The 57671-nt window shown below is 70.9% G+C and carries 53 protein-coding genes and 1 tRNA gene (1 of these 54 running past the window's edge); 30 read left to right on the top strand and 24 right to left on the bottom strand.

Features of this window, described 5'->3' with window-relative positions; genetic code table 11:
- Positions 1-100 precede the first annotated feature (100 nt).
- Complete coding sequence (locus tag HWD93_RS07730; protein WP_070418196.1) at positions 101-1150, bottom strand: substrate-binding domain-containing protein; 1050 nt, start codon at positions 1148-1150, stop codon at positions 101-103.
- Positions 1151-1329: 179 nt separating this feature from the next.
- Between HWD93_RS07730 and chvE the strand changes: the two genes are divergently transcribed.
- The 3 genes from chvE (at position 1330) to mmsB (ending at position 5288) form a co-directional block, all read left to right on the top strand.
- On the top strand, positions 1330-2460 hold the full coding sequence (gene chvE, locus HWD93_RS07735; RefSeq protein ID WP_261646494.1) for a multiple monosaccharide ABC transporter substrate-binding protein: 1131 nt from the start codon (positions 1330-1332) through the stop codon (positions 2458-2460).
- Between the two features lie 106 nt (positions 2461-2566).
- On the top strand, positions 2567-4120 hold the full coding sequence (mmsA, locus tag HWD93_RS07740; RefSeq protein WP_070418195.1) for a multiple monosaccharide ABC transporter ATP-binding protein: 1554 nt from the start codon (positions 2567-2569) through the stop codon (positions 4118-4120).
- Positions 4107-5288 (top strand): multiple monosaccharide ABC transporter permease, encoded by a 1182-nt coding sequence (gene mmsB, locus HWD93_RS07745; protein ID WP_071295576.1) that lies wholly within the window; start codon positions 4107-4109, stop codon positions 5286-5288. The genes mmsA and mmsB overlap by 14 nt, the downstream gene beginning before the upstream one ends.
- A gap of 71 nt (positions 5289-5359) precedes the next feature.
- Here the strand turns inward: mmsB and HWD93_RS07750 are convergent, their stop codons facing one another.
- Positions 5360-6700 carry an alpha-amylase family glycosyl hydrolase gene (locus tag HWD93_RS07750; RefSeq protein WP_261646495.1) on the bottom strand — a complete coding sequence of 447 codons (1341 nt, stop codon included), beginning with the start codon at positions 6698-6700 and terminating at the stop codon, positions 5360-5362.
- 66 nt (positions 6701-6766) lie between these two features.
- Here HWD93_RS07750 and HWD93_RS07755 point away from each other — a divergent pair, with 66 nt between their 5' ends.
- From HWD93_RS07755 to HWD93_RS07765, 3 genes are all read left to right on the top strand, one after another.
- Complete coding sequence (locus tag HWD93_RS07755; RefSeq protein WP_229086013.1) at positions 6767-7165, top strand: DUF3253 domain-containing protein; 399 nt, start codon at positions 6767-6769, stop codon at positions 7163-7165.
- Positions 7166-7202: 37 nt separating this feature from the next.
- A complete protein-coding gene (locus HWD93_RS07760; RefSeq protein WP_261646496.1) occupies positions 7203-8303 on the top strand; it encodes an SDR family oxidoreductase in 1101 nt (366 codons plus the stop codon).
- Positions 8304-8434: 131 nt separating this feature from the next.
- A complete protein-coding gene (locus HWD93_RS07765; protein ID WP_139199296.1) occupies positions 8435-8611 on the top strand; it encodes a CsbD family protein in 177 nt (58 codons plus the stop codon).
- Positions 8612-8662: 51 nt separating this feature from the next.
- On the opposite strand, the gene HWD93_RS07770 is transcribed toward HWD93_RS07765, so the two are convergent.
- Positions 8663-9736, bottom strand: a complete 1074-nt coding sequence (locus tag HWD93_RS07770) for a spore photoproduct lyase family protein (protein ID WP_261646497.1) — start codon at positions 9734-9736, stop codon at positions 8663-8665.
- A gap of 140 nt (positions 9737-9876) precedes the next feature.
- On the opposite strand from HWD93_RS07770, the gene HWD93_RS07775 reads away from it, so the two are divergent.
- Positions 9877-10212, top strand: coding sequence for a biopolymer transporter Tol (locus tag HWD93_RS07775; protein WP_261646498.1), 336 nt, complete (start codon positions 9877-9879; stop codon positions 10210-10212).
- Positions 10209-10661, top strand: a complete 453-nt coding sequence (locus HWD93_RS07780; protein WP_261646499.1) for a hypothetical protein — start codon at positions 10209-10211, stop codon at positions 10659-10661. Before HWD93_RS07775 ends, HWD93_RS07780 begins: the two co-directional genes overlap by 4 nt.
- A gap of 12 nt (positions 10662-10673) precedes the next feature.
- Here the strand turns inward: HWD93_RS07780 and HWD93_RS07785 are convergent, their stop codons facing one another.
- The 5 genes from HWD93_RS07785 to HWD93_RS07805 all read right to left on the bottom strand — a co-directional run bounded on the left by HWD93_RS07785 (position 10674) and on the right by HWD93_RS07805 (position 16153).
- A complete protein-coding gene (locus HWD93_RS07785; protein WP_175496038.1) occupies positions 10674-10826 on the bottom strand; it encodes a hypothetical protein in 153 nt (50 codons plus the stop codon).
- Positions 10827-10870: 44 nt separating this feature from the next.
- Positions 10871-12724, bottom strand: coding sequence for a beta-galactosidase family protein (locus HWD93_RS07790; RefSeq protein WP_261646500.1), 1854 nt, complete (start codon positions 12722-12724; stop codon positions 10871-10873).
- Between the two features lie 71 nt (positions 12725-12795).
- Positions 12796-14130 (bottom strand): sugar ABC transporter substrate-binding protein, encoded by a 1335-nt coding sequence (locus tag HWD93_RS07795; protein ID WP_261646501.1) that lies wholly within the window; start codon positions 14128-14130, stop codon positions 12796-12798.
- Positions 14131-14231: 101 nt separating this feature from the next.
- Positions 14232-15221, bottom strand: a complete 990-nt coding sequence (locus HWD93_RS07800) for a carbohydrate ABC transporter permease (RefSeq protein WP_261646502.1) — start codon at positions 15219-15221, stop codon at positions 14232-14234.
- On the bottom strand, positions 15218-16153 hold the full coding sequence (locus tag HWD93_RS07805; protein ID WP_070418185.1) for a carbohydrate ABC transporter permease: 936 nt from the start codon (positions 16151-16153) through the stop codon (positions 15218-15220). The genes HWD93_RS07800 and HWD93_RS07805 overlap by 4 nt, the downstream gene beginning before the upstream one ends.
- Before the next feature lie 134 nt (positions 16154-16287).
- Between HWD93_RS07805 and HWD93_RS07810 the strand changes: the two genes are divergently transcribed.
- Entirely contained in the window at positions 16288-17325 is a 1038-nt protein-coding gene (locus tag HWD93_RS07810; protein ID WP_261646503.1) for a LacI family DNA-binding transcriptional regulator, read from the top strand.
- Positions 17326-17488: 163 nt separating this feature from the next.
- A complete protein-coding gene (locus HWD93_RS07815; RefSeq protein ID WP_070418183.1) occupies positions 17489-17782 on the top strand; it encodes a hypothetical protein in 294 nt (97 codons plus the stop codon).
- Between the two features lie 488 nt (positions 17783-18270).
- Here HWD93_RS07815 and HWD93_RS07820 read toward each other — a convergent pair whose 3' ends face one another.
- Complete coding sequence (locus HWD93_RS07820; RefSeq protein ID WP_070418182.1) at positions 18271-19773, bottom strand: alpha-N-arabinofuranosidase; 1503 nt, start codon at positions 19771-19773, stop codon at positions 18271-18273.
- Between the two features lie 226 nt (positions 19774-19999).
- Between HWD93_RS07820 and HWD93_RS07825 the strand changes: the two genes are divergently transcribed.
- Genes HWD93_RS07825 through HWD93_RS07835 form a run of 3 tightly spaced genes read left to right on the top strand, consistent with a single transcriptional unit; the run spans position 20000 to position 23278 of the window.
- Positions 20000-21367 (top strand): extracellular solute-binding protein, encoded by a 1368-nt coding sequence (locus HWD93_RS07825; protein ID WP_070418181.1) that lies wholly within the window; start codon positions 20000-20002, stop codon positions 21365-21367.
- A gap of 23 nt (positions 21368-21390) precedes the next feature.
- Entirely contained in the window at positions 21391-22362 is a 972-nt protein-coding gene (locus HWD93_RS07830; RefSeq protein ID WP_261646504.1) for a carbohydrate ABC transporter permease, read from the top strand.
- A 1-nt stretch (position 22363) separates the two neighbouring features.
- Positions 22364-23278, top strand: coding sequence for a carbohydrate ABC transporter permease (locus HWD93_RS07835; RefSeq protein WP_083295235.1), 915 nt, complete (start codon positions 22364-22366; stop codon positions 23276-23278).
- Between the two features lie 106 nt (positions 23279-23384).
- On the opposite strand, the gene HWD93_RS07840 is transcribed toward HWD93_RS07835, so the two are convergent.
- Positions 23385-24224 (bottom strand): siderophore-interacting protein, encoded by an 840-nt coding sequence (locus HWD93_RS07840; RefSeq protein ID WP_261646505.1) that lies wholly within the window; start codon positions 24222-24224, stop codon positions 23385-23387.
- Positions 24225-24252: 28 nt separating this feature from the next.
- On the opposite strand from HWD93_RS07840, the gene HWD93_RS07845 reads away from it, so the two are divergent.
- From HWD93_RS07845 to HWD93_RS07860, 4 genes are read left to right on the top strand one after another with little or no spacing between them, the layout of a single operon-like run.
- Complete coding sequence (locus HWD93_RS07845; RefSeq protein WP_261646506.1) at positions 24253-25332, top strand: iron ABC transporter permease; 1080 nt, start codon at positions 24253-24255, stop codon at positions 25330-25332.
- Positions 25329-26459, top strand: a complete 1131-nt coding sequence (locus tag HWD93_RS07850; RefSeq protein WP_261646507.1) for an iron ABC transporter permease — start codon at positions 25329-25331, stop codon at positions 26457-26459. Before HWD93_RS07845 ends, HWD93_RS07850 begins: the two co-directional genes overlap by 4 nt.
- Positions 26456-27322 (top strand): ABC transporter ATP-binding protein, encoded by an 867-nt coding sequence (locus tag HWD93_RS07855; protein ID WP_070418178.1) that lies wholly within the window; start codon positions 26456-26458, stop codon positions 27320-27322. The genes HWD93_RS07850 and HWD93_RS07855 overlap by 4 nt, the downstream gene beginning before the upstream one ends.
- An 11-nt stretch (positions 27323-27333) precedes the next feature.
- Entirely contained in the window at positions 27334-28356 is a 1023-nt protein-coding gene (locus HWD93_RS07860; protein ID WP_261646508.1) for an ABC transporter substrate-binding protein, read from the top strand.
- A 72-nt stretch (positions 28357-28428) separates the two neighbouring features.
- On the opposite strand, the gene HWD93_RS07865 is transcribed toward HWD93_RS07860, so the two are convergent.
- From HWD93_RS07865 to HWD93_RS07885, 5 genes are all read right to left on the bottom strand, one after another.
- On the bottom strand, positions 28429-30480 hold the full coding sequence (locus HWD93_RS07865; protein WP_261646509.1) for a transglycosylase domain-containing protein: 2052 nt from the start codon (positions 30478-30480) through the stop codon (positions 28429-28431).
- A 136-nt stretch (positions 30481-30616) separates the two neighbouring features.
- Positions 30617-31264 (bottom strand): response regulator transcription factor, encoded by a 648-nt coding sequence (locus tag HWD93_RS07870; RefSeq protein WP_070418175.1) that lies wholly within the window; start codon positions 31262-31264, stop codon positions 30617-30619.
- The gene (locus HWD93_RS07875) at positions 31265-32524 is read right to left on the bottom strand and encodes a sensor histidine kinase (protein ID WP_071302773.1); all 1260 of its coding nucleotides are present in this window, start codon (positions 32522-32524) and stop codon (positions 31265-31267) included.
- A gap of 2 nt (positions 32525-32526) precedes the next feature.
- Complete coding sequence (locus HWD93_RS07880) at positions 32527-33390, bottom strand: ABC transporter permease subunit (protein ID WP_083413946.1); 864 nt, start codon at positions 33388-33390, stop codon at positions 32527-32529.
- On the bottom strand, positions 33387-34298 hold the full coding sequence (locus HWD93_RS07885; protein WP_070418174.1) for an ABC transporter ATP-binding protein: 912 nt from the start codon (positions 34296-34298) through the stop codon (positions 33387-33389). The genes HWD93_RS07880 and HWD93_RS07885 overlap by 4 nt, the downstream gene beginning before the upstream one ends.
- 113 nt (positions 34299-34411) lie before the next feature.
- Here HWD93_RS07885 and HWD93_RS07890 point away from each other — a divergent pair, with 113 nt between their 5' ends.
- On the top strand, positions 34412-35404 hold the full coding sequence (locus HWD93_RS07890; protein WP_071302775.1) for an alpha/beta hydrolase: 993 nt from the start codon (positions 34412-34414) through the stop codon (positions 35402-35404).
- Positions 35405-35429: 25 nt separating this feature from the next.
- Entirely contained in the window at positions 35430-35981 is a 552-nt protein-coding gene (locus tag HWD93_RS07895; RefSeq protein WP_071302776.1) for a GNAT family N-acetyltransferase, read from the top strand.
- A 42-nt stretch (positions 35982-36023) separates the two neighbouring features.
- Here HWD93_RS07895 and HWD93_RS07900 read toward each other — a convergent pair whose 3' ends face one another.
- The 3 genes from HWD93_RS07900 to HWD93_RS07910 form a co-directional block, all read right to left on the bottom strand.
- Entirely contained in the window at positions 36024-36395 is a 372-nt protein-coding gene (locus HWD93_RS07900; RefSeq protein WP_071302777.1) for a VOC family protein, read from the bottom strand.
- Between the two features lie 95 nt (positions 36396-36490).
- Positions 36491-37186 carry a YafY family protein gene (locus tag HWD93_RS07905; protein ID WP_071302778.1) on the bottom strand — a complete coding sequence of 232 codons (696 nt, stop codon included), beginning with the start codon at positions 37184-37186 and terminating at the stop codon, positions 36491-36493.
- A 94-nt stretch (positions 37187-37280) separates the two neighbouring features.
- The gene (locus tag HWD93_RS07910; protein WP_261646510.1) at positions 37281-38762 is read right to left on the bottom strand and encodes a mannitol dehydrogenase family protein; all 1482 of its coding nucleotides are present in this window, start codon (positions 38760-38762) and stop codon (positions 37281-37283) included.
- A gap of 145 nt (positions 38763-38907) precedes the next feature.
- Between HWD93_RS07910 and HWD93_RS07915 the strand changes: the two genes are divergently transcribed.
- The 7 genes from HWD93_RS07915 to HWD93_RS07945 all read left to right on the top strand — a co-directional run bounded on the left by HWD93_RS07915 (position 38908) and on the right by HWD93_RS07945 (position 45924).
- The gene (locus HWD93_RS07915) at positions 38908-39546 is read left to right on the top strand and encodes a TetR/AcrR family transcriptional regulator (RefSeq protein ID WP_139219791.1); all 639 of its coding nucleotides are present in this window, start codon (positions 38908-38910) and stop codon (positions 39544-39546) included.
- A gap of 73 nt (positions 39547-39619) precedes the next feature.
- A complete protein-coding gene (locus HWD93_RS07920; protein ID WP_261646511.1) occupies positions 39620-42256 on the top strand; it encodes an MMPL family transporter in 2637 nt (878 codons plus the stop codon).
- A gap of 276 nt (positions 42257-42532) precedes the next feature.
- Positions 42533-42976: a MarR family winged helix-turn-helix transcriptional regulator gene (locus HWD93_RS07925; RefSeq protein ID WP_070418166.1), complete on the top strand. Its 444-nt coding sequence runs from the start codon at positions 42533-42535 to the stop codon at positions 42974-42976.
- 63 nt (positions 42977-43039) lie between these two features.
- Complete coding sequence (locus HWD93_RS07930; protein ID WP_175473687.1) at positions 43040-43252, top strand: hypothetical protein; 213 nt, start codon at positions 43040-43042, stop codon at positions 43250-43252.
- Between the two features lie 52 nt (positions 43253-43304).
- Positions 43305-44399: an alkene reductase gene (locus tag HWD93_RS07935; protein ID WP_261646512.1), complete on the top strand. Its 1095-nt coding sequence runs from the start codon at positions 43305-43307 to the stop codon at positions 44397-44399.
- A 106-nt stretch (positions 44400-44505) separates the two neighbouring features.
- On the top strand, positions 44506-45600 hold the full coding sequence (locus tag HWD93_RS07940) for a DUF3137 domain-containing protein (protein WP_261646513.1): 1095 nt from the start codon (positions 44506-44508) through the stop codon (positions 45598-45600).
- A gap of 63 nt (positions 45601-45663) precedes the next feature.
- Complete coding sequence (locus tag HWD93_RS07945; protein WP_092386063.1) at positions 45664-45924, top strand: hypothetical protein; 261 nt, start codon at positions 45664-45666, stop codon at positions 45922-45924.
- An 83-nt stretch (positions 45925-46007) separates the two neighbouring features.
- Here HWD93_RS07945 and HWD93_RS07950 read toward each other — a convergent pair.
- The 3 genes from HWD93_RS07950 to HWD93_RS07960 form a co-directional block, all read right to left on the bottom strand.
- A tRNA-Arg gene (locus tag HWD93_RS07950) sits at positions 46008-46080 on the bottom strand.
- Between the two features lie 90 nt (positions 46081-46170).
- Positions 46171-46956 carry a dienelactone hydrolase family protein gene (locus tag HWD93_RS07955; RefSeq protein ID WP_261646514.1) on the bottom strand — a complete coding sequence of 262 codons (786 nt, stop codon included), beginning with the start codon at positions 46954-46956 and terminating at the stop codon, positions 46171-46173.
- Positions 46957-46983: 27 nt separating this feature from the next.
- Positions 46984-48408 (bottom strand): glucose-6-phosphate dehydrogenase, encoded by a 1425-nt coding sequence (locus HWD93_RS07960; RefSeq protein ID WP_261646515.1) that lies wholly within the window; start codon positions 48406-48408, stop codon positions 46984-46986.
- 82 nt (positions 48409-48490) lie between these two features.
- Between HWD93_RS07960 and HWD93_RS07965 the strand changes: the two genes are divergently transcribed.
- The 3 genes from HWD93_RS07965 to HWD93_RS07975 all read left to right on the top strand — a co-directional run bounded on the left by HWD93_RS07965 (position 48491) and on the right by HWD93_RS07975 (position 53020).
- Complete coding sequence (locus HWD93_RS07965) at positions 48491-49660, top strand: Gfo/Idh/MocA family protein (protein ID WP_071302785.1); 1170 nt, start codon at positions 48491-48493, stop codon at positions 49658-49660.
- Positions 49657-50580, top strand: coding sequence for a sugar phosphate isomerase/epimerase (locus HWD93_RS07970; protein WP_229086055.1), 924 nt, complete (start codon positions 49657-49659; stop codon positions 50578-50580). The genes HWD93_RS07965 and HWD93_RS07970 overlap by 4 nt, the downstream gene beginning before the upstream one ends.
- A 94-nt stretch (positions 50581-50674) precedes the next feature.
- The gene (locus HWD93_RS07975; protein WP_261646516.1) at positions 50675-53020 is read left to right on the top strand and encodes a bifunctional UDP-sugar hydrolase/5'-nucleotidase; all 2346 of its coding nucleotides are present in this window, start codon (positions 50675-50677) and stop codon (positions 53018-53020) included.
- 306 nt (positions 53021-53326) lie between these two features.
- Here the strand turns inward: HWD93_RS07975 and efeB are convergent, their stop codons facing one another.
- From efeB to efeU, 3 genes are read right to left on the bottom strand one after another with little or no spacing between them, the layout of a single operon-like run.
- Positions 53327-54652 (bottom strand): iron uptake transporter deferrochelatase/peroxidase subunit, encoded by a 1326-nt coding sequence (gene efeB / locus HWD93_RS07980; protein WP_261646517.1) that lies wholly within the window; start codon positions 54650-54652, stop codon positions 53327-53329.
- Positions 54649-55872 (bottom strand): iron uptake system protein EfeO, encoded by a 1224-nt coding sequence (efeO, locus tag HWD93_RS07985; RefSeq protein ID WP_261646518.1) that lies wholly within the window; start codon positions 55870-55872, stop codon positions 54649-54651. The genes efeB and efeO overlap by 4 nt, the downstream gene beginning before the upstream one ends.
- Positions 55859-57445 (bottom strand): iron uptake transporter permease EfeU, encoded by a 1587-nt coding sequence (gene efeU / locus HWD93_RS07990; RefSeq protein ID WP_261646519.1) that lies wholly within the window; start codon positions 57443-57445, stop codon positions 55859-55861. Before efeU ends, efeO begins: the two co-directional genes overlap by 14 nt.
- A gap of 69 nt (positions 57446-57514) precedes the next feature.
- Here efeU and HWD93_RS07995 point away from each other — a divergent pair, with 69 nt between their 5' ends.
- Positions 57515-57671 carry the start of a trimeric intracellular cation channel family protein gene (locus HWD93_RS07995; RefSeq protein WP_070418153.1) on the top strand. 629 nt of this gene lie beyond the right edge of the window, so only the first 157 of its 786 coding nucleotides appear in the window; the start codon lies at positions 57515-57517; the stop codon falls past the right edge of the window.

A 57671-nucleotide genomic window follows, 5' to 3' on the forward strand; every position in this document is an offset into this window, starting at 1 on the left:
ACGCGGAGCTCATCGAGCTCGCGTGACCCGCACCGCCGACGGGCGCGACCCGTCGACGGAGTGGAGGGGCCGGGGCCGCCCGCGCCGCGCGCCGCGCGCCCTACGCGCTCCGGCGCACCACGAGCTCGGGCACGAGCAACGTCTCGTCCCGCGGCTCCCCCTCGACGAGGGCCCGCACGGTGTCGAGCACCCGCTCCCCCATCGCCCGGAAGTCCTGCCGCACGGTGGTGAGCGGCGGCGTGAAGTGCGCCGCCTCTGGAACGTCGTCGAAGCCCACCACGGCGATGTCGTCCGGCACCCGCAGTCCCTCGTCGGCGAAGGCGTGCAGGACCCCGAGCGCCATCTGGTCGTTCCCGGCGAAGACCGCGTCGACCGTGTGCACGTCGATCGTCCGGGCCGCCGCGAACCCGCTCGCCGGGGTCCAGTCGCCGTCGAGCACCACGGGCTCGAGTCCGGCGTCGCGCATGATCCGCTCGTAGGTCACCCGGCGGACCTCGGACTCCTGCGAGACCGCGGGGCCGGCGATGTGCACGATCCGGCGGTGCCCGCGGGCGAACAGGTGCTCCATCACGAGCGAGGTCCCCGCCGCCTGGTCGATCGCGACCGCCGCGACGCTCGGTGCCACCGGGGCCCTGGCCGCGTCCCGCTGCACGGCGTTCGCGACGACGACGGGCACCGAGACCGGGACGGTCAGCGAGGCGAGGGCGTCGAGCACCCGGTTGTCGGCGGCGACGAGCACGATGGCGGCGACGTCCTGGGCGAGCAGCGTCACGAGGGCGTTCGACAGGTCGACGGGGCGCGGGTCGTCGGGCAGCGTGGAGAGCAGGACGTGGTAGCCGGCGGACCGGGCTGCCCGCTCGAACCCGATGGCGGTGCTCGACGGTCCGTACAGCGCGTCCCCGGCGGTGATGATGCCGAGCGCCCGACTGCGCCCCCCGGCGAGCGCCCGGGCCGCGGCGCGGGGCCGGTACCCGAGTTCGGTGACCGCGTCGGACACCTGGGCGCGGAACTGCTCGCGGACCGTCGGGTCGCCGTTGATCACCCGCGAGACGGTCTGGTGGGAGACGCCCGCGCGCTCGGCGACGTCGAAGATCGTGGGTGCCTTGCGACGTTTGCCGCCGGCGTCCCCGAGCGCGGTCGTGGTCGTCACGTCGCCAACCGTACCGCGCAGTCCGGCCGACGCGACAAGATCGCGAAACGGTCACGGTGAGTTGACACCCCGTCACGGAACCCCCAGTATGTGAGCGCTCACACGAGCAAATCCCTCGGGGCACAGCAGCCCCGGCACCGAGCGCGTCGACGTGGACGCGCAGGAACAGAGGTACTTCGATGATGAAGCGCAAGATCGTCGCGGGCGTCGCCGCCCTCGGCATCGCCATCGCACTCGCCGGCTGCTCCGCCGGCGGACGCGCGTCCACCGACGGTGGGAGCGGCAGCGGGGACAACAAGGGCGCCCTGGTGGGCGTCGCGATGCCGACCAAGGTCTCGGAACGCTGGATCAAGGACGGCAACGCCGTCAAGAGCGACCTCGAGAAGGCCGGCTACAAGGTCGACCTCGAGTACGGCGACAACAAGGTCCAGCAGCAGGCGCAGCAGGTCAGCAACATGATCACGAAGGGCGCGAAGGTCCTCATCATCGCGTCGATCGACGGCGGCGCGCTCTCCGACCAGCTCGACGCCGCCGCCAAGGCCGGCATCAAGGTGATCTCCTACGACCGCCTGCTCACGGGCAACAAGAACGTCGACTACTACGTGTCGTTCGACAACGAGAAGGTCGGCGTCGACCAGGCGACGAGCCTGCTCACCGGCCTCGGCGTGCTCGACGCGGACGGCAAGAAGACCGGCGAGAAGGGCCCCTTCAACATCGAGGTCTTCGCCGGCTCGCTCGACGACAACAACGCGGGCTTCTTCTTCGACGGTGCGATGAAGACCCTCAAGCCGTACCTCGAGGACGGCACCCTGAAGATCCAGTCCGGCCAGGACCAGCTCTCGCAGGCCGCGACGCAGCAGTGGGACCCGGCGACCGCCAAGGCCCGCATGCAGAACCTCATCGCGAAGTCGTACTCCGGCGGCACCACGCTGAACGGCGTGCTCTCGCCCTACGACGGCATGTCGATCGGCATCATCTCGGCGCTCCAGGGCGCCGGGTACGGCTCGAGCGACCGCCCGCTGCCGACCATCACGGGGCAGGACGCCGAGCAGGCCAGCGTGAAGTCGATCATCGCCGGGCAGCAGTACTCGACCATCTACAAGGACACGCGCAAGCTCGCCAAGCAGTCGGTCACCATGGCCGAGGACCTGCTCACCGGCAAGAAGCCCGAGGTCAACGACACGAAGAGCTACGACAACAAGGTCAAGGTCGTCCCGACCTACCTGTTCCAGCCGACCGTCGTGACGAAGGACAACTACAAGGAAGTCCTCGTCGACTCGGGCTACTACACCGAGGCCGACCTCAAGTAGGACGCAACCCATCTGTCGGACTGGAGGCGCGGGTCGACCCCGCCCCGCGCCTCCAGTCCGTCACCACCCGCGCGCCCACGCGCGGACGACGAAAAGGCGGTCCCACATGGCGGACACCATCCTCGAGATGCGTGACATCACCAAGACGTTCCCCGGGGTCAAGGCGCTGCAGGGGGTCTCGATCGAGGTCGAGCGCGGCCAGGTCCACGCGATCTGCGGCGAGAACGGCGCCGGCAAGTCCACCCTGATGAAGGTGCTGTCCGGGGTCTACCCGCACGGCTCCTTCGACGGCGAGATCCTCATCGACGGATCTCCCGTCGAGTTCGGCGACATCAACGGCTCGGAAGCGGCCGGGGTCGTGATCATCCACCAGGAGCTCGCGCTCAGCCCGTTCCTGTCGATCGCCGAGAACATCTTCCTCGGCAACGAACAGTCGAAGGCCGGGTTCATCGACTGGAACAAGACGAACCTCGCGGCCGCCGAGCTCCTGCAGCGCGTCGGCCTCAAGGACAACCCGGTCACGAAGATCGTCGACATCGGCGTCGGCAAGCAGCAGCTCGTCGAGATCGCGAAGGCCCTGTCGAAGCGGGTGAAGCTCCTCATCCTCGACGAGCCGACGGCGGCGCTGAACGACGACGACTCGGCGCACCTGCTCGACCTCATCCGGTCGCTGCAGGCCGAGGGGATGACGGCGATCATCATCAGCCACAAGCTCAACGAGATCAAGGCGATCGCGGACAAGGTCACGATCATCCGCGACGGCAAGACCATCGAGACGCTCGACATGCACGCCGACGACGTCTCCGAGGACCGGATCATCCGCGGCATGGTCGGTCGCGACCTGTCGAACCGGTATCCCGAGCGCGAGGACCCGCAGATCGGCGAGGAACTCCTCCGCATCGAGGACTGGACCGTCCACCACCAGCTCGACGCCTCGCGCGAGATCATCCACCAGGCGAACCTCTCCGTCCGCGCGGGCGAGGTCGTCGGCATCGCCGGGCTCATGGGTGCCGGACGGACCGAGCTCGCGATGAGCGTGTTCGGCCAGTCCTACGGCACCGGGATCAGCGGCACCGTGTACAAGCGCGGCGTCCCGATCAAGACCCACACGGTGTCGCAGGCGATCGACAACGGCATCGCCTACGTCACCGAGGACCGGAAGCGCTACGGGCTCAACCTCATCGACGACATCAAGCGGAACATCTCCGGGTCGGCGCTCGGGAAGCTCGCGAACTGGGGCTTCGTCAACGCGTCCGAGGAGACCACCGTCGCCGGACAGTTCCTCCGGAGCCTCAACATCAAGGCGCCGAACGTCGACGTCGTCACCGGGAAGCTCTCCGGCGGCAACCAGCAGAAGGTCGTCCTGTCGAAGTGGATGTACGCCGACCCCGACGTGCTCATCCTCGACGAGCCCACGCGCGGCATCGACGTCGGCGCGAAGTACGAGATCTACACGATCATCAACCAGCTCGCGGACCAGGGGAAGGGGATCATCGTGATCTCCTCCGAGCTCCCCGAGCTCCTCGGCATCTGCGACCGCATCTACACGCTCTCCGAGGGCACGATCACCGCCGACGTGCCCCGCTCCGAGGCCACGCCCGAGGCCCTCATGCAGTACATGACCCAGGAACGGGAGACCCCTGTCAATGAACGCGCTTAAGTCCGCCGCCGGCTACCTCACCGGGCAGCTCCGACAGATCGGCCTGTTCATCGCGCTGATCGTCATCGTCATCTTCTTCCAGGTGACGACGAACGGCATCACCCTCGCCCCGATCAACGTCTCGAACCTGATCGTCCAGAACAGCTACATCCTCATCCTCGCCATCGGCATGGTGATGGTCATCATCGCCGGGCACATCGACCTCTCGGTCGGCTCGGTCGTGGCCTTCACCGGCGCCATGGCCGGTGTCATGATCACGCAGTGGGGCCTGCCCTGGCCGATCGCGGTCGTGCTCTGCCTGGTGGTCGGCGCCCTCGTCGGTGCCTGGCAGGGGTTCTGGATCGCCTACTTCGGGATCCCCGCGTTCATCGTCACGCTCGCGGGCATGCTCGCGTTCCGTGGCGCCGCGCAGATCGTCCTGCACAACCAGCAGATCTCGCCGTTCCCGGAGGGCTTCCGCTCCCTCGGCTCCGGCTTCCTGCCGTCGTTCGGCACCACCGGGTACGAGCCCCTCACGATGATCCTCGGCTTCGCGGCCGCGATCGTCCTCGTGGTCACGGCGTTCCGCGGTCGTGCCACACGGCGCAAGTACCAGCTCGAGAGCGAGCCGTTCGCCTGGTTCATCACGAAGCTCGCCTTCACGGTCGCGCTCGTCATCTACGTGGCGCTCCTGCTCGCGAGCTACAACGGCACCCCGATCGTGCTCGTCGTGCTCGGTGCCCTCGTGGTGATCTACTCGGTCGTCATGCGGAGCGCGGTGTTCGGCCGCCACATCTACGCGATCGGCGGGAACGCCCTCGCCGCCCAGCTCTCCGGTGTGAAGACGAAGCGGGTCACGTTCCTGCTCTTCGTCAACATGGGCGTCATCTCGGCGCTGGCCGGCGTGGTCTTCACCGGGCAGCTCAACCTCGCGGCTCCGGGTGCCGGCAACGGCTTCGAGCTCGACGCCATCGCCGCGGTGTTCATCGGCGGCGCGGCCGTCACCGGTGGCATCGGGACGGTGCCGGGAGCGATCGTCGGTGGTCTCATCATCGGCATCCTGAACAACGGCATGTCGATCCTCGGCATCGGGACCGAGTACCAGTCGCTCATCAAGGGCCTGGTGCTGCTCGCCGCCGTCGCGTTCGACGTGTTCAACAAGCGCCGGGCGGCGTCCGCGCGCAAGTAGCGCGGGCGCGCGGGTGTTCGTTTCGTGAGCAGAAATGGTCGGGTCCTGTCCGGGGACCCGACCATTTCTGCTCACGATCCGGAGAGCACGGCCCAGGCGGCGGCCTGGAGGCGCAGGGTCCCGTCCCCGACGTCGGCTCCGCCCGCCTCGACGCGCGTCGCACCCGCTGTGGGCAGGTCGACGGGATCGGGCGACAGGTTCAGGGCGGTCACCACCGCCCGCTCCGCGGTCGCGGTCCGCAGCACGATCGCGGTGTTCGTCAGGTGGACGACGTCGGTGTGGGCGCGGTGCAGCCAGGGCTCGCGGCGACGGAGGGCGATGAGCGCCTCGTACGCGTGCGTGAGTTCCACGGACTCGGGCGGAGCGGCCGGGAACTCCGGGCGGACGGCATCGTCCCCGCCGACGCGCTCCTCCTTCACCCCCGTCCAGCCGTACTCGTCACCGGCCCAGACGCTCGGGGTCCCGGCGACCGTGAAGAGGACGGCGGCGGCGTGCCCGGCGAACCGCTCCCCCACGGCGCTCGCGATGCGCGTCACGTCGTGGTTGCCGACGAACGTGCTCGGTGCCTGTGCGGCCAGCAGTTCGTCGTGCCGTTCGACGGCGTGGGCGAGCTCGAAGCAGTTCCGGTCGGCGATGCCGTGCCAGATGCCCTGCCAGAGCTCGTACTGCGTGGTGGAGTCGACCGTCGAGGCGCGGACGAACGCAGCCGTGTCGCCGTGGATGACCTCGCCCGTGAACCAGGCGTCCGGGAAGCGCTCCCGGACGCGCGGCAGCACCCGTGCCCAGAACGCCGTCGGTACCGCGTAGGCCGCGTCGAGTCGCCAGCCGTCGACGCCCCGTGCGAGCCAGTGCGTCATCACCTCGACGACGAGGTCCTCGGTGGCGCGGCTGCCGTGGTCGAGCGCGACGAGGATGTCGTGCCCCTCGAACAGTCCCACCGGCACGTCGTCGCCGGGCGACCAGCCTGCCCAGTCGATCGCGAACAGATCCGCCGTCGGCGCGTCCGGGCCCCGCTCCTCGACGGCGCGGAAGGCCGGGTGCTCCCGTCCGACGTGGTTGAACACCCCGTCGAGCAGGACCCGGATCCCCCGGTCGTGCGCGGCCGTGACGAGCCGGTCGAAGTCGTCGTCGTCACCGAGCCGCGGGTCGATCCGGAAGTGGTCGACCGTGTCGTAGCCGTGCGTCGAGCTCGTGAAGACCGGACCGAGCAGCAGCCCGTTCAGCCCGAGGTCCACGACGTGGTCGAGCCAGGGCTCGATGCGGCCGAGCCGGTGGTCGACGAGGCGTCCGTCCACGGGGGTGTCCGGCCGGACGTCGGCACCGACGAACCCGAGCGGGTAGACGTGCCACCACATGACGTGCTCGACCCAGGCGGGCTCGGCGGGACGCTCGGGTGCGGTGTCGGTGTTCACCGACCCGATGCTGCCAGCCGTGCCTGGGCTGGGCGCGAGACCGGACAGCGGGGACAGGATGGTCGCATGGGACGAGCGATCAGGACCGAGGCGGACGCCGCCGCGAACGAGGCGGAGCACGCCGATCGGACGTGTGCCTCGTGCGGCCGCCGGATGCCCGGTTCCGCCGCCCCGGATGCGAAGTACTGCTCGGCCGCGTGCCGGAAGCACGGCGTGGACGCGACGGACCGAGCACTCGAGCAACGGATCGACGAATTGCTCGCGGCACGCGCTCGAACGTCGAGCATCTGCCCGTCGGACGCCGCGCGGGCCCTCGACCCCGACGGCTGGCGTGACCTCATGGAGCCGGCACGGCGGGCCGCACGGCGCATGGTGGCGCGCGGTGAGGTCGAGATCACGCAGCACGGCAGCGTCGTCGACCCGTCCACCGCCAAGGGCCCGATCCGTATCCGCCGACCGCGCTGAGGGAACACCTGTCGCACAGCTGCGTTGCACGGAGGTGATGACCTCGATCGACACCGCCGCACAGTCCCCCGACCGTCTCCGAGCCCTCGTGGTGGGTGCCAGCGGCATCACCGGATCGGCCCTCGTGTCGCACCTGCTCGACCTCGGGTGGGAGGTGACCGCGCTCTCCCGCCGACCCCTCGCCCGCGACGGTGTCCGCACCGTGGCCGCGGACCTGCGCGACCCGGAGTCGCTGGGCACCGCCCTCGCCGACGAGCGCCCGACCCACGTCTTCTTCACCGCCTGGCAGCGGCAGGACACCGAGGCCGAGAACATCCGCGTGAACGGCGGCATGGTGCGCGACCTCCTCGCTGCCCTCGCCCACGCGCCGCTCGAGCACGTCGCCCTCGTCACCGGGCTGAAGCACTACCTCGGCCCGTTCGAGGCGTACGCCGCCGGCGAGATGCCCGACACCCCCTTCCACGAGGAAGAACCGCGCCTCGACACCCCGAACTTCTACTACGCCCAGGAGGACGAGCTCTTCGCCGCCGCCGACCGCCAGGGCTTCACCTGGTCGGTGCACCGCTCGCACACGGTGATCGGCCACGCGGTCGGCAACGCGATGAACATGGGGCTGACGATCGCGGTGCAGGCGACCCTGGCGAAGGAGCTCGGTCTGGACTTCGTGTTCCCGGGCAGCGAGGCGCAGTCGAACGGCCTCACCGACATGACGGACGCCGGCATCCTGGCCGAGCACATGGTCTGGGCGTCGACCACGCCCGAGGGTGCCGACGAGGCGTTCAACATCGTGAACGGCGACGTGTTCCGCTGGCGCTGGATGTGGCCCCGGCTCGCCGCCCACCTCGGTGTCGACCCAGCGCGGGTCGTGGGGTACGAGGATGCGCCGCGTCCGCTCGAGGAGCAGATGGCGCCGCACGAGGCTGCATGGGCCGACATCGCGGAGCGCCACGGCCTCGTCGAACCCGACATCACCCGACTCGCCTCGTGGTGGCACACCGACGCCGACCTCGGTCGCGCGATGGAGGTCGTCACCGACATGGGCAAGAGCCGCGACGCCGGGTTCACCGCCTTCCGTCGCACCGAGCGCGCCTTCGCCGAGCTCTTCGACCGCTACCGCGCCGACCGACTGATCCCCTGATCCGTACCCCGGTGGAAGCAATCGGGGGACACGAACCTGCGGCCCGGCCGCGAGCCGCGCTGCTGCCCCTGGTTGTCTTCGTGGCACAGGCCCCGAGGACCCTCGGCGGTCCCCGGAGGAAGGAAGACAGCATGTCGCTCGGAGACAAGGCGAAGGACGTCACCCAGAAGGTCGTCGGCAAGGTCGAGGAAGCAGTCGGCAAGCACACCGACGACGACGAGCTCAAGCACCAGGGCCAGAAGGACCAGGTCATGGGCGAGGGCCGTCTCGAGACCGAGAAGGCGAAGGACCACCTCGACGGTCACTGAGCCCGTCGCACCACGCAACGCCCGCGCCCGACGGCGCGGGCGTTCGTCGTCTCAGAAGGCGTAGCGGATGCGGCAGCTCGGCAGCTGCTCCGCGACGAGTTCCCGGAACCGCTCGACCAACTGCCCCTTCATCCCGGAGCGGTAGCGGACGTTGACCGCGCCGTTCTGCGACACCTTCTGCTCCTGCAGGTCCGGGCGCCACAGCAGGTCCTCGGCCCTCGGATGCCAGCCGAGGTTGACCTCGTGCAGGGGCTCGTTGTGGGTGAGGAAGATGACCTCGGCCGCGAGCTGCGCCTTCGCGGCCGGGGACAGGACGTCGTCCACCTGACGCAGGAGGTCGGCCCAGTCGGACTCCCACGTCGGGGTCAGGATGACGGGCGAGAAGTTGAGGTGGACCTCGTACCCGGCGTCGACGAAGTCGTTCACCGCGGCGATCCGCTCGGCGATCGGGCTGGTGCGGATGTCGGTGACCTTCGCGGTCTCGTGCGGCATGAGCGAGAACCGGATGCGCGTGCGCCCCATCGGGCCCCAGTCGAGCAGGTCGCGGTTGACGTACTTCGTCGCGAAGGAGGCCTTGGCGGTCGGTGACATCCGGAACAGGTCGCAGAGGTCCCGCACGTTGTCGCTGAGCATCGCGTCCACCGAGCAGTCGCTGTTCTCGCCGATGTCGTAGACCCACGCGTGCGGGTCGCACTGGTTCGGTTCGGTCTTGGACCCCTGCTTCGCGATGTTGCGGGCGACGTGCTTCGTGATCTGGTCGATGTTCGCGAAGACCGTCACCGGGTTGCTGTAGCCCTTTCGCCGCGGGACGTAGCAGTAGGCGCACGCCATGGCGCAGCCGTTCGCCGTCGACGGGGCGATGAAGTCCGCGGAGCGCCCGTTCGGCCGGGTCACGAGCGACTTCTTCACGCCGAGGACGAGCGCCTCGGTCTTGATGCGCACCCACCGCTGGACGTTCCGTTCGTCGCCGTGCACCTCGGGGATGTTCCAGTGCGACTCGACGGGGACGATCTCGGCGTCCGGCCACGGCCCGACGACCTCCTGCCCGCGCTGGAGCTCGAGGGCTGCCGGCTCGGCGTAGATCCGGCGGACGTCGAGCAGGGCGCGGGTGCGGGGTTCGGGCATCACCGCCGTTCTACCGCCCACCCCTGACACCGTGCACCGGATCCGCGCGGTGACCGTTCTGGTTCGCGATCCCCGGACTCCACGAACCAGAACGGTCATCCCTCCGGACGAACCCGGTGTCCGCTGCAAGACTCGGGTGCATGACCGCGACGCCCGACGACCACTTCTTCGTGGTCGACGGCCGGCGGTGGCGACGGACCGACCCGGCGCTCCCCGAGGACGTCGCCGCAGCACTCCGGTCGCACCTCGGTCGGGGCCGCAACGCCGTCAAGCAAGCCAGGCGCTCCGGCGACGAGGAGGCCCTCGCCGCAGCACGGCACCGCAACGGCCTGGCGAAGCACGGGCTCGGCGAACGCGGGCCCGAATGGTGGCCCCGCCCCGAAGCCGACCGGATCGCCGACGCCCGGCGAGCGCTCCACGACCTCGACGCCCTCGACACCGATTCGCCCGACGCCTCGAGCCGGCCGCTGCCGTGAAGACCATCCGGCCGCCACGACTCGACCGCATGCTCAACATCATCGTCTTCGGTCCCGTCGGCATCGGGACGGGTGTCGCGGTTGCTTCGGTCGCCTTCTCACCGGGCGCGTCAGCCCGGGTTTTCGTCTTCGTCTTGGGTGTCGTGTTCGCTGCGACCGCTACCTGGGTGTTGGTCCGGCTCCCGCGGCTCGGCGTCCAACTGTTCGGAGACACGCTGCGGTACCACGGCTTCCTCGTCAGCTGGTCGGCGCCGCGCGACGGCATCACCACGGTGCTCGACGATGCGTTCGTCGAGTGGCGTGATGACAGCGGCACGGAACACCGGCGGCAGATCTGGATGCTCACGCAGGCGTGGGAGGACGACGGCACGAAGTTCGCCCCACTGTGGCGGTGGCGACGTGCGGCGCTGCTCGAGGTGCGGGCGTGGGCCGGAGCTCGAGCAGTCTGACTCCCGGAACGGTCAGGGGCGGTAGTCGTCGGGCTTGTTCGGGGTCGGGGTCGGCGGCGCTCCCGCACCGACGATCCCGCCGGAACCGAACGAGGTGAGCACCCCCGCCAGGACGTGGAGCACGGAGACGACCACGCGCCACACCCATTGCAACACCCGCACCATCGCATCCCCCTCGGCTGCTCGGAGTCCAGCGAAGCTTAACCCCGTCAGCCCTCCGTGTGCCCGAGGTCCGGCTCGACCCGCAGGCACACCGACCGGGACGCCGCAGCGTGCAGTTCGAGGACGACGACGTCGTTCCTCCCGGCGCGGAGCACCGGTCCGGGGACGGCCAGGGTGCGCTGCGGCCCGCGGGACCAGTACCGGCCGAGGCAGAACCCGTTCACCCAGGCGACGCCCTTCCGGAACCCGTCGAGGGCGAGGTAGCGGTCCCCCGCCTCGGCGAGGTCGAACGACCCCGTGGCGAACACCGGTCCGGCCAGCACGTCGCCGTCGGTGGGCAGTGCGTCGGCGAGGATCGTCAGCGCGGCCTCAGGCATCGGGTCGAGGGCCAGGGGCGACGCCGTCCACTGGGCGAGCGGGACCCCGTCGACGGCGATCCCGCCGATCAGGCCCTTCGGCTCGCCGATTCGCGGGCCGTAGTCGACGCGGCCCTGGTCCTCGACGAGGAGCTCGAGCGTGCCGGTGACCGGGGGCAGGGCGATGGCGCGGTCGTGGTGCTCCCGTTCGACCACGCCGACGACGATCCCGTCCACGGAGACGACCGCGCGGTCGCGGACCTCCTCACCGACGGTGAGCACGCCGCCGGACGGCAGGTCCACCTCGGTCCGGTACAGCACGAACCCGCTCGCAGCACCGAGGGCGTCGAACGTCGGCGGGGTGTCGTGCGCGGACCACGACGTGAGGGATGGCAGCAGGGCACGCAGGGGTGTGACGCGGTCGAGGCGGACGGCGACGTCCGAGGCGGGGGCGAGCCGCGCCTCCTGGCCCGGAGCCGACCCGACGGGACCGACGGGTCCGACGGGACCGACGGACCCGAGCCGGCCCGACCCACCGGGCTGCATCGCAGCGGGCAGCGGCGGCACGGGCGCGTAGCGCTCGATGACCGAGCGGAACGCGTGGAACTTCTCCGTCGGACGCCCGGCCTCGTCGAGCGGTGCGTCGTAGTCGTACGACGTCGCGATCGGGCGGTACACGCCCTTGTCGTTCGCGCCGTTCGTGAAGCCGAAGTTCGTGCCGCCGTGGAACATGTAGATGTTCACCGAGCCGCCGGAGGCGAGCAGGTCGTCGAGGTCCGATGCCGACGCAGCGGCCGGCGTGGTGTGGTGGTGCTCGCCCCAGCTGTCGAACCAGCCGTCCCAGAACTCCGAGCACATGAGGGGGCCGGTCGGCTGGGCCTGTCGGAGTCGCGCGAGCCGTTCGACGGAACGCGAGCCGAACGAACCGGTCTTGTGCAGCGAGGGCAGCGAACCGTCCTCGAGCATCGTGCCCATCGGCTGGTCGACGCTCGTGAACGGCACTGTGAGACCGATCTCCCGGTGCATCTGCTCGAGCTTCGACAGGTAGACGGGGTCGGAGCCGTACGCGCCGTACTCGTTCTCGACCTGCACGAGCACGATCGGCCCGCCGTGGTCGATCTGCCTCGGGACCAGCACCGGCGCGAGATGCTCCAAGTACCCCTGCACGGCGGCGAGGAACCCCGGCTCGTCGCGGCGGACCCCGACGGTGCCGTCGGCGAAGAGCCAGTACGGCAGGCCGCCGTTCGTCCACTCCGCGCAGATGTAGGGGCCGGGACGGACGATGGCGTGCATGCCCTCGGCGGCGACGAGGTCCAGGAAGCGGCCGAGGTCGAGACCGTCCTCGAAACTGAACGAAGCAGGCGACGGCGCGTGCGCGTTCCAGGCGACGTACGTCTCGATGGTGTTGAGCCCCATCAGCTTCGCCTTGCGGATCCGGTCCGCCCACAGGTCGGGGTGGACACGGAAGTAGTGGATCGCGCCGGACAGGACCCGGTGCGGCTCGCCGTCGAGCAGGAAGTCGGTGTCGCCGATGGCGAAGCGCATGGGGGAACTCTTTCAGGAGACGGGGCCGTGCGGAAGGTTCCGCACGGCCCCGGGTCGAACTGGTGTGGTGACTACTTGGACGAGACCGTGAAGCCCTGGTCCTTGCCGTACTTCGCGAGGGCCTTCTGCCAGGCGGCGAGACCGCTCTCGAGCGAGGTGCCGTTCTCGTACGACTGGCCGACGGTGTCCGCGTACACGCTGTTCGCGTACACCTGGTAGGGCAGGTAGGTGAAGTCGTTGTCGGACGACTTCGACGCGTCGACGAGCACCTTGTTGATCTGCTGGCCGCCGAAGTACTCCGGCTTCTCGTCGAGGAACGCCGAGGACTCGAGGTCGGCGGTGGTCGACGGGAACCCACCGGACTTCATGAAGATCCCGGTCGACTCCTTCGAGGAGTTCAGCCACTTGAGGAAGCCCGCCGCGAGCGCCGGGTTCTTCGACTGCTTCATGACCGCCTCGGCGCTGCCGCCGTTGTTCGCGGTCTGCGCGGTGCCGCCGTCGTAGGTCGGCATCGGCGCGACGCGCCAGTCACCGCTGGCGTCGGCGACGCTCGCCTCGAGGTTGCCGGGCATCCAGGCGCCGGTGATGAGCGTGGCGATCTGGCCGTTGCCGAGCTGCTTGTACCAGTCGTCGCTCCAGCCGACGGTCTTCGACAGCAGACCCTGCTCGACGAGCTGGTCCCAGGTCTTGGTCCACTTCTTCGTGCCGGCGTCCTCGAGGTTGATCGTGACCTTGTCGCCGTTCGTGGTGAAGGGCGTGCCGCCGGCCTGGGCGATCATGCTCGTGGTGAACCCCGCGTCGCCGGAGTCCGCTGCGATGTAGGCGTCCGGGTCGGCCTCGTGCAGCTTCTTGGCCGCTGCGACGTACTCGTCCCACGTCGTCGGCACGGCGATGCCGTACTTGTCGAAGACCTTCTTGTTGTAGAACAGCGCCATGGGGCCGGAGTCCTGGGGCAGACCGTAGATCTTGCCGTCCATGTCGACCGAGTTCCACGTGCTCGTCGCGAACTTGTCCTTGAGGTCGCCGAACCCGTACGAGGACAGGTCGAGCAGCGAGTCGGAGAGCGCGAACTGCGGGAGCGCATAGTACTCGACCTGGGCGACGTCGGGGGCGCCCGAGCCGGCCTTGATCGTGTTCTGGAGCTTCGTGTACTGGTCGGCGCCGGTGCCGGCGTTGACGAGCTTGACCTTCACCTTGGGGTAGGCCTTCTCGAACGCGGCGACCTGGTCCTTCGCGGACGGGGTCCACGACCAGTAGGTCAGCGTGCCGCCGTCCTTGAGGGCCTTCGAGATGTTGTCGGACGAACCGCCGGACGAGGAGCCGCCGGAGGCGCAGGCGGCGAGGGCGACGGCTGCGGTGACGCCGATGGCGACGGCGCTGAGGCCGCGCCGGAGACGCTTGTTCATGGAGGTGCCTTTCACTTCTTCGTGGAGAGGGGGGGGTGGAGCTGCTGTGTGTCGGGCAGGAGGCGCGTGGCGGGGCCGCTGCGTGCCTCCCGTCCGACGAATCAGGCCTTGACGGACCCGGCCGCGAGGCCGGACTGCCAGAAGCGCTGGAGGAAGAGGAACGCGACCACGATCGGGATGATCGTGAGGAGCGATCCCGTGACGACGAGGTTGTAGATCGGCTCGGCACCGGACCCGGTGGCCTGCGCGTTCCACTGGTTGAGGCCGACCGTCAGCGGGTACCACTTCGGGTCGCTCAGCATGATGAGCGGCAGGAAGTAGTTGTTCCAGGTGGCCACGACCGCGAAGAGCAGGACCGTGACGACACCGGGTGCGAGCAGGCGGAGCGCGATGGTGAAGAAGATCCGGAACTCGCCGGCGCCGTCCATGCGGGCGGCCTCGAGGAGTTCGGCGGGAATCGCGTCCACCGCGTAGGTCCAGATCAGGTACATGCCGAAGGGGCTGATGAGCGACGGCAGGATGATCGCCCACGGGGTGTTCGTCAGGCCGAACTGCGAGAAGAGCAGGAAGGTCGGGACGGCGAGGGCGGTGCCGGGGACGGCGATCGCTCCGAGGACGACGGCGAAGACCGCGCGACGGCCGGGGAACTGGAACTTCGCCATGCCGTAGCCGGCGATCGTGGCGAGGAGGGTCGCGCCACCGGCGCCGACGACCACGTAGAGCAGCGTGTTGCCGAGCCACTGCACGAAGATGCCGTCGTTGTACGTCAGCGTGTCGACGATGTTCTGCCAGAGGTTGAACTTCCCGCCGAACCACAGGCCGAAGGTCGACAGGAGCGAGGCCTGCGTCTTCGTGCTGTTCACGAGCAGGTAGAACAGCGGCGCGAACGAGTAGACGACGAAGACGATCATCACGGCCGTGAGGAGGCCGGAACGCTTCGGCTTGCGTCCGTCGACGTGCTGCTCGGCCTTCCGCTCGGCACGCCTGGAGGCGCGGGTCGACCGGGCCTGCGGGTCGCGCAGCGTCGTGGTCGCCTCGGTGACGGTGGCCGGGCCGGACGCGCCGGTCGCCGGGTGCTGCAGGGTGCTCATCGGTTCTCCTCGCGGGTGCCGCGGACCTGGACGACGTAGGCGATCACCGCGGTGATCACGCCCATCACGATCGCGACGGTGGCGGAGTAGTTGAACTGCTGGCCGCTGAAGGACAGCGAGTAGGCGTACATGTTCGGCGTGAAGGCACTGCCGATGACGTTCGGGGCGAGCGTCTTGAGCAGGTTCGGCTCGTTGAAGAGCTGGAAGCTGCCGATGATCGAGAAGATCGTGGCGATGACCATCGGGCCGCGCAGGGCCGGGAGCTTGATCGAGAAGACCGTGCGCATCGGGCCGGCGCCGTCGAGCTCGGCCGCCTCGTACAGCTCGCCGGGCACGGTGCGGAGCGCGGCGTAGAAGATCAGCATGTTGTAGCCGAGGAACTCCCACGTGACCACGTTGCCGATCGACGTGAGGACCCAGTCCGGGCTGAACGGCTGCAGCAGGTCGATGCCGAGCGCGTGGTTCGCGGTACCGGTGAGGCCGAACTGGTTGCCGTAGATGAAGCCCCAGATCAGCGCGGCGACGACACCGGGGACCGCGTAGGGCAGGAACACCGCGATGCGGAAGAAGCTCGTTCCCCAGAGCCGGGCACTGTCGAGCGCGAGGGCGGCGACGAGCGCGAGGCCGAGCATGATCGGGACCTGCACGACGAGGAACACCGCGACCCGGCCGAGGCCCGACCAGAACTTCGCGTCCTGGAAGAGCTGCACGTAGTTGGCGAACCAGACGAACTGGTTGCCGCCGATGAGCTGGTCGCGGAAGAGGCTGAGCCAGAGCGCGTAGCCGATCGGGACGATGAGCATCGCGACGAGGACGACGACGAACGGGCCGACGAAGAGCCATCCCGTGTACCGGCCGCGCGGTCTGGCGCGGCGCCGCGGTGGCACGGCCGGGGCGGTGGCTCCGGCTGCGCGCGCTTCCAGCGTGCTCATGTGACTCCCTTGTCGTGCTGTGTTCGGGTCCGTCGATGTTGACGTCAACATCGAACGGCGCGACGATAGCATGGCAACGTCAACATGCGCTAGCGTCCGGTGCAGGCCGTCGCGCTCGACGTCCACTCGCACCGATGGGAGACCCCGTGACGACCGACATGTCCGCCACGCGCCGGTCCCCCTCGATGGCCGCCGTGGCCGAGGCCGCCGGGGTCTCGATGCAGACCGTGTCCCGCGTCGCCCGCGGCTTCGACAACGTCTCGCCGGACACCCGCGACCGGGTCCAGCGCGTCATGGACGACCTCGGCTACCGCCCGAACCGCGCTGCCCGGGCCCTCCGCTCCGGGCGCTTCCGGACGATCGGCGTGATCATGTTCACCCTCGCGTCGTACGGCAACATGCGCACGCTCGAGGCGATCGCCGACGCGGCCGGCGTCGCCGACTTCACGATCACGCTGCTGCCGATGGCCTCCCGAACCGAGGAAGGCGTCCGCTCGGCCTTCTCCCGCCTGCACGAACAGGCCGTCGACGGGGTCGTCATCATCATCGAGTCGCACATCATCGACACGGCCGAGGTCGTCCTGCCCGACGGCGTCCCGATGGTCGTCGTCGACTCGACCGGCACCACGCAGCACCCGGCGATCGACACCGACCAGGCCGACGGCGCCCGCCGGGCCACCCAGCACCTGCTCGACCTCGGGCACGACACCGTCTGGCACGTCGCCGGCCCCGAGTCGTCGTACTCGGCCGCCCGGCGTCTCGCCGCCTGGCAGGCCACGCTCGAGGCCGCCGGACGCACCGTCCCGCCGGTGTTCCGCGGCGGCTGGGGCGCCGAGTCCGGGTACCGCGCCGGGCTGGAGATCGCTCGTCGCCCCGAGATCACCGCCGTGTTCGCCGCGAACGACCAGACGGCCCTCGGGGTGCTCCGCGCCGCCCACGAACTCGGGCGTCCCGTGCCGGAGACCCTCAGCGTGGTGGGCTTCGACGACTCCCCCGAGTCCGACTCGTTCTGGCCGCCGCTGACCACCGTGCACCAGTCCTTCGACGAGGTCGGGCGCCGGGCGGTCCGGAACCTCCTCGCCCAGATCGACGGCCCGCCGGCCCGCGCCGAGGCCGACCTCGTGCCGGTCCGCCTGGTGGTCCGGGCGAGCACGGCGCCGCCGCCGGCCTGACCGACCCTGCGTCCACGGCGTCCGTCACACGGTCAGCGCGCGGGGCGTACCGTGCACACGGAGCCGGTCTGCTGTCCCGGCCCCGGGTGTGCGCCACTTTCGTGTGTCCGGAGGACGAGCCACCGCTGCGGTCCTCATCTCCCCACCTCGGCGCGTTCGGATCATGAAGAACATCGTGTACGGCCTGACCGCCGTCCTGACCTCCGACGAGGCCGCGGACGCCGTGCTGGACTACGCCGCAGCACTCGCGCACGCCGGACTCGCGGACACCGTCGCCGTCCCCACCGTCGACGCGTTCGGGAGCACCACGACGACGTCGTTCCTGCTCGCCCCGGCGCTCGGGCTCCTCGTCGAGGACGCCGCCGACGATCCGCTCGGCCCCGACACGGCTGCCTTCGTCGAGGAGATCTCGTGGCGGGCGCGCGCCGTGCGCTGCACGCCGCCCCCGCACGCCTGACGAGCGCACGCGCGCGGCGACACCTCACGCGCGCGGCACTCCGTGAACTGTCGCTGCGCGCGTGAGACGCGACCGCCCGCCGGACGGGAGGCGCGGTACCGGCCCGCACCGCGCCTCCCGTCCGCCGTCGCGAAAGCGACACGTCACAGCGAACCTCCGGCGCACATCTGTCGCCCTGGCGACACGGACGCGCGCCCTAGGCGGCACGCTGTCGCTTCCGCAGCACGGACCGCGCCGCACCGCCGCCGGACGGGAGGCGCGGTGCCAGTCCGCACCGCGCCTCCCGTCCGTCGTCGCGCACCTCACGCGCCCACCGACACCTCACGCGCCAGCCGCCCCGTGAAGTGTCGCCCAGCCCGTGAAGTCGCGACCGGCCCGCCCCGCCCCGCCCCGCGGCCGCGCCGCACGGCAGAAGGCGCCGGCACCGCGAAGCGGTCCGACGCCCTCTGTGCTCACTCGACGCCCGCCGCAGCGTGCGCCGAGGCGTCTCAGCCGATCGACACGGCGGTCCAGGAGACCGGCGGGAGCTCGATCGTGATGGTGTCACCCTCGCGGCGGACGGACTCGTTGGTGCGGAGCCCGACGCGCTCGGTGTTCGCCAGGTCGTTCACGGCGTGCAGGTCGTCGTCCCAGACGCCCTCGGCACGGACGTCACCGTCGACGGACAGGCCGGCGAGGTCGATCGTGACCGTGGTCGACTCGGACGGGTGCCGGTTCACGAGGAACACCGCGGCGCCGTCGTCCGAGACCGTGGCGGCCGAGTCGACGACCGGGACCTCGCCGTACTTGCCGCCGTCGACCGTGTCACCCGAGGCCTTGACCTGCAGCGACGTGCCGTTGGCGAGCTTCGACGTCAGCGAGAACGGGAAGAACGTCGTCTGGCGCCAGGCCGGGCCACCGGGCTCGGTCATGATCGGGCCGATGACGTTGACGAGCTGCGCGAGCGAGGCCGAGGCGACGCGGTCGGCGTGCCGCAGCAGCGAGATGAGCAGGCCACCGACGACGACGGCGTCGGCGACCGTGTAGACGTCCTCGAGCAGGCGCGGGGCGACCGGCCAGTCCTGCAGCTCGAAGGTCTTCTGCTGTTCGTTCCACTTCGAGATGGACCAGACGTTCCACTCGTCGAAGGAGATGTCGATCCGCTTGTCGGACTTCTTCTGCGCCTGCACGTGGTCGGCGGCGGTCGTGACCGTCTTGATGAAGTGGTCCATGTTCACGCCGGAGGCGAGGAAGGAGGCGAGGTCGTCGCCCTCCTCGTAGTAGGCGTGGGCGGAGATGTAGTCGACGTCGTCGTAGGTGTGCTCGAGGACGGTGCGCTCCCACTCACCGAACGTCGGCATCGACGCCCCGGAGGAACCGCAGGCCACGAGCTCGAGGTCGGGCTGGATCTGCCGCATTGCCTTGGCGGTCATGGCGGCGAGCTTGCCGTAGTCCTCGGCGTTCTTGTGACCGAGCTGCCACGGGCCGTCCATCTCGTTGCCGAGGCACCACATCTTGATGGCGAAGGGCTCCTGGCGACCGTTCGACTTGCGGTACTCGGACAGTGCGGTGCCGGCGTCGATGTTCGCGTACTCGAGGAGCTCGATGGCCTCCTGCGTGCCGCGCGTGCCGAGGTTGACGGCGAGCATGAGCTCCGAACCGACCTGGTCGAGCCAGTGCTGGAACTCGTGCAGGCCGACCTCGTTCGTCTCGGTCGAGTGCCAGGCGAGGTCGAGTCGGCGGGGGCGCTGCTCGACCGGGCCGACGCCGTCCTCCCACTTGTAGCCGGAGACGAAGTTGCCGCCGGGGTAGCGGATCGCGGACACGTTGAGTTCCTTGACGAGCTCGACGACGTCCTTGCGGAAGCCGTGCTCGTCGGCGGTCTCGTGCGACGGCTCGTGGATGCCGTCGTAGACGTGGCGTCCGAGGTGTTCGACGAACCCGCCGAACAGGCGACGTCGCACCGGCCCCACGGTGAACGCGGCGTCGAGGACGAGGTGTGTGCGGGGCATGGATCTCCTTCGATCGTGGGGCTGCCTGCGCTCGGCGAAAGTGAGCGCTCACGTTCCCGAAACGCTAGCGGCTTTCCGCGCGACACGAAAGGGGGCGGCCACGAACATCACGGATCGGTCGTCACCCGCGCCGAAAGGGTGGCGGCACGCCGGGACGCGCGCTAATGTGAGCGCTCACGGAGCACCGACCCTGCTCCGACTCGGCCCGTCCCGATGGAGTGATGCCATGCCGAACCGAATCCCCGTACCCACCCCGCACCCACGAGGCGGCGCCTTCACACGGCGGAGCCTCCTCGCCGCGGGTGCAGCCGCCGCGACGGTCCTGCCGCTCGCCGCCTGCTCCAGCCCCCTCGCCGCCGGCATCGCCGGTGCACCGCTCAACCCGGAGACGCTCGTCTTCTGGAACCTGTTCGGTGGCGGTGACGGTCTCCGCATGCAGGAGATGGAGGCCGGCTACGCCAAGCAGCACGGCGGCTCGTCCTCGCTGCAGGCGACCACGTTCGCGTGGGGCAACCCGTACTACTCCAAGGTCACACTGGCCACCGTCGGGAACAAGCCGCCGGACGTCGCGATCGCCCACCTCACCCGCGCCAAGCCGCTCTGGGACGGCGACCTGCTCGACCCGATCACGAACGACGACCTGGCGAGCGTCGGCCTGAGTGCCAGCGACTTCAACCAGAAGGCGTGGACGGCGCAGAAGACCGACGGCAAGAACATCTGCATCCCGCTCGACACCCACCCGTTCGTGCTCTTCTACAACGTTGATGTGTGCCAGAAGGCCGGCCTCATCGACAGCGACGGCAACCTCAAGGACCTGACCGGGATCGACGCCTTCGAGAGCGCGCTCGCCGCGGTCGCGAAGGTCACCGGCGGCACGGCCCTCAACGTCGCGAACGTCAGCGAGATCGCGACCCCGTGGCGGTTCTTCTGGACGATGTACAACCAGATCGACGGTGCGACGCCGTTCATCAGCGACGGTGGCGCGAAGCTCACCGTCAACGAGGACGCGTACACGAAGGTCACCGACATGACCCAGAAGTGGGTGAAGAACGGCTGGCTCAACAAGGGCCTCGACTACGCCACCGCGCAGACGCTGATGTTCACCGGCAAGGCGGGCTTCTTCATGCAGGGCGAGTGGGAGATCAGCACGGCGCAGTCCATCAAGGGCCTGAAGTTCGGCATGGCGCCGATCCCGCAGCTCTTCGACAAGCCGGCGACGCAGGCCGACTCGCACACGTTCATCCTCCCGAGGAAGGACCGCACGCCCGAGCAGCGCAAGGCGCACATGCTCTTCATCAAGCAGATGCTCGAGCAGAGCCTCACGTGGGCGCAGGGCGGTCACGTCCCGGCCTACATGCCGACGTACGACAGCACCGCGTACAAGAAGCTCACGCCGCAGTCGAACTACGCCTCGGCCGCCGAGAGCGCCGTGTTCGACGACCCGGCCTGGTACGGCGGATCGGGGTCGACCTTCGAGAACACGGTCGGTGCCCAGCTCGCCCTCGTCCAGCAGGGCAGCAGCTCCCCCGCGCAGGCCATGTCCGCGATCAAGTCCCAGCTGTCCACCTACCTCAACACCCCGAGCCCGCTGTAAGCCCGCGCGAAAGGCACGACGACGTGACCACAGCACCTGTCCTCGACCGGCCCACCGACGCCACCACGGCGCCGCGTGCACGCCGGGCCGGCTCCTTCCGGACCAGCCTCACGCGCGGCCAGGGCCGCACGGGGTGGCTCTTCCTCGCCCCCTTCGGCCTGTTCTACCTGGCCTTCCTGCTCGGCCCCACGGTGTGGATGATCGTGTCGAGCTTCTTCAACACCTCTACGGTCCGCACCGGCCTCGGCAGCTTCGCCGGGTTCGCGAACTACGCCGAGATGCTCGGCCGTGACGACTTCTGGTCGTCGCTCTGGCACACCCTGCAGTTCACGCTCTACACGACACCGCCGCTCGTCATCCTGGCGTTCCTCTTCGCCGTGCTGACGAACCGGATGAACCGCGGGCAGTGGTTCTTCCGACTGGCGTTCTTCCTGCCGTTCATCCTGCCGTCGGCGACGATCTCGCTGATCTGGGTGTTCATCTTCACCCCCGCGACCGGTCTGTTCGCGTCGATCCAGTCGACGCTCGGGCTGACCCCCGGCGCAGGTGTCCTGGCGAGCCCGAACACCGCGATGATCGGTGTCGCGATCGCCACGGTCTGGTGGACCCTCGGCTTCAACTTCGTGCTCTACCTGGCCGGCCTGCAGGAGATCCCGCGCGAACTGTACGAGGCGGCGGCCGTCGACGGCGCGTCGAACTGGCAGCAGATCAAGTCGATCACGCTCCCGCTGCTCGGCCGCACCACGACGCTGGTCATCCTGCTGCAGATCATCGCCAGCCTGAAGATCTTCGACCAGGTGTACCTGATGACGAACGGCGGACCGGGCATCTCGACCCAGGTCTCGCTGCAGCTCATCACCGGCGTCGGCTTCACCGACAACCGACTCGGCGCAGCATCGGCCGCGTCGGTGCTCCTGTTCATCGTGATCGTCGCGATCGCGATCATCCGGCAGATCGTCGAGCGCGCTGCCGCCAAGCGAGAGATGGGTGCCTGACGTGACCACCACCGAGAGCATCACGACCGACCGCCCGAAGCTCCGCACCGGGGTCTCCGCCGCGGCACCGGCGAACGCCGCCAAGATCGGCGTCTCCGGCAAGGGCTTCAACCTCGTCGCCGGCATCGTCCTCGGCGTCTTCGCGGTGATCTGGCTCATCCCGAGCCTGTTCGCCCTGAAGACGTCCCTGTCCGACAACGGCGTCGCGGCCCTCGGCGCCAACTCGATCCTGTCGAACTGGAACCCGACGCTGCACTCCTACGCGGCACTGTTCCAGGCCGGCGACATCTGGAACTGGTACCTGGCGAGCGGCATCACGAGCCTCGTGACGACCGCGCTGACGGTGCTGTTCGCGTCGATGGCGGCGTTCGCGCTGTCCCGGCTCGCCTTCCGCGGGCGGAACGTCGCGTTCCTGCTGATCATCCTGGGCATCATGATCCCGACGCAGGTCCTGATCATCCCGATCTTCCAGGAGCTCAACTCGGTCGGCCTGCTGAACACCTACTGGTCGGTCATCTTCCCGCAGGTGCCCGCCGTGATCGCGGTGTTCATCTTCAAGCAGTTCTTCGACGGCATCCCCCGGGAGCTCGAGGAGGCGGCGCGCATCGACGGCGCCGGCATGTGGAAGATCTACTGGTCGGTGATCCTGCCGCTCTCACGTCCGGTCATCGCGGCGGTGGCGATCCTGACGTTCGTCGGGGTCTGGAACAACCTGCTGCTGCCGTTGTTCGTGCTGTCGAACCCGGACCTCATGACGATCCCGGTCGGGCTCGCCACGGTCCAGGGCAGCTTCGGTCAGCGCTACGCGGACATCCAGGCCGGGGCGATCCTGGCGGCGCTGCCGCTGATCATCCTGTACCTGATCTTCCAGCGGCAGATCGTCGAGGGCGTGACGGGTTCCGGCCTCAAGGGCTGACGCGACCACAGGACGGACGGGAGGGACGGTGCCAGCTGGCACCGTCCCTCCCGTCTCGCATGTGGGGACGCGCAAGCCGGATCGGGCATGCCGAACAGGAGCCGGGTCAGGCGGAGACGGACTCGCGGGCCTGGTGCTTCCAGAAGCCGGAGAACGTGATCCGGGACTTCGGCAGCCCGGCACGGTGCAGGTGTCGACGCCCCTCCGTCGCGAGCGTCGACTCGCCCACCACGAAGGCGTACCCGCGGTCGTCGACCGGGACGTGCCGCTGGAGCTCGGCGAGCGCCGCCCGACCCGGGACCGCGTGCGGGGCGACCTCGTCGCGGACGATCCACGTGACGGTGACACCCGTGGGTGCGTCGAGAGGACGGACGTCGCCTCTGGTCGGGACCTCCTGGATGATGCGGCCGACGGCGTCGCGCGGGAGCGAGGCGGCGATGCCGACGACCCCGGGAAGCCCGGTCTCCTCGGCGGCGACCAGCACCTCGCTCGTGTCGGGCGGGCAGTCGAAGATGCAGCCCTGGTCGAGCATCGCGAGCTCGTCACCGGGGCGGGCGTCGCAGGCCCAGATGGCTGCGCGGCCCTCTGGGGTGCCGTCCGCGTCGGTGTGCACGACGAAGTCGACGTCGAGTTCGGGTGTGCCGTCGGCGAGCCGGCGGAAGGCCGCGACGGTGTAGTTCGCGCAGTGCGGGCGGACGTCCTCGGGGATGGCGAGGTAGGTCGGCCACCACTTGGTGCCGTCGAGGTCGGGCATCCGGAAGGCGTCCTGGTCCGGGCGCTGCACGAACAGGCGGAACCAGTGGTCGAACCCGAGGTACCGGAACTCGTGCAGGTCGTCACCGGTGACCGTGACGCGGTGCATCGACGGGGTGACCCGTTCGGTGCGGACGACCCGCGCGCGGAAGAGCCGGGGGTTCTCGGGCAGGAGCCGCGGGATCTTCGCCATGAGGCAAGGCTAACCTAAGATGATCTCCGTGCCAGCCCCCATCCCCACCCTGGCTCCCGTCCGGGAGGCCCCCGCCACGCGTCCGACCGACGCGCTCGGCGTGCACCGAACCGCCGTCCGACGCCGGGCCCTGGTGATCGTCGCCCTCGTCGTGGTGCTCGCCCTGGTGGCGGTCGCGAGCCTGCTCCTCGGCAGCAACCGGATCGGCGCCGACCGTGTCCTCGACGGGCTCATGCGCACCGGCAGCACCACGGACGAGGCGATCGTCTGGGGCTCCCGCATCCCCCGGACCCTCATCGGTGCCGCGGTCGGAGCGGCGCTCGGGATCGCGGGCCTGCTCATGCAGGGGCACACCCGGAACCCCCTCGCCGACCCCGGCCTGTTCGGGGTCTCGTCCGGTGCCGGCCTCGCGGTCGTGATCGGCGTCTACGTGTTCGGCATCACGAGCACGGGCGCCACGGTGTGGTTCGCGCTCGTCGGGGCCCTCGTGGCGAGCGTGGTCGTGTTCTCGGTGACGATCGCGGGCAGCGGGACCGCAAGCCCGGTGCCCCTCGCCCTCGCCGGCGCCGCCGTCTCGGCGCTGCTCGGTGCCCTGACGTCGTTCGTGGTGCTCACCGACCAGGACTCGCTCGACGCGTACCGGCTGTGGGTCGTCGGGTCGCTCGCGGCACGGCAGCTCGACGTCCTCGGAGCGGTCTGGCCGTTCCTCGTCGTCGGACTCGTGCTCGCCGTGCTGAACGTGCGGGCGCTCGACGCACTCGGGCTCGGGACGGACCTGGCGAAGGGCCTCGGCGAGAACGTGCTCGTCGCGCGGCTCGTCGGACTCGGCGGCATCACGCTGCTCGCCGCCGGGGCGACCGCCGCCGCGGGCCCGATCGGGTTCGTCGGCCTCACGGTGCCCCACGTCGCCCGGGCACTCGTCGGCACGGGGCACCGCTGGACCCTGCCGGTGTCCGCGCTCGTGGGTGCGGCGCTCGTCGTGCTCGCGGACGTGGTCGGTCGCCTGATCGGCGGCTTCGCCGAGGTGGAGGTCGGCATCGTCCTGGCCGTCATCGGCGGCCCCGTGTTCGTCGCCGTCGCACGTCGCCGATCGCTGGTGTCGCTGTGAGCGCGGCGGAGCAGGCACGCACGGGCACGGAGGCGCAGGCGCGCACGGGAGCACACCCCCGCGCGCACGCCGCTGCCGGCCGTCGCGGCGTCGTGGTCGGTCCCGTCGGGCTCGCCTGGCGCCCCCGCGTCTTCTGGTACACGGTCGCAGCACTCGGTACCGTCGGCGTCCTGATCGTCCTCGGTGTCGCGATCGGCTCGACCTGGATCGCCCCGGCCACGGTCCTCCGCTCGCTGTTCGGGCTCGAGACGGGGCCGGACGCCTTCATCGTCTCCACCCTGCGCCTCCCCCGTGTCCTCACCGGCGCACTCGTCGGCCTGACCCTCGGCGTCGCCGGCGCCCTCACCCAGACCTTCACGCGGAACCCCCTCGGGACCCCCGACATCATCGGGGTGACGTCCGGCGCGAGCGTCGGAGCGGTGGCCGCGATCGTGCTCGGCGGCGGGTCGTACTCGGTCTCGGCGATCGTCCTCGGCGGGGGCATCCCGGTGGCCGCGACGATCGGTGCGCTCCTCGCGGCCGCGGCGGTGTACGGGTTCGGGTGGCGCGGCGGCATGCAGAGCTACCGGCTGATCCTCGTCGGCATCGGGGTGAGCGCCACGCTCGACGCCGTCACGAGCTACCTGCTCGTCCGCGCGAAGATCACGGCGGCAGCGGCGGCCTCGCAGTGGCTCGTCGGCAGCCTGTCGAGCACCTCGTGGTCGAGCGTCTGGCCGCTGCTCGTGGTCGCCGCGATCGCCGTCCCCCTGGCCCTGGCCACGAGCGCCGCCCTCGGCATCGGGCAGCTCGGCGACGAGGTCGCGACCGGGGTCGGCCTGGCCGTGCAGCGACACCGACTCGTCGTGATCGCGCTCGCGGTCGTCCTGACCGCCGCCGCCGTCGCCGCGGCCGGCCCGGTCGGCTTCGTCGCGTTCGTCGTCCCGCAGGTCGGGCTCCGGCTCGCCGGCACGAACCGCCCACCCCTGCTGCTCGCCGGAGCGCTCGGTGCCGCCCTCGTCCTCGCCGCGGACCTGCTCGCCCGGTCGGCGTTCCCGTGGCAGGTCCCGGTCGGCATCATCACGACCGTGATCGGCGCCCCCTACCTGATCTGGCTCCTCATCCGTCACCGCAAGGAGATGTCCCGATGACCCCCACCCCGGACACCACGACCGACGCCACCGTCCCCGTGCTCGAGGCCCGCGGGCTCGCGGTCGGCTACGACCGGCACCCCGTCCTCTCCGACCTCGACCTGCGGATCGAGCGGGGCACCGTCACGACGTTCCTCGGCGCGAACGGCTGCGGGAAGTCCACGCTCCTCAAGGCCTTCGGCCGGGTGCTCAAGCCCCAGGCCGGCGAGGTCCACCTCGACGGGACCCCGATCCGCCGGGAGTCGAACCGAGCGGTCGCGAAGAAGCTCGCGATCCTCCCGCAGTCCCCCGTGGCCCCGGCCGGCACGAGCGTCCTCGACCTGGTGATGCGCGGCCGGAACCCGCACCAGTCGTGGGCGAAGCCGTGGACCGCCGACGACGCCGACGTCGCCGAGCAGGCCATCGCGGCGACCGGTCTGACCGAGGTCGCCCACCGGGACGTCGCGAGCCTGTCGGGCGGGCAGCGGCAGCGCGCCTGGATCGCGCTCGTGGTCGCGCAGCAGGCCGAGACGCTCCTGCTGGACGAACCGACGACCTACCTCGACCTGGCGCACCAGCTCGAGGTCCTCCGGCTCGTCCGGCGCCTCAACCGCGAACAGGGATCGACCGTGGTCATGGTCCTGCACGACCTGACGCTGGCGGCCCGGTACTCGGACCGGCTCGTGGTCCTGCACGAGGGCGGTGTCGCAGCGGACGGCACCCCGGCGGACGTCCTCACGCCGGAGCTGCTGGAACGCGCGTTCGGGTTGCACGCCCGCGTCGTCGCAGACCCGGTGACCGGGGCCCCGATGATCGTCCCCGAGGCCGACGAGCACGATGTGGTCCGCCACGACGAACTGGCGGGCGCGCTCAACTTAGGTTAGCCTCTCCTAACGTGAAGACCTTCCGCCGCGGCTCCTTCCGCGCCGCCCTCGTGACCTCCGTGGCCGTCTCGGCCCTCCTCCTCGCCGGCTGCACCAGCACGAACAGCTCCGACGACAGCGCCGGCAGCGGCAGCAGCGCCGCAGCCGACGGCGCCTGGTCGTACAAGGACGCCACCGGCACGACCGTCAAGGTCGACCACACCCCGAAGCGCATCGTCGTGCTCAACGACATCGCGATCTCGTTCATCGAGTACGGGCTCAAGCCTGTCGGCACCTTCGGGCAGCTCACCATGGCGAAGGACGCCCGCTTCGACGACCTCGACACCGACGGCATCACGCAGCTCGGCGAGGCCTACGGCGACATCGACCTCGAGCAGCTCGCCGCGCTGAAGCCCGACCTCGTCGTCACCTCGGTCTACCCGACGGACGAGAAGGGCACGCTCGACACCACCCAGCCGGGCTACGGCTTCAAGGACAAGGAACAGCAGAAGCAGGTCCAGGCGATCGCTCCGGTCGCCCAGGTCAAGTGGGGCGGCAAGGGCGAGGACGTCATCAAGACGATCGCCGACCTCGCCGAGTCGCTCGGTGCGAAGGAGTCCACGGTCGACGCGGCCGAGGACCGCTTCGAGACCGCAGCGGACGACCTCGAGAAGGCCGCGAAGGAGTCCGACCTCTCGGTCGTCTCGATGTACGCCGACGGCGACGGCGCCTACGTCACCCGCCCGAGCGACGAGCCGACCCTGCAGATGTACACGTCCTTCGGCGTCGACTTCGTGAACCCGAAGCCCAAGGGCTTCTACTGGGGCATCTACTCGTGGGAGAACGCCGGGCAGATCTCCGGTGACGTGATCCTGCTGTCGCAGCAGGGCTACCAGGTCGCCGACCTCGAGAAGCAGCCGACGTTCGCCGACAACGCGGCGCTCGAGGCCGGCCAGGTGCACAGCTGGACCTTCCCGGCGCTCGACTACGCGTCGCAGGCCGGCTACATGCAGCAGCTCGCGGGCTGGCTCGAGGACAGCAAGAAGCTGTCGTAGTCGCCACCGGACGACGGACAGGAGGCGCGGTGCCGGCTGGCACCGCGCCTCCCGTCGTTCGTCCGCTGCAGCTCACCCCACGGGCACCGCCGCGTTGACCGCCGTCTGCGCCTGCCGCCACACGGCGGCACGGGTGCTCGCGTACGTCCCCTCGACGTTGTCGAAGTGCCGCAGGTTCGCCTTTCCACCGTCGGTGTTCCCCTGCCAGTAGGCCGTCACCGCGCGGGTCGTCCCGCCGATGAGCCAGATCTGGTCGGCGTCGTCGGTCGTGCCGGTCTTGCCGAACACCGTCGCACCGTCCGGGGTCTGCCCGCCGTTCGCGGTACCGCCGCGGAACGCGCCCTGCATGACCTCGAACGCGGTGGTCGCGACGGCGGTGGGGACGGCCTGCCGGCACGAGCGCTGCTGGCCCCCGAGCTGCTCGCCGTCCCGCGAGGTCACCTGGTCGATGACGACCGGCGCGCAGTACACGCCGCCGTTCGCGACGCCGGCGTACGCGGCCGCCATGGTGAGCGGCGCGATGCTCGTCGTGCCGAGCACGGCTGCGGGGTTCGCCGGCAGGGCTCCCCCGGTCGCCGGGTGCACGCCGAGCGCCGCCGCGGTGTCGCGGATGTCGCACAGGTCGAGCTGCTCGGCCATCGACGCGTAGGCGGCGTTCACCGACTGCGCCGTCGCCGCGCGGACCGTGAAGCGGCCGGTCTGTCCCGGCGAGTCGTTCTTCGGGTTCCAGTACGAGTCGATCGTCTGCCCGCACTGCGTCCACGAGCTCCGACCGTGCCGGGTGCCGTCGACGACCGCGTCGGGGCTCTTGCCGGCGGCGAGCCACTGCAGGAGCGTGAACATCTTGTAGGTCGAGCCGACCTGGAACCCGGTCGAGTCGCCGTTCGCCTCGTCGGTCGCGTAGTTCAGCGAGGTCGCGCTCGCGGGGGCGTTCGACGAGCGGTCGTAGTCCTTGTTCTGCGCCATCGTCAGGACCCGACCGGTCCCGGCCTCGACCGTGTCCAGCGTGGCGCCGAGTGCGAACCGGGACTCGGTGGCCGGGTCGTAGCGGTCGAGCAGCGCCTTCTGCTGCCCGTTCAGGTCGAGGTCGAGGGTCGTCTGCACGCGGTAGCCGCCCTTCCGCCAGGCGTCGTCGCGGCGGTCCTGCGTCGGGCCGAGCTGCGGCAGTTCCCGCGCGGCCTCGACCGCGTACTGGCAGAAGAACTCGGCGCCGCGGGCGACGGCCTCGCACCCCTGCTGCGGGGGCGTCAGGCGGACGTACTCGGCCGGCTTCGACGCCAGTGCCTCGGTGAGCTCGGCACGGCTCAGGTGCCCCTGGTCGCGCATCGACCGGAGGATGACGTCGCGGCGGGCGACGTTGTCGGCGTAGTGGCTCGGGCGCGACAGGTCCCGCCGCTCCGGCCACTGCACGATCGCGATGAGCGACGCGGCCTCGGCCGGGGACAGGTCGGTGGCGTCCTTGCCGTAGTAGCGCTGCGCGGCGGCCTGCACCCCGTACGTCTGGTCGCCGAAGTACGCGATGTTGAGGTACGCCGACAGGATCTCCTGCTTCGAGTACTCCTTCGCGAGGCCGATCGCCAGCTTCATCTCGGCGAGCTTGCGCTGCGCGGAACGCTTCGTCGCCTCCTTGTACGCGGCGTCCCGCTCCTCGGCCGTAGGGAGCTCGCTCGCCTGCTGGATCTTGATGTTCCGCACCAGCTGCATCGTGATGGTCGACCCGCCGGAGCCACCCTTGCCGCCCGCGGCGACCACGCTCACGAGGGACCGGACCATGCTCGTCGCGTCGACGCCGCCGGTCTCGTAGAAGCGCTTGTCCTCGCCGTCGACGGCCGCGTGCTCGAGGGTGTCGCTGATCTGGTCGAGGCTGAGCTCCTGCCGGTTCTGCGCCCAGACGTTCGCCAGGTGCACCGGCTTCCCGCCGCGGTACGCCCAGACCTCGTTGCGCTGCGGCAGTTCGCCGATCTCGATGTACTCGGGCATCGAGTCGAAGACCCCGATCGCCGAGGTCGTCCCCACCCCGGCCACCGCCAGCACCGGCGTCACGCCGACCCCGACCAGCAACCCGGCGAGCACACTCCCGCCGACGAAGCCGAGCGCGGCTCCTCCTGCACGTCTGAACGTCATCCCCTGGGCCTCCCCCTCGTGTGGATCACCGCTGCTGCGGTTCCCGGAGCGTCCCAGCCGAGGTCGGACGACAGCCGGGACTTCCCCGGGGAAGTCCGTCACGGCGGCTGGGAAGGTCCCGAGGCGGTACGGATCGTTACAGGAGGCCGTGCTCGTAGGCGAAGATGACCGCGTGCACGCGGTCCCGCAGGCCGAGCTTCGCGAGGACCCGGCCGACGTGCGTCTTCACCGTCGACTCGCTCGTGTGCAGCGACGACGCGATCTCCTGGTTCGACAGTCCCCGCGCCATCGCGAGCAGCACGTCCCGTTCCCGGGGTGTGAGCGCGGCCGCGGGGTCCGGGCCGCCGTCCCCCGGATCCGGCAGCCGGGTGCCGAACAGGTCGAGCATCCGCTGCGTGACGCGGGGTGAGACGACCGCCTCACCCGAGGCCACGGCACGGATCGCGTCGAGCAACTGCGCGGAGCTGATGTCCTTGAGGAGGAACCCGCTCGCCCCCGCTCGCAACCCGCCGAACGCGTACTCGTCGAGGTCGAACGTCGTGAGCACGAGCACGCGGGTGTCGGGGAGCTGCTCGACGATCGCGGCGGTCGCGGTGACCCCGTCGACGCGGGGCATGCGGACGTCCATGAGCACGACGTCCGGGTGGTGGGCGCGTGCCAGCTGGACGCCGGCGGCACCGTCCTCGGCCTCCCCGACCACCTCGATGTCGGGCTGGGCGTCGAGCAGGAGCCGGAACCCCGTGCGGATGAGCTGCTGGTCGTCGACGATCGCGACGCGGATCACTCAGGCCTCCTTCCGGACCGGGATCGTCGCCCGGACCTCCCAGCCGTCCGCGGGGCGCGGACCGGCGTGGACGCTGCCACCGAGGGCGTGCACGCGCTCGCGGATGCCCACGAGCCCACGCCCGGCACCGATCTGCGGTGCTGGGGCGGTGCGTCGAGCGTCGTCCGTCACGGTGACGACGACCTCGTCGGACGAGGTGGTCACGGTGGCGGTCACCGCGCGGGCACGGGGGGCGTACCGCACGACGTTCGTGAGGGCCTCCTGGACGATGCGGTAGACCGCCAGCTGCAGGGCGTCGTCGTCCGGCGGACCACCGGCGACCTCGAGCGTGACGGGGGTGCCGAGCGCGCGGAAGCCGTCGACGAGTTGCGGGAGGTCACGGACGGCCGGCTGCGGGGCGAGGGAGTCCGCAGCGTCGGCGCCGCCGCTGCCGGCACCCGGCTCGGACAGCACACCGAGCATGCGCCGCATGTCGGTCATCGCGCTCCGGCCGACGTCCGCGACGCCGCGCATCGCCGTCGCGGACGGGTCGTCGTCCGGCAGCCCCGCCGCGGCGCCCTCGGCCAGTCGGACCATGATCGTGACCGAGTGCGACACGATGTCGTGCATCTCGCGGGCGATCCGTGCGCGTTCGGCTGCCGCAGCGAGCCGGGCCTGCTGATCGCGCTCGCGGGCGAGCTGGCGTGCCCGGTCGATGAGCGCCTCGGTGTAGCGGCGGCGGTCCCCGGTCGTCGTGCCGATCAGCACCGCGATGACCAGGAAGGCCGGCAGCGCGGGTGCGAAGACCTCGCCGAGTCCACCCGATCCCGGGGCCACGACCCACACCCGGACCCCGGTGGCCGCCGCACCGAGCACGGACGCGACGGCGATGCTCCACCACCCCGCTGCCCGCGACCACCACACGCACGCGGCGAAGGCGGCGAACAGCATCGGCGAGTACCCCGCCTCGGTCCACGCCATCGCGACGACGGACACGAGCCCGGCCACGACCGTGACCTGCGGCCGGGTCCGACGGAACGGGATGCCCGCGACCGCGATGCCGACGAGGACCAGCACCACGACCGTGTTCGTGACCGAGGAGTCCGCGCGCCAGACACCGCCGATCGCGAAGGCGACCTCGGGGCCGCCCCAGAACAGGATGAGCAGGACGTCCGCCGCACGCGGGTGTCCGGCCCACCAGCGCCGGATCCGCCCGGGTGCGACGGGCAGCGTGAGGTCCCCGGCGCCGTCGTGCACGGCGCCGGGGACGGGTTCGGTCATCGTCACGCGTCCCGCTTCTGCGCCAGGACGAGTGCCGTCACCGACGCCGCGACCACCCAGGCCGCCAGCACCGCGAATCCGCTCCACCCTCCCAAGGCTAGGACGCCGTCGTGCCAGCCCGAGGTGTCCTCGGTGCCGAACTGCATGAGCGGCTGCCCGGCGTTCTGCGGGAGCAGGTTGTTCAGCGTGCCGAGCCACGTCGCGTTCGTGAATCCCTGCACGAGCTGGACCACCACCGGGGCCACCAGCATGAGCCCGAGCACGGTGGCGATCGCCCCCGCGGTGGAACGCAGCACGATGCCCACGGCGAAGGCGAGCAGCGCGATGAGGGTCAGGTACACCGACGCACCGAGCAGCGGCATCGCGACGCTGGCGTCGAGCGAGGCCTCGACCCCGTTCGCGTCGGCGATCGGCAGCGTCGTGAACGCCGTCGCCCACACGCTGACGGCGCTCGTGACGAACACGGTCGCGGCGAGCACGATGCCCTTCGCGGCGAGCGCCTCCCACCGCCGGGGCACCGCCGAGAACGTCGACCGGATCATGCCGGTGCCGTACTCGCCGGTCACGACGAGGGCGCCGATGACGGCCACGACCAGGACGGCGATCGTCGCACCGCTGGTGCTGTACTGCACGAGCGCGTTCCGGGCGGCGTCCCCGGTGACGGTCCGGCCCCCGTCGTCCGCCAGCGAGGCGAGCAGGACGCCGATGCCGATCGGCACGAGGACGAGGACGAGCAGGCTCCAGATCGTGGAGCGGAGGGACCGCAGCTTGATCCACTCGGAGTGCAGCACGCCCGAGAACCGGATGCGTGCGGCGTCGTGCTGGTGCAGCGTGCGGGGCCGGTCCGTCGTCATTGTGGCGCTCATCGTGCGACCTCCGACCGGTACTCGACCTCGTCGTGCGTGAGTTCGAGGTACGCCTGCTCGAGGCTCGCCTCGGTGGAGGCCAGCCGGTGCAGGACGATCCCGGACGCAGCGGCCGCCTCGCCGATCTGTTCCGCGCCGAGTCCGCGCACGTGCAGTGCGCCGTCGTCCTCGTACGTCACCGTGACGTCCGGACCGGCGATGGCGGTCATGAGCCGGTCGGGCTCCGGCGTCCGGACGGAGACGGAGCGCTCGGTCGAGGACGCGACGAGGTCGGCGAGGTCCGTGTCGGCGAGGACCCGGCCACGGCCCATCACGACGATGCGGTCCGCGGTCAGCGCCATCTCGCTCATCAGGTGGCTCGAGATGAAGACCGCACGGCCCTCCGCGGCGAGGCTCCGGGCGAGCTGCCGTACCCACACGACGCCCTCGGGGTCGAGGCCGTTGACCGGCTCGTCGAGGATGAGCGTCTGCGGGTCGCCGAGGAGCGCCGCGGCGATGCCGAGCCGCTGCCCCATGCCGAGGGAGAACCCACCGACGCGCTGCTTCGCGACCCGCTCGAGACCGGTCATGCCGATGACCTCCTCGACCCGGGCCTTCGGGATCCGGTGCGTCGCGGCGAGGGCGCGCAGGTGGTCGTACGCGCTGCGGCCCTTGTGCACGGCCTTCGCCTCGAGCAGCGCCCCGACGCGGCGGAGCGGGTCGCGGAGCTCGCGGTACGGGCGCCCGTCGACCACGGCGCTGCCCGAGGTCGGGCTGTCGAGGCCCATCACGGCCCGCATGGTCGTGGACTTGCCGGCGCCGTTCGGGCCGAGGAAGCCGGTGACCACCCCGGGGCGGACGGTGAACGACACGTCGTCGACGGCGACCTTCTCGCCGTAGCGCTTCGTCAGGTTCTGGATCTCGATCATGCGGCAACCGTACGGAGACCGCACCCGCCCGCACATCGGCACCGGAACCGATCTCCGGGCGCGCTGCGTGGTACCCCGGTACCACGCGGAGGGGCTCCGGATACGCTCGACGGATGGCGGACCACGGGTGGCGCGAGGACGTCCTCGGGGCGCCGTTCGAGCGCCTCGAGCTCCCGCTCGGCGAGGACCACGAGGGACCGGTGGTGGCGACGCTCGTCCGACGACGCCGATCCGCCGCGGACCTCCTGCTGCACGCACGCGGTCCGCTGCACGGCGTCGACGTGCTGTACGTGCACGGCTGGTCGGACTACTTCTTCCAGGTCGAGCTCGCGGAACGCGTCGAGCGGCTCGGCGCACGGTTCCACGCCCTCGACCTGCGCAAGTACGGGCGGAGCCTGCGACCGCGGCAGACCCCGGGGAACGTCGACGACCTCGCCACCTACGACGAGGACATCGCCGCCGCGCTCGACGCCATCGCCGCGGAGCACCACGGCGAGACCGGTCGTCGGCTCGTGCCGATGGGCCACTCGACCGGCGGGCTGACCCTGTCGCTGTGGGCGGCCCGGCACGCCGACCGGGTCGACGGTCTCATCCTGAACAGCCCGTGGCTCGAGTTCCAGGCGAGCGCGGTCGGCCGTGCGATCGTGGCGCCGGTCATCAAGCTCGGCGCCCGTCGGAACCCGCTCGCGCCGATGCCCGCCGTCGACCCCGGCTTCTACACCCGCACGGTGTCCGCCGCGGGCGAGGGCTCGTGGACGTACGACCAGCAGTGGCGACCCGACCGGGGCTTCCCCCTGCACCCGAACTGGCTCGCTGCGGTGTTCGACGGCCAGGCCACGGTCGAGGCCGGACTCGACCTCGAGGTGCCCGTGCTCGTCCTCCTCAGCGACAAGAGCATGCTGCAACCCCGGTGGGACGACGGGATGGCGCGGGCGGACGTCGCGCTCAACGTGGACGTCGTCGCGCACCGCGCCCTGTCCCTGGGCAGCGAGGTCACGGTCCGACGCCTGCACGGCGCCGTGCACGACGTCGTGCTCTCCGCCCCCGAGGTCCGCGAGCGCGCCTACGACGCGATCGGCCGCTGGGCCGCCGCGCTCCCCCGCTGAACACGACGCCGCTACCCTGATCGCCATGTCCTCCGTCTCGCTCGTCCGGCTCGACCCGACCGGCGCCGACCGCACCGACCTGATCGCGTTCCTCACCGGCGAGGAGTTCCCGTTCCACGTCCGGCGCACCATCCCCCGCGCCGACGCCGAGGCCGCCGTCGACGCCGGTACGTACCGCGACGACGAGCACGACACCTCCTGGTTGGAGCACGACGAGCTCGGCCGCGTCGGGATCGTCCGGCTCGAGGACCTGGCCGACCCCGTCCCGCTCTTCGACCTCCGGATCGCCGGTCGGTTCCGCGGGCAGGGCCTCGGTGTCCCGGCACTCCGCGCGACGACCGACCACGTGTTCCGCACCTTGCCCGAGGTCACGCGCTTCGAGGGGCAGACGCGCGAGGACAACGTCGCGATGCGGCGCGTGTTCGTCCGCGCCGGCTGGGTGAAGGAGGCGCACTACCGCGAGGGCTGGCCCGTCGAGGGCGGACGCCCCGTCGCCTCGGTCGGCTACGGCGTGCTCCGCCGCGATTGGGAGACGGGCACGACCACGCCGGTGCCGTGGGACGACGACGAGCGCTGACCGTCGCGGTTCGCGATCCCCGGGATCGACGAACCCGAACGGTCACGCGGGACGGCTGAACAGGTTCACCAGCGTGCCGTCCGGGTCCCGGAGGATCGCGGACCGGTTGCCCCACGGCATCGTCGTCGGCGGCAGCACCACGTCGGCGGGACCGTCCTGCAGGCGGTCGAACGTCGCGTCGACGTCCGCCACGAGGAACTCGACGATCGCGCTGCCCGCCGCCCCCGCCCGGGGCGCGTCGACGCCGAGCACCGCGACCGTCGCCGGCGTCCCGAGCGCGAGCACGAGGCCGCCGGTCACGATCTCCGCGAAGACCGGTGCCGGACGTCGGGCGGTGGTGCCGGTGACGCGCTCGTAGAACGCCACCATCCCGTCCAGGTCGTCGGTGATGATGCGGATCGATGCGAACTCCACGGTGTGCCTTCCCGGGTGACCACCGTGGCCACCCGGGGTCGAGCATCCTCGCCGTCCGCGACACCGTCCTGTCGGGGTTTCCGCGGATCGGACCGTCAGTCCCCGAGGACGGGTCGGAGCACCCCGTGCGGGATGTCGAGCTCCTCGGTCCGGACGACCCGCGGCGGCGCGACCTCGTCGGTCTCCTCGACGGCCAGCACCCGGTCGCCGCGGAACGCCCGGACCCCGTCGCGCAGTCGGCACCAGGCGACGAGGTACCAGTCCTCCCCCTTGCCGACGTACCCGAGCGGCTCGACCGTGCGGTCGGTCTCGGTGCCGGTCGCGTCCCGGTACCGCATCCGCACCACGCGTCCGCCCGTGAGCGCCCCCGCGAGTGCGACGGGTGCCGGGGCCCGGTCCCCCGCCTCGAGCAGGAGCACTCGTGCCGCGAGTCGTGCCGTCCGACGGGCGTCGTCCTCGGCGAGCACCGCGGTGACCTTGCGCGCCGCACTCCTGGCGGCGTCGCGGAAGGGGCTCGCACCGAGGGTCCCGAGGCCGATCGCCACGGCGAGCGCCTCGTCCACCGTGAGCCCGAGGGGCGGGAGCGTCGCGCGGGCGTCGATGGTGTACCCGCCGGTGCGTCCGGGCTCGGACCAGATCGGGAGGCCGGCCTCCTGCAGCGCGTGCAGGTCCCGTTCGACGGTGCGGACGCTCACCCCGAAGTGCTCGGCCAGGCGACGAGCGCTCCGCCGGCCGGGTGCCGCCGCGCGCAGCTCCTCGACGAGCGCGTACAGGCGGTCGGTCCGGTTCACGACGCGACCCTAGCGCCCTGGACGCACCACAGGACGGGCCAGGAGGCGCGGTGCGGACTGGCACCGCGCCTCCTGGACCGTATCCGGTCGCGTCTCAGGAACGCGACAGGCGCGTCACCGTCGCGTGGGCACCGTCCGCGATCAGCCCGTCGAGGGCGTCGCGGTAGGCCGTGACGAACCGGTCGTCGTCCACCAGGTCACCGAAGACCTGGCGGTTCCGGATGAAGGCGAGCCGGTCGTCCCGCTGCGTGAGCGCGATGCGGTGCAACGGCTCGGCCAGCCGGTCGACGATCTGGATCGGCTCGCCGGACTCGTCGGTGCCCTCGTCGTAGCGTGCCCACGAGGCCACGATGCCCGCGGACAGGGTGACGGGTCGGTCGGCGGCGAGGTTCTCGCGCACCACCGGCAGCAGCCACTTCGGGATGCGGTCGCTCGACTCGGCGCAGAGCCGGGCGAGGGTGTCGCGGACCTCGGGGTTCTGGAAGCGCTCGATGAGGGTGGACTTGTAGTCCTCGAGGTCGATGCCGGGCACCGGGTGCAGGGTCGGCGTGCCCTCCTCGTCCATGTACCGGCGCAGGAAGGTCGCGATCGCCGGGTCCTGCGTGGCCTCGTGCGCGTAGCGGTACCCGGACAGGTACCCGAAGTAGCACAGGCCCTGGTGGCTCGCGTTCAACAGCCGCAACTTCATGAGCTCGTACGGTTCGACGTCGTCGACGATCTGGACGTCGGCCTGCTCGTACGGTGGGCGCCCGGCGGGGTGGTCGTCCTCGAGCACCCACTGGAAGAACGGTTCGGCGACGACGGGCCAGGCGTCCTCGATGCCGAGCTCGTCACGGACCCAGGCGCGGTCCTCGTCGGCGGTGACCGGGGTGATCCGGTCGACCATCGAGTTCGGGAACGAGACGCGCTCGTCCATCCAGTCGGCGAACGCCGGGTCCTGCAGCCGGGCGTAGGCGGTGAACATCTCGCGGGCGACGTGCCCGTTCCCCTGGATGTTGTCGCAGGACATCACGGTGAAGGGCTCCAGCCCACGGTCCCGCCGGCGCCGCAGGGCCTCGACGACGAGTCCGAACACGGTGTGCGGCGGGCCGTCGCCGCGCAGGTCGGCCGCGACGCCCGGCTCGTCGGCGACGAACTCGCCGGTGACGTGGTCGAAGTTGTAGCCACCCTCGGTGATGGTCAGGCTGACGATCCGGGTGTCCGGGTGCGCCATCTTCTCGACGACGGCGTCGGGGTCGTCGACGGCGAGCAGGTAGTCGACGATGCTGCCGATCACGCGGGACTCGCGGGTGCCGTCGGGGTGCTTGAGGACGAGCGTGTACAGCCCGCCCTGCTCGGCCATCGCCGTGGCCATCCGACGGTCCTGCTCGAGCACGCCGACGCCGCAGATGCCGTACTCGCGTGCATCGCCCTGCTGGAGCAGCCGGTCGATCACCATCGCCTGGTGCGCCCGGTGGAAGCCGCCGACGCCGAAGTGCACGATGCCGGCGGTGATCCCGTCGCGGTCGTAGGTCGGGACGGCGACACCGCTCGCGGCGATCTCGTCGAGGTGCTGCGGGGACAGACGGACGGGCATCGGGTACTCCTTCGTACGGCGGACGTGCTCGCCCAGTCAACCACGTGCACATCTGTTCAGAACCACGGTTCCGGACGGGGTACGTACCTGAAGATGCTCTCCACGTCGTTGCACCGAGTGCATCGATGCACCTAGTGTCGTGGCCGTGACCCTGTCGATCGACCGCCGTGCTGCCCTCAAGGCGAAGCACCGTGCGGCGATCCTGCAGGCTGCCCGCGACCTCGTCGAGGAGCGCGGGGGCCGCGGGTTCAGCGTCGAGGACCTCGCCTCACGGGCCGACATCGCCCGCCGGACCGTGTTCAACCACTTCGGGTCCCTCGACGAGGTCCTGCTGGCCGTCTGCGAGCAGGAGCTCTCGGTCATCATCGACCGCTTCCTCGCCGACATGGCGAAGACCCCGGTCGGCGACGGTAGCCGGTCGTCGATGTTCGACGAGCTCGAGTCCGCCGCCCGCGGTGCCGACCTGGCGCCCGCGATCGCCGGGATGTACCGGATCCTCGGCGACCCCGGCAAGGACGACCCCAAGGCCGCGGTGCTCACCCAGACCGCCTTCGCACGGGTCACCGAACGCCTCCGCGACGAGGTCGCCCGACGCCACCCGGCCGCCGACGCCCTCGACGCCGCACTCCTCGTCGAGTCCCTGATGAGCGGGATCGTCGTGATCGCCGAGCACTGGCTCACGACGACCGGACCCCGCCTCGACCAGGACGCGCTCGACGACTGGGACGCCCTGCTCGCACGACTCGTGCACAGCGTCCGCAGCGGCTACATGGCCGACGACTGACACTTCCCTCCCAGGGGTCCACCGGCGCACCCCGCTCCACAGCAGCTGACAACGAAAGGATCGGGGCAACCGCATGGCCGGTCTCCTCTACCGTCTCGGACGGTTCTCCGCACGACGCCACTGGCTCGTGATCATCGCGTGGGTGGTGATCATGGGCATCGCGGGTGTCACGTACTCGCTCTTCGCCGGCACCATCTCGTCGTCGATCACGATCCCGAACACCAAGACGAGCCAGGTGCAGGACGAGCTCGCCGACAAGTTCCCGTCCGCGAACGGCGGCACCGGCACGATCGTCTTCGAGACGACGAACGGCAAGGCCTTCAGCGACGCCCAGAAGTCCGACGTCGCCGACTTCCTGCAGAAGGTCGAGAAGCTCGACGGCGTCAAGGGCGCCACGAGCGGGTTCGACACCCAGCAGCAGCTCGACGACCAGCGGCAGAAGATCGTCGACGGCCGCGAGCAGATCACCGACGGCCGTGCGCAGATCGAGAGCGGTCAGAAGGAGCTCGACGCGCAGAAGTCGCAGGTGGCATCCGGCAAGGAGCAGATCGCCAGCGCGCAGGCCCAGTTGAACGCGCAGAAGGCCCAGGCCGAGGCAGCGGGAGGTGCCGCGGCGGCGGCCGCCCAGGCTCAGCTCGCCCAGGCACAGGCACAGATCGACGCGCAGCAGCAGCAGATCACCTCGGGCGAGCAGCAGCTCGAGGCCGCACAGCAGAAGATCGACGACAACACGAAGAAGCTCGACGACAGCGAACAGGAGCTCGAGCAGGGCTCGAAGCTCCTCGACCTGTCGAAGGACATCCGCTTCGTGTCGTCGAACGGCAGCGCCGTCATCGGCACCGTGCAGTTCACGAAGTCGACCTACGAGGTCCCGGCCGACACGAAGACCCAGATCGCGGACGACGCCGAGGCGGCCGACATCAGCGGCGTCGACGTGTACGTCTCGAACGACATCGCCCAGGGCGTCCCGTCGATCCTCGGCCCCGGTGAGATCGGCGGCGTGATCATCGCCGCGATCGTGCTGTTCCTCATGCTCCGCACGATCATCGGCGCCGCCGTCCCGCTCGTCTCCGCCGTGCTCGGCGTCGGCGTGGCGTCCCTCGCGGCCCTGTCGTTCTCGAGCCTCGTCGAGTTCATCTCGGTCACGCCGGTGCTGGGGGTGATGCTGGGCCTGGCGGTCGGCATCGACTACTCGCTCTTCATCCTCAACCGACACCGGACCCAGCTGAAGCAGGGCATGGGCGTGCACGAGTCCATCGGGCTCGCGAACGGCACCTCCGGCAACGCCGTGGTCTTCGCGGGCGCGACCGTCATCGTCGCGCTGCTCGCCCTGAACATCACGGGCATCCCGTTCCTCGGCCTGATGGGCACGGTCGGCGCCGTCGCGGTGTTCTTCGCGATCCTCATCGCGACGTCCTTCACCCCGGCGCTGCTGTCGCTCATCGGCATGCGGATCCTCCGGAAGAAGGAGCGCGCGAAGATCGGCAACACCGACTCGACGCGCGTCCCGAACAAGCCGATGTCGACCTGGCGCGCGGTCATCACGCTCGTCGCCGGCGTCGCGGTGCTCGGCACCATCGCCCTCCCCGCCACGCAGATGCGCCTCGGCCTGCCGACGGGTGCGTCGGAGTCCGTGGAGTCCAGCCAGTACAAGGCGTACAAGGCCCTCGACGACGAGTTCGGTGCCGGCCAGAACGGGCCGCTCCTCGTGGTCGCCACCCTGCCGGACTCGGTCAGCGAGGACGACGTCACCGCGACCGAGGTCACCATCGGTGAAGCGATCGCGAAGAACGACGACGTCAAGGCCGTCCTGCCGATCGGCGCCTCGAAGGACCGCGACATCATCGCGTTCCAGGTGAAGCCCGCCGGTGGCCCGGACAGCGTCTCGACCGAGACCCTCGTGAAGGACCTCCGCGAGCAGACCGTCTCCACCGACGACGGGAAGGTCACGCTCGGGGTCGCCGGCAACGCGTCCGCCAACATCGACGTGTCCGAGAAGCTCTCGAACGTGCTGCCGCTCTACCTCGTGGTGGTCGTCGGCTTGTCGCTGATCATCCTCATCATCGTGTTCCGGTCGTTCCTTGTGCCGATCACCGCGACGGCCGGTTTCATCCTGTCCGTCCTGGCGTCGTTCGGTGGCCTGACCGCGATCTACCAGTGGGGCTGGCTCGGCAGCGTGTTCGGGGTGCACGACCCCGCACCGATCCTGAGCTTCCTGCCCATCATCGAGATCGGCATCCTGTTCGGGCTCGCGATGGACTACCAGCTCTTCCTGGTGTCGGGCATGCGCGAGGCGTACGCCCACGGAGCCTCGGCGAAGGTCGCGGTCCAGCGAGGCCTGCACGCCGGTCGCGCGGTGGTCACGGCGGCCGCGATCATCATGATCTCGGTGTTCGCGGGCTTCATCTTCTCGGACTCCTCCACCATCAAGCCGATCGGCTTCGGCCTGGCGTTCGGTGTGCTGGTCGACGCGTTCGTCGTCCGGATGCTGCTCATCCCGGCCGCGATGCACCTGCTCGGCGAGAGCGCTTGGTGGTTCCCGAAGTGGCTCGACCGGATCGTGCCGGACGTCGACGTCGAGGGCGCCAAGCTCGAGCGGTCGCACCCGGCCGGTGGGCACGAGAGCACCCACACCGGGTCGCACGCGCTCCCCGTGGAGCCGGACGCGAACGCGCACGAGTCGGGGCACCCGCCGGCGCACCGCGCGTAGGCACGACGCGACCACCCAGGAGGCGCGGGTCGACCCACTCGGGTCGGCCCGCGCCTCCAGTGCGTGCGTCTCGCACCGCGGATTCGACACTCCGCCAGTCGATCGACTCGCGGGTTGTCGCATTGTGCCCGCGCATCCTCTGCGTGCGCATGTTCCGACACTCCGCCGGTCGATCGACTCGCGGGTTGTCGCAACCCCGCGCCCGCAACCACTCGACCGAACACCGCGCGCGCAGACCCCGCCCGCTCGTTCGTACACGAACGGTAGGGTGGGCGGATGACCGAGACCGACGTCGACCCGCTCGCCCTCGACCGACAGCTCTGCTTCGCGCTCGCGGCGACGAGCCGCAGCGTCATCGGGCTCTACCGCGACCTGCTCGAACCCATGGGCCTGACGCACCCGCAGTACCTGGTCATGCTGGCCCTCTGGGAGCAGGACCCGCGCTCCGTCCGCGAGATCGCCCGCGAACTCCGGCTCGACTCGGCCACCCTCAGCCCGCTGCTCAAGCGCCTCGAGGCCTCCGGCTACGTCCGCCGCACCCGGAGCACCACGGACGAACGCCAGCTCGAGGTCTCCCTCACCGTCGCCGGGCGCTCCCTGCGCGAACAGGCCCGGGCGGTCCCGCTCGCCGTCGCCGACCGCCTCGGCTGGCCGCTCGAACGCCTCGAAGCACTGAAGGACGAGCTCACCGAACTGCTCGAACGCGTCGACACCGTGTGATCGGCCGTGTGCTGCGAAGCCGTTCGTGGCACAATGGTTCGTGTACGAACGAAAGGACGGACCGTGGGTCGCTTCGGACAGTGGTACGAACGGTGGAACAGCACGCTCATCGCCAAGATGGGCCCGTCGCAGATCGGCGCCGGCCACCCCGAGGGCATCGACGACCGCACGATCGACCGCGGCTGCCCGATCTGCGGCCAGCCCCTCTCCCAGCACCAGGTGATCCGCCCCGAGGGGCAGGTGCGCTCCTCGACGCTCGTGTGCCCCCGAGCCTGACGATCCGCCCCGAGCGGGAATTGCGCCCGGCAACACGTCGTTCCACCCGGGCGTGAAGCTCTTCGAACCCGCCGACTTCGGCGCACTCCCCCTGTCGAACCGCATCGTGATGGCGCCCCTCACCCGCACGCGCGCCGGTGAGCACGGCATCCCGAACGACCTGCTCGTCGAGCACTACGCCCAGCGCGCCGGCCTCGGGCTCATCGTCACCGAGGGCACCTGGCCCGTGCAGGAAGGCCGCTCCTACCCCGGGCAGCCCGGCATCGAGACCGACGAGCAGATCGCCGGGTGGCGCCGCGTCGCCGACGCCGTGCACGCCGAGGGTGGTCGCATCGTGATGCAGCTGATGCACGGTGGCCGGGTGTCCCACACCGCCATCTCCGGCACGCCGCGCATCGTCGCCCCGTCCGCGATCGCTGCTCCCGGGCAGACACACCTCCCCGACGGCTCGAAGGCGGACATGCCCGTCCCCCACGCGCTGACCACCGACGAGGTGCGCGAGGCCGTCCAGGGCTTCGTCCGCGCCGCCCGCAACGCGATCGCCGCCGGACTCGACGGCGTCGAGGTGCACGGGGCGAACGGCTACCTCGTGCACGAGTTCATGTCGGCAGCGTCGAACACGCGCACCGACGAGTACGGCGAGTCGCCCGAGAACCGCGCCCGCTTCGCGATCGAGGTCACCACCGCCGTCGCCGAGGCCATCGGCGCCGACCGCACCGGCATCCGCCTCTCCCCCGAGCACGGCATCCAGGGTGTCCTCGAGAGCGACCCGGCGGACGTCTACGCGGTCTACACCGCCGTCGCCGAGGGCCTCGCGCCGCTGGGCCTCGCCTTCGTCGACATCCTGCACGCCGAGCCGACCGGCGACCTCGTGCAGCACATCCGCCGGACCGCGGGCGCCCCGTTCATCGCCAACTCCGGCTTCAGCGCGCTGACCACCCGTGACGAGGCCATCGCCCTCGTCACGCAGGGCCACGCGGACGCCGTGGGCGTCGGTCGCGCGGCGATCGCGAACCCGGACCTCGCGTACCGCTGGGAGCAGGACACCGAGCTGAACGAGCCGCGCCCGGAGCTGTTCTACGGCAACGGCGCCGAGGGCTACACCGACTACCCGACGCTGGCCGAGGTGCGCGCGCAGGTCGCGTAGTCGACGCTTCATGCAGACGGACGGGAGGCGCGGTGCCAGCTGGCACCGCGCCTCCCGTCCGTCTGCCCACCCGGTAGGGTCGTGAGGTCACGAACCGGGGGGAACCGTGCAGGCACTGCGCACACCGATCGACACCACCGCCCTCACCGAGCCGGTCCGACGCCGCGACGCGAGACGGACCTGGAAGGCCCTCGTCGCCGAGCACCCCGAGGCGCGCGACCTGGTCGGACTCGTCCGACGGATCATCCTCGGCGCCGGAGCACTCTGCCTGCCGATCGGCCTGCTCGCGTTCACCCTCGTCATCACCGCCACCGTCGCCGAGGGCGGCGAGGACGTGGCGACCGCCGTCCTCGTGCAGAGCGTGATCGGCGCCTTCCTCGGCCTGGCCGGGGTCCTCTGCACCTGGGCGTGGATCCGGGTGCGGCGCCGACGTCCGCGGAAGCGGGTGCACCACCGCCTCGCCCGGTTCGCGGCGGCCAACGGCATGACCTACAGCCCGGGCCCGACCGGGACCCGTCGTGACGCCCCGCTCCGTCGACGGGGCGCGCTGAACTGCTACCGGGTGCTCCGGACCCCCGGGCCCCGAGGCCTGGAGTTCGCGAACCACGAGCTCGTCCGGTCGACCATGACGAACACCTCGCCGGCATTCGGCGGGTACTGCGCGATGCGTCTGCCCGTGGCGTTGCCGAACATCCTGCTGCGGTCCGAGGAGGGCCCTCGACGCCCGCTGCACACCTCGTCGGTCGTTCGCGGCTCGCAGGTGCTGTCGTTGGAGGGCGACTTCGACCGGTACTTCCGTCTGTACTGCCCCGCCGGGTACGAACGCGACGCGCTGTACCTGTTCACGCCGGACGTGATGGCGCGGCTCGTCGACCACGTGCGGGGGCTCGACGTCGAGATCGTGGACGACTGGATGTACCTGATCAGCGCCCGCGACCTGATCACGGACCGGCCCGAGCGGTGGGAGGCCCTCGCGGCGGCGGTCGACGCCCTCGACGACCGGGTCGAGCGCTGGGCGCGGTGGCGGGACGAACGCTCCGAGGCGGCTGTCTCCGCGGATGACGGCCCGGTCGTGCGGGTGCGGGAGGTCGCGAAGCCCGGGCGGCGGCTCCGGACGACCTGGGGTGCCGGGACGGTGCTCATCGTCGGGACGGTGACGCTCGGGTTCGTCGCGCTGATCGTGGCGATCAACCTGTCCTGATCGGGCTGCTCGGTGGACGGCATCCGCGGCGTTCCTGTGCGAACGCTCCGGTACGGTGGTCCCGTGAACAACGGGTGGCGCGACGGTCTCTTGGTCGTGTGGATCATCTCCCTGCTGGCGGCGATCGGGCTCTGGGTCTCGGCGATCGTCATCTTCGGCAAGGGACCGGACTCGGTCGAGCTCGTGCCGCTCGCGGCGTCGCTCGCCGGCGCTGCTGCCGTGGTGAGCTTCTGGTGGTTCGTGTCGCTGCTCCTGTGGCTCGCGGTGAGCGCGGTGGTGCGGGAGCACGAGAAGGACCGGCAGCAGGCGGCGCGCCTGCGCTGACGCGGCTCCGCCCCGGGCCAGGCCAGGAACGACGAAGGCCCCGTCGCGGTGCGACGGGGCCTTCGATCGGTTCGGTGGTGCAGTGCGCTCGAAGGGACTCGAACCCCCAACCTTCTGATCCGTAGTCAGATGCTCTATCCATTGAGCTACGAGCGCGTGGCCTTGCGGCCGTGGAAGACTCTACAACAGCTCCGGCCCCGAACGCCAATCGAGGCCACCGCGAGGCCGCCGTCGGCGTGTCGGCCCTCAGAGCGCGGCGAGCTCCTCGTCGAAGACCTCGGCGAGGAACACCTCGAGTGCCCGCCAGGACCGACGGTCGGCGCGCTCCTGGTACTGGGCGCCGTGGTCCGGTGCGTCCGTCCCGGGCACTGCGAAGGCGTGCATCGCACCGGCGTAGCTCACGAGCTGCCAGTCGACCTCGGGCGCGGCCCGCATCTCGTCCTCCCACGCGACGACGCTCTCGTCGGGGACGACCGGGTCCGATGCGCCGGTGAGCACCAGCAGCTTCGCGCGGATCGCGGCCGCGTCGGAGGGGTCGTGCGTGAGCAGCCCGCCGTGGAACGAGACCGCGCCGACCAGGTCGGCCCCGGTGCGCGCGAGTTCGAGCGCGGCGGATCCGCCGAAGCAGTAGCCCATCACGACGACCCGGGCGGGGTCGACGTCCGGGTCCTCGAGCAGGCGGTCGAGGCCGGCGCGGACGCGGGCCCGCATGAGCGGGAGGTCCTGGTAGAACGACCCGGCGACCTGGGCGGCGGTGTCGTCGCCCGGCCGGACGCCCTCGCCGTAGACATCGGCGCCGAAGGCCACGTACCCGAGGCGGGCGAGCATCGTGACGCGCGCCTCGACGTGCTCGTTGACGCCGTGCCAGTCGTGGACGACGAGCACGGCCGGGCGACGACCGGCGATCGCCGCGTCCTTCGCCAGCACGCCCAGCAGCGGTGTGCCCACGTGGTCGTAGCGGACGGGATCGACGCGCACGTCGGCTCCGGCGGGTTCGGGAACGGTCTGCAGGACGTCGTCGATCGTGGTCACGCGTCGGAACCTACGCCGCGCGGTCCGTCAGCAGTCGATGTTGTCCCAGGAACCGGGTCCCTCGGAGCCTGCCGGGTACTCGTCGAGCGGGGCCTTCCCGCTGCGCCAGGCCTGCAGGAACGGCTCGACGACCTTCCAGCCCTGCACGGCGCTGTCCCCGCGGACGGACAGGGTGGCGTCGCCCTCGAGCACCCCGGCGAGCACCTCGCCGTAGGCACTGAGGCGTCCGGGGTTGAACGTCACGTCGAGGCTCGTGTGGTCGATCGTGTACGGGTCGCCGGCGCCGTTGACGTTGAGCTCGAGCTGCATCTCGTCCGGTGCGATCCAGATCCGGAGCCGGTCGGGCAGTTCCGCACCGTGCAGGCCGACCGGCACGTGCGGCGAGTCCTTGAAGGTGATCACGATCTCGCGGCGCTGCTCGGCGAGGGCCTTGCCGGACCGCAGCGTGAAGGGCACCCCGGCCCAGCGCCAGTTCGCGATCTCGAGGGTGAGCTGCGCGAGCGTCTCGGTCCCGAGGGACGGGTCCACGCCGTCCTCGTCGGCGTACGACGGCAGCGACCGGTCGCCGATCGTGCCCGCGGTGTACCGGGCGCGCTTGCCCGCCGCGAGGACGTCGCCGCCCCACGGTCGGACGGCACGGAGCACGAGCTCCTTCTGGGTGCGCAGGTCGTCCGCGTCGATCGACGCCGGCGCCTCCATCGCGACCACGGCCATCACCTGGAGCAGGTGGCTCTGGATCATGTCGACGAGCGCGCCCGCCTTGTCGTAGTAGCGCGCACGCCCCTCGAGTCCGAGCGTCTCGTCGTAGACGATGTCGACGCGGGCGACGTGCGCGGACGACAGCAGCGGCTCGATGATGCGGTTCGCGAAGCGGAGGCCGAGCAGGTTCAGCACGGTGGACCGGCCGAGGAAGTGGTCGACCCGGTGGATGCGCTCCTCGGGGAGGAACGAGTGCAGCACGTCGTTGAGGTGCTCGGCACTCTCGGCGTCGGTGCCGAACGGCTTCTCGAGCGCCAGGCGCGTCCCGGACGGCAGGTCCAGGTCCTTGAGCACCTCGCAGCTCTTCTCGGTGACGGCGGGCGGCAGGGCGAAGTAGATCGCGGGGTCGTACCGGCAGTCGCCGAGCAGGGTCCGGAGGTCGTCGGCGTCGGTGACGTCGGCCTTGCGGTAGGTCGAGGCGTCGATGACACCGAGGAGCCGCTCGCTGAGGCGCTCACCGCCGTCGGCAGCCCCCTCGTCCTCCTCGTTCTTCGACGCCTGCGCGTTCTCGAAGGACTCGCGGACCTGCGCCTTCCAGTCGGCGTCCGAGATGTCCTCCACGCCGGCTCCGACGAGCTGGACGTCCCAGTCGTCCTTCACCTCGAGGAGGGTGGCCAGCCCTGGCAGCAGGAGCCGCTTGGACAGGTCGCCGCTGGCACCGAGGATGAGCAGGGAGGTCTGGAGGCTCGACATGCCCCAGAACGTACTCATGCGTTCCGGCGTGTGGCCGGGAGACGTCGGTACGGTGGGGTCCAGTCCGGCGCGAGGGAGCACCATGAGCAGTGGGTACGGAGGGCGACGCCTGCGCGTCGCCGTGGTCGGGACCGGCATGATCGCCGGCGTGCACGCGCGGGCCGCCCGCGCGGCCGGGGCCGAGGTCCTCGGGGTGCTCGGCCGGAGTCCGTCCCGTTCCGAGCAGGTCGCCGCCCAGCTCGACCTCCCCCGCGGGTACGCCTCGCTCGACGAGGTGATCGCGGACGCCCCCGACGTCGTGCACGTCTGCACGCCGAACGACCAGCACCACCCGCAGGCCCTCGCGGTCATCCGCGCCGGGATCAACGTCGTGTGCGAGAAGCCGCTCGCCATCGACGCCACCGAGGCCGACGAACTGGTCGAGGCCGCACGGCTGGCCGGCGTCGTGGCCACCGTGCCGTTCGTGTACCGGTACCACCCGATCATCCGGGAGATCCGCGGACGCATCGCCGACGGCGACCTGGGGCGCGTGCTCGCCGTCCACGGCCACTACCTGCAGGACTGGATGCTCGACGAGGACGCCTCGTCGTGGCGGGTCGACGCGGGCTCTGGGGGCCTCTCGCGGGCGTTCGCCGACATCGGCTCGCACTGGTGCGACCTGGTCGAGTTCGTCACGGGCGAGCGCTTCGCCTCGGTCTCGGCCGCGACCGACATCGTCTACCCGACGCGTCCGGCGGCGTCCGGCCCGTCGTTCTCCGGCTCCCCCGACCCCGACCCGGTGGCCGACGCCTCGCAGCGCGCCGAGGTCACCACCGAGGACACCGCGGTCGCGACCTTCCGGACCGGCACCGGTCGCATCGGCAACGTGGTCATCTCCCAGGTGGCCTCCGGGCGGAAGAACCGGCTGTGGTTCGAGGTCGACGGCACCCGTGGGTCCGCCGCCTTCGACCAGGAGCAGCCCGAGTCGGCGTGGTTCGGGAACGAACGCGGCGCGCAGATCGTCGTCCGCGACCCGTCGCTCGGCGTGCCGGACCAGCGGCGCCTGGCCGTGGTGCCGTCGGGGCACCCGCAGGGCTACCTCGACGCGTTCGCCGCGTTCGTCGCCGACACCTACGAAGCGGTCCGGAGCGGCCCCGACCCGGACGGGTGGCCCGAGGGTCTGCCGACGTTCGCGGACGGCGCCCGGTCGGCCCACATCATCGACGCCGTGGTCGGCAGCGCAGCCGACGGCACGTGGGGGGAGATCCGGTGAAGCTCGGGATGCTGACGGCCTGCCTGCCCGGGTGGTCGCTCGACCGCATCGCCGCGTTCGCCCAGCAGCAGGGGTACGAGCGCCTCGAGGTCGGCGTCTGGCCCGGCACCGGCGGGCGTGACTTCGAGGCGGCGCACCTGCCCGTGGCCACCTTCACGGACGACGACGCCCAGGCCACGCGGGAGCTGCTGGACCGCACCGGGCTCGAGATCTCGGCCTTCGCCTACTACGAGAACAACCTGCACCAGGACCTCGACCGCCGGGCCGAGATCAAGGAGCACCTGTTCCACGCGATCGACGCCGCCCAGGTGCTCGGGGTGCCGTACGTCGGCACGTTCATCGGCCGCGACAACAGCAAGTCGGTGCGCGAGAACATGCGCCTGGGTGACCAGGTGCTGCCGGAGCTCGTCGACCACGCCGGCGAACGCGGCGTGCGATTGATCATCGAGAACTGCGTGATGGAGGGCTGGCACCCGGACGGGTATCCGGGCAACCTCGCCTACTCTCCCGAGCTCTGGGACTGGGTCACCGGGCTCGGCTTCGGCTTGAACTGGGACCCCTCGCACCTGACCTGGATCGGCATCGACCCGCTCGAGACGATCCTGCCGTTCGCCGAGCACATCGTGCACGCGCAGGCGAAGGACGTCGAGCTCTTCCCGCGCAAGCGCGACGAGTACGGGTTCTTCGGCAAGGTCGACAAGGGCGACGACCCGTGGGACATGGGCTGGTGGCGCTTCCGGGTCCCGGGTCGCGGGATCGTGGACTGGCCGCACGTGGTCGACCGGCTGTACGAGGCCGGCTTCGACGGCACCCTGAGCGTCGAGCACGAGGACCCGCTGTGGGGCGGGACCGACGAGAAGGTCCTCGAAGGGCTCCGGATCGCCCACCGCACGCTGCGGCCCCTCATCGCCGTCGAGTGAGGCGTGCGTGCCCGTGTTGCGTGTGTGAACAACACGTGACGTGTTGCGGCACACCCTGGCGCGTCGGCTGTACGACTTCATAGGTTCTTGGGCGATGAACGCTCACACCTCCCCGCGCCGACGACGGCGCCTCGTCGGCGGCGCAGCACTCGCCACCGCCGGCGTGCTCGTCGCCCTGTCCGTCCCGTCCGCTGCGATCGCCGCCGACGGGGACACCACGATCGACCTCTACGACGTCAACGACTTCCACGGCCGCATCGCACAGTCGATCTCGCAGACCGACGGCAAGCCGACCCCGCGCGACGGCGACGCCGCCGGCGCCGCGACCCTGGCGGGTGCGCTCGAGCAGCTCCGCGGGCCGGACCCGACGACGTCAGCGTTCGTCAGCTCCGGCGACAACATCGGCGGATCGACGTTCGAGTCCTTCATCCAGGACGACCAGCCGACGATCGACGTCCTCAACCAGATGGACCTCGCCGTCAGTGCGATCGGGAACCACGAGCTCGACAAGGGCCAGGACGACCTGCGCGACCGCGTCATCGGACCCCAGGGCGACCGGAACGCGCAGTGGGACTACGTCTCGGCGAACATCCTCGACACCGCGACGGGTGAGCCCGCGTTCGACCCGTACGCGATCGAGGAGATCAGCGGCAAGCGCGTCGGGTTCATCGGTGCCACGGTCGACCTCGTCGGACAGGGCCTCGTGAGCCCGGCCGGCATCGAGGGCCTCGAGATGGGCGACATCACGACCGAGGTGAACAAGGTCGCAGCGGACCTCACCGACGGCGTCGAGGGCAACGGCGAGGCCGACGTCCTCGTCCTGCTCGTGCACGACGGTGCCGAGTCCGCTGCTGCGACGGACCTCGACGGCGACTCCGACTTCGCCCGTGCCGTCCGCGACGTGGACCCCCGCGTCTCGGCGATCCTCTCCGCGCACACCCACCAGACGTACGTGCACCAGGCGAAGGTCGGCGACGGTCCGGCCACCCGCCCGGTGATCCAGACCGGCTCGTACGGCTTCAACCTCGGACACGTGCAGCTCACCGTCGCGGCGGACGGCACCGTCACGTCGACCGTCGCGGAGAACATCCGGCTCGTCGACGGGACCTTCACGCCCGACGCCGACGTGCAGGCCACCGTCGACGACGCGGTGGCCGAGGCCGAGGTCCTCGGTGCGGTCGAGCTCGGCACGGTCGACCGCGACCTGGGCCGTGCGAAGCAGCGCAACGGTTCCGAGAACCGCGGCGGCGAGTCCACGCTGGGGAACTTCGTCGCCGAGGTGCAGCGCGCCGCGACGACCCGCCAGGGCTCGCAGATCGCGTTCATGAACCCCGGCGGGCTCCGGGCCGACATCGCGTCGGGCACGGTCACCTACAAGGAGGCCGCGGTCGTCCAGCCCTTCGCCAACACGCTCGTCGTCCTCGACCTGACCGGCGCGCAGATCCGGCAGGCGCTCGAACAGCAGTGGCAGCCCTCCGGGTCGAGCCGGCCGTTCCTCAAGCTCGGCGCCTCGGACGGCTTCGGGTACACCTACGACCCGGGTGCTCCGGCCGGCTCGCGCATCACCACGATGACCCTCGACGGAACGGCGATCGACGCGGACACGACCTACAAGGTCACCGTCAACTCGTTCCTCGCGGGCGGCGGCGACAACTTCGCCGCGTTCAAGCAGGCGGCGGCGAAGCAGGACAGCGGCAAGGTCGACCTCGAGGCGCAGGTCGAGTACTTCCGCGCGGACCCCACGGTGACGGTCGCCCACGACCAGCGCTCCACCGGCATCCGCACGACGGCGACCCCGGACGGCGGCTTCCAGCCCGGTGACCGGGCCACCATCGAGCTCTCCTCGCTGACGTTCAGCAACGAACCCGACCAGGGCGGCACGGTCACCGTCAGCGCCGGTGGGAAGGAACTCGACCGCGCGACGATCGACACGACGATCGTCGACACGACGGACGAGCAGGGACAGGCGACGCTGTCGTTCCTCGTCCCCGGCGCGACCACGGACCCCGCGACCGCACTCGGCCGGACAGCCGGCACGACGACCCTCGCGGCAGCCGTGCCCCCGGCCGCCACGACCGACGAGCCCCTCGTCGTCACGCTGCCGAACGGACAGACGATCACGCTCGCGGTGACGATCCCCGTCGCCGCGGCCGTGGACCCGACCGACCCCGCTGACCCCACGGACCCGACCGACCCCGGCACGCCGGGTACCCCGGGCGCCGGCGGCGATGACGACGGTGCGGTCGGTGTCGACACCGACGGTGACGGCGTCGTCGACGGCACGGTCCCGGCGAACGCCGGCGGAGCGCTCGCGTACACCGGTGCCGACATCGCGGCCCCGGCCGTCGCAGCCGGCCTCCTGCTCCTCGCGGGCCTCGTGGCGCTGGTGCTCGCGCGTCGGAAGCGCGCCGAGCGCGAGGCGACGGACCTGACGGACTGACGCCGCGCCTCCAGGCAGGAGAAACGGGCCGTCCCACCCAGGTGGGACGGCCCGTTCTCGTGGGTCCAGGAGGCGCGGTGCCGGTCCGCAGCGTCGGCGCCCGTCCGCGGGTGGCCCGCGACGCTTGTCCCATCACGGTACTTCCCTGCTGTACCGGCGATCGGCGGGGTACGCTCAGCCCTGTCGCATCGCGACGCGTCGCGCTGGGTCGCCTCTCATCCCGGACGGTGGTTCCGCCCGGGGGACTCCGCGACGCGGGTGCTCTCCGTCTCCAGGGAAACGACGGAGGGCACCCATCTCACTTCCTCAGCGGAAGAGCTGCTCGCCGATGTACGAGCCCTTGCGCGGCGCCGGCGGGACGGCGAACACGCCGCTCCCGATGTGCGAGACGTACTCGTTGAGCCGGTCGGAGGCACCGAGCTTCCGCTGCAGCGTCGTGAAGTGCTCCGGGTCGTTCATGTACGCCGCGAAGAGCAGCCCCGCGTCGAGCTGACCGTACTGGTTGAGCCCGTCGGTGTAGTTGTACGGGCGCCGCAGGATCTTCACGCCGCCGTTCGCCTCGTGGGCCGCGAGCGCGATGTGCGACGTCGGGTCGATCTTCGTCGTGCCGTCCGACGCCGTCGCGTGGAAGTCGGGCGTGGTGTGCTCCGAGCCGCCGGAGAGCGGTGCGCCCTCGATCTTCGTGCGGCCGAACACCCGCTGCTGGTCGCTGACGACGTCCGCGTCCCAGATCTCGATGTTCATCCGGATCTTCCGCACGACCTGGTACGTGCCGCCGCGCATCCAGCCGGCCCCGGACCCCGGTTCGTCGACCCAGACGAAGCGGTCGTAGTCGTCGTCGGTGGTGATGTTCCGGGTGCCGTCCTTGAACCCCATGAGGTTGCGGGGCGTGGACTGGTCGGGCCCGGCCGAGGCGCGACCGAAGCCGAGCACCGTCCACCGCACGGTCGCGGTGCCGCGGGCCATCCGGGCGAGGTCGCGGACCGCGTGGTACGCCACCTGCGGGTCGTCCGCGCACGCTTGCAGCGACAGGTCGCCGCCGGTGAGGGCACGGTCGAGGTTGTCGCTCGGCAGCGTCGGGATCGCGGCGAGGTGCGCCGGCTTCTTCGACGCGAGACCGAAGCGCTCGTCGAACAGCCCCGGCCCGAGCCCGACGGTGACCGTCAGGGACGCGGGACCGAGGTCGAGCGCCTCCCCCGTGTCCGCACCGACGCCGTCGCCGTGGGCGGGTTCGACGCTGCCGACGGTCTTCCCGGCCTGCAGCTGCGCGATCGACGCCGACCAGCGGGCGAGGAGCACCTGCAGGTCGGTCCGGACCGTCGAGGACATGTCGAACGTCATGAACACGCAGTAGCGCTGCGGAGCGGTCTGCACCCCGCCCTGCGGCTGCCGGGCGGCGGTCGCGTAGAACGGGTGGCTCCGCGAGAGGTCGATCGACTCGTCGCCGTTCGTCGCCGCGGTGAACGGGTTCACCCCGGTCGCTGCCGTGGCACCGGCGACCCCGGCGGCGGCGCCGAGGCCGGCTCCGGCCGCAGCGACACCGGCGGTCACGCCGGCGCCGAGGAGCCCGCGGCGGGAGAGGGGCGCGGGGCCCGTCCCGTCGCGGGCCGGCTCGTCGTGCGGGGTCGTCACGCGGTGGCGACCTTCTCGGCGAGGCGGGACAGCGGGTCCTGCAGCGCCTGGACCTGCTGCGAGATCGTGTTCGCGTCCGAGGCCTTGGTCGCGGCGTCCCACGTGTCGAAGCCGCCGAGGTCGTCGGCGTTGCGGTAGCCGTCCATGAGCGTGTTCGTGCGGTCGAACTGCGTCGCGATCTGCTTCGTCAGCGTCGGATCGAGCTTCGTCAGGCCCGGCTTGAGGTACGCGAAGGCCTGGCGGGCGCCCTCCACGTTCGCGGCGAGGTCGACGAGGTCGATGTGGCTGTACGCCTCCTCCTCGCCGGTGATCTTGTTCGACTGGACCTCCTCGAGCAGGCCGGCGGCACCGTTGGCGAGGTCCTCGGGCTTGTAGTCGAGGGTCGGCACGAGCTTCGCGAGCAGCTGCACGTTCTCGGTCAGGCCCGCGGCGGTCTGCTTGGTCGAGGCGGTGATCGCCCCGGCCTCGAACAGGTCCTTCTCGACCGCGTGGAACCCGCTCCAGCCGACGGCCGGGTCGAGGTTCGAGGCGCGCATGTCGATGAGGTAGTCGAGGTTGCCGGCGTTGTCGGTGGCCTTGAAGCCCTTCTTCACGAAGCCGTCGACGTCGCTCTCGACGTGCTCGTAGAACGGGCGGGCGTTCGCGTAGTCGGTCTTCGCGGCGGCGAGGTCACCCGCGTCGACGTCCTTCTGCAGCTGCTCGACCGCGGCGACCATGTCGGTGACCTGGCCGTCGACGTACTCGGCGTAGCCCTTCGTGCCCTCGTCGAGGAGGGTCGCGGCGCTGCTGTTCGCCGTCGAGGTCACCTTGCCGGTGACGGTGAAGTCGGTGAGTTCCTGGTCGGCCCCGGGGCAGTACACCTGGTAATTGCCGCCGGTGAGCGTGGCGGTGAACGTGACGGCGGCGAGCCCGGGCGCGAGGTTCTCCTTCTCGCCGAGGATGCGCTGGTCCTGCAGCAGCTCGACCTCGGTGATCGCGGTCGACGACTCGTTCTTGACGGTGAACGTGACCGGGCCGGCGGGGACCTTCGTGGTCGACACGGCGCACTTGTCGGAGCCGTCGTTCGTCAGCGTGACCGAGACGCGGGAGACCTTGCCGGAGCTGCTCGCGGTGTCACCCGCCGACGTGGACGAGTTCGCGCAGCCGGTCAGGGCGAGGGCGGTGACGACGCCGAGGGCGCCGAGGGTGGTCAGGGGGCGGGCAGTCCTACCGAACGGCATACTCAGGGCTCCTCGTGGGGTCGTCCGCGGGTGGGCCGCGTGACGGGTCGGTTTCGGGGGTGGTGGTCGTGGGCTCCGGCCGCCGACGGCGGTCGCGGAGGGCGAGCAACGCCTGGGCAGCGGCGGCGACGCCCAGGGCGATCGGCAGCCAGGCCTTCCAGAGCATGAGCTCGGCGGAGCGGGTGTCCGCGGCCGCCACCGCGGTGGCGGCCTGCTGGACGCGGGCGTCCGGCACGGACCAGACGGTGCGGTCCAGGGTCGTGGTCCGAGCGGACGGGAGGCCCCCACCGCTCAGCGTGAGCACGGTGCGTTCCGCGCGGCTCGCGTCCAGGACCCCACCCCGGACGGTCCAGAGGCTGACGGTGTCGCGGACGGCCCAGCGCGCCGAGAACGGCCCGGGGTTCGTGCTCGGTGAGATGCCGACGGGGACGCGGCCGAACAGGTCGACGAGGTCGTCGAGCGTCAGGCTCGACGGCCTCTGCGCGGCCGACCCGTCCTCGGTCCGCCGCCAGCGGTCGGCGGTCACGCCCGCGCGGGTGACGCTCCGGTGGGTCGACGCCGGGAAGGCGAACCGCGCCTCCTGGCCCGTGCCGCTGGTGCGCATGCTCGCGGCCGTCCCGTCGACGGACGCGGTGACGGAGCCGCCGCCGGTCACGGCGGTCGTGGACGGGAGGTCGACGCCTCCGGTCGGGACCGCGATCGCCAGGGTCGCAGCGGCGACGGCGAGCACACCGGCGATGCCGAGCCGCACGGCGGGGACCCGTTCGCGCGACGGGCGCCAGGCACGCGGGCAGAGGGAGATCGCGAGGACGGGGACGACGTAGAGCACCCAGCCGAGCACCTCGATGACCCGGGGGTCCGGCGGGATGCCGAGGACGCCGGTGACGAGGGCGCCCTGCACGGAGCCGTTCGGCGCGAGCCAGCTGAGGTCGACCGTGCGCTGCTGCCCGATCACGATCCACCCGGCCTCGTGCGCGCGGCGGAGCACGGTCAGCACGAGGCCGCCGGCGACGAACACGAGGAAGATCCCCGTGCCGGTGAAGAACTTCGACAGGTTCAGCCGGACGCCGCCGGTGTAGATGCCGTACCCGACGACCACGGCGCCCGCGATGCCGATGACCGCACCGAGCGCCGCGAGCCCGGTGTCCGACGACGCCTGGAACGTGGCGAGCAGGAAGACCGCGGTCTCGAAGCCCTCCTTGAGGACGGCGAGGAAGGCCATGCCGGCGAGTGCCCAGGCGGTGCCGCGGCCGAGGGCCTCGGTCGCGCTCGCCTCGAGCTCGGTCGTGAGCGTCCGCGCGTGCGTGCGCATCCAGACGATCATGCCCGTCACGAAGACGACGGCGACGATGCCGATGACCGCCTCCATGCCCTCCTGCTGGGCCTGCGGGAGCGCCTGCTCGACGACCTGCAGGCCGAAGCCCACGGCGATGCTGAGCACCACGGCGACCCCGACGCCGAACCACATGGGGGCGAGGGGGACGCGGTTGCGACGGAGGAACGCGGCGATGATGCCGACGATGAGCGTCGCTTCGAGGCCTTCACGGAGGCCGATGACGAGGGTGGCGAGCATGGCAAAGGTGAGGCTAACCTAACCAGCGCGCGACCCGCCACCTCCCGCCGGTGATGTTTGATGGTTCTCATGAACCTGCTGTCCGTCGATGGCCTGGCGTCGGTCACGAACGTGCTCGACCTGGCCGGGGTGTTCGCGTCGGCGCTGCTCGGCGGATCGCTCGCGCGGACGATGGACTTCGACCTCTTCGGGTTCCTCGTCGTCGGGTTCGTGTCCGGCCTCGGCG

Origin of the sequence: Curtobacterium sp. C2H10, from assembly GCF_025407985.1 — a bacterium.
Taxonomy (GTDB): domain Bacteria; phylum Actinomycetota; class Actinomycetes; order Actinomycetales; family Microbacteriaceae; genus Curtobacterium.

Coding starts and splice junctions, on each gene's coding strand:
- chvE (WP_261646494.1), top strand. CDS start 1,330: ATGATGAAGCGCAAGATCGTCGCGGGCGTCGCCGCCCTCGGCATCGCC.
- mmsA (WP_070418195.1), top strand. CDS start 2,567: ATGGCGGACACCATCCTCGAGATGCGTGACATCACCAAGACGTTCCCC.
- mmsB (WP_071295576.1), top strand. CDS start 4,107: ATGAACGCGCTTAAGTCCGCCGCCGGCTACCTCACCGGGCAGCTCCGA.
- HWD93_RS07755 (WP_229086013.1), top strand. CDS start 6,767: ATGGGACGAGCGATCAGGACCGAGGCGGACGCCGCCGCGAACGAGGCG.
- HWD93_RS07760 (WP_261646496.1), top strand. CDS start 7,203: ATGACCTCGATCGACACCGCCGCACAGTCCCCCGACCGTCTCCGAGCC.
- HWD93_RS07765 (WP_139199296.1), top strand. CDS start 8,435: ATGTCGCTCGGAGACAAGGCGAAGGACGTCACCCAGAAGGTCGTCGGC.
- HWD93_RS07770 (WP_261646497.1), bottom strand. CDS start 9,736: ATGCCCGAACCCCGCACCCGCGCCCTGCTCGACGTCCGCCGGATCTAC.
- HWD93_RS07775 (WP_261646498.1), top strand. CDS start 9,877: ATGACCGCGACGCCCGACGACCACTTCTTCGTGGTCGACGGCCGGCGG.
- HWD93_RS07785 (WP_175496038.1), bottom strand. CDS start 10,826: ATGGTGCGGGTGTTGCAATGGGTGTGGCGCGTGGTCGTCTCCGTGCTC.
- HWD93_RS07790 (WP_261646500.1), bottom strand. CDS start 12,724: ATGCGCTTCGCCATCGGCGACACCGACTTCCTGCTCGACGGCGAGCCG.
- HWD93_RS07795 (WP_261646501.1), bottom strand. CDS start 14,130: ATGAACAAGCGTCTCCGGCGCGGCCTCAGCGCCGTCGCCATCGGCGTC.
- HWD93_RS07800 (WP_261646502.1), bottom strand. CDS start 15,221: ATGAGCACCCTGCAGCACCCGGCGACCGGCGCGTCCGGCCCGGCCACC.
- HWD93_RS07805 (WP_070418185.1), bottom strand. CDS start 16,153: ATGAGCACGCTGGAAGCGCGCGCAGCCGGAGCCACCGCCCCGGCCGTG.
- HWD93_RS07810 (WP_261646503.1), top strand. CDS start 16,288: ATGGGAGACCCCGTGACGACCGACATGTCCGCCACGCGCCGGTCCCCC.
- HWD93_RS07815 (WP_070418183.1), top strand. CDS start 17,489: ATGAAGAACATCGTGTACGGCCTGACCGCCGTCCTGACCTCCGACGAG.
- HWD93_RS07820 (WP_070418182.1), bottom strand. CDS start 19,773: ATGCCCCGCACACACCTCGTCCTCGACGCCGCGTTCACCGTGGGGCCG.
- HWD93_RS07825 (WP_070418181.1), top strand. CDS start 20,000: ATGCCGAACCGAATCCCCGTACCCACCCCGCACCCACGAGGCGGCGCC.
- HWD93_RS07840 (WP_261646505.1), bottom strand. CDS start 24,224: ATGGCGAAGATCCCGCGGCTCCTGCCCGAGAACCCCCGGCTCTTCCGC.
- HWD93_RS07855 (WP_070418178.1), top strand. CDS start 26,456: ATGACCCCCACCCCGGACACCACGACCGACGCCACCGTCCCCGTGCTC.
- HWD93_RS07865 (WP_261646509.1), bottom strand. CDS start 30,480: ATGACGTTCAGACGTGCAGGAGGAGCCGCGCTCGGCTTCGTCGGCGGG.
- HWD93_RS07875 (WP_071302773.1), bottom strand. CDS start 32,524: ATGACCGAACCCGTCCCCGGCGCCGTGCACGACGGCGCCGGGGACCTC.
- HWD93_RS07880 (WP_083413946.1), bottom strand. CDS start 33,390: ATGAGCGCCACAATGACGACGGACCGGCCCCGCACGCTGCACCAGCAC.
- HWD93_RS07885 (WP_070418174.1), bottom strand. CDS start 34,298: ATGATCGAGATCCAGAACCTGACGAAGCGCTACGGCGAGAAGGTCGCC.
- HWD93_RS07890 (WP_071302775.1), top strand. CDS start 34,412: ATGGCGGACCACGGGTGGCGCGAGGACGTCCTCGGGGCGCCGTTCGAG.
- HWD93_RS07895 (WP_071302776.1), top strand. CDS start 35,430: ATGTCCTCCGTCTCGCTCGTCCGGCTCGACCCGACCGGCGCCGACCGC.
- HWD93_RS07910 (WP_261646510.1), bottom strand. CDS start 38,762: ATGCCCGTCCGTCTGTCCCCGCAGCACCTCGACGAGATCGCCGCGAGC.
- HWD93_RS07920 (WP_261646511.1), top strand. CDS start 39,620: ATGGCCGGTCTCCTCTACCGTCTCGGACGGTTCTCCGCACGACGCCAC.
- HWD93_RS07925 (WP_070418166.1), top strand. CDS start 42,533: ATGACCGAGACCGACGTCGACCCGCTCGCCCTCGACCGACAGCTCTGC.
- HWD93_RS07960 (WP_261646515.1), bottom strand. CDS start 48,408: ATGTCGAGCCTCCAGACCTCCCTGCTCATCCTCGGTGCCAGCGGCGAC.
- HWD93_RS07965 (WP_071302785.1), top strand. CDS start 48,491: ATGAGCAGTGGGTACGGAGGGCGACGCCTGCGCGTCGCCGTGGTCGGG.
- HWD93_RS07975 (WP_261646516.1), top strand. CDS start 50,675: ATGAACGCTCACACCTCCCCGCGCCGACGACGGCGCCTCGTCGGCGGC.
- efeO (WP_261646518.1), bottom strand. CDS start 55,872: ATGCCGTTCGGTAGGACTGCCCGCCCCCTGACCACCCTCGGCGCCCTC.
- efeU (WP_261646519.1), bottom strand. CDS start 57,445: ATGCTCGCCACCCTCGTCATCGGCCTCCGTGAAGGCCTCGAAGCGACG.